The sequence below is a fragment of the Niveispirillum sp. GW835-FHT14G11 genome, from assembly GCF_058793615.1.
Genome location: NZ_JBXAFZ010000027.1, coordinates 1 through 57671, shown reverse-complemented (window position 1 = coordinate 57671; position 57671 = coordinate 1). Strand labels below are relative to the sequence as shown.

Here is a 57671-nt window from a genome sequence, read left to right as displayed (position 1 = left end):
ACGCTGCGGCAGGCCGGTACCTACTGGTACCACAGCCATTCCGCCGCCCAGGAACAGCAGGGCATGTATGGCGCCATCATCATCGACCCGGCCGACCGCGAGCCGGTCAGGGCGGATCGCGATTTGGTCGTCCTGCTTTCCGACCATACTGCCGAGAACCCGAAGACGGTCCTGCGCAAGCTGAAGGTCAGCGAGGGCTACTACAACAAGGGTAAGCGCACCTTGTCAGACTTCTTGTCCGATGCCGAGCGCGACGGCATGCGCGCCACCATCCAGGACCGGAAGGACTGGGGTGACATGCGCATGGACCCGACAGACCTGGCAGATGTCACCGGCTATCAATTCCTGGTGAACGGCAAGGGGCCAAAGGATAACTTGACGGTCGTCTACAAGCCGGGTGAGCGGGTGCGCCTGCGCATCATCAACGGCTCGGCGATGAGCATCTTCGATGTGCGGATCCCTGGCCTGCCCATGACGGTGATTGCGGCGGACGGGCAGAGCGTCATGCCGGTCAAGGTCGACGAGTTCCGATTCGGCGTCGGCGAGACTTACGATGTCGTCGTCATGCCGACGGGCGACAGGCCTTTCACCTTCTTTGCCGAACCCATCGACCGCAGCGGCTATGCCAGGGCGACCATCGCGACCGTGGAGGGCGCCGAAGGGGAGATCCCGGAGCGCCGGCCCCGCACCATCCTGACCATGGCGGATATGGGCATGGCCCATGCCGGCATGGGGGGGGATTCCATGGCAGGTATGGACCATGGGGCGATGCAGGGTATGGACCACGGTTCCATGTCCGGCACGGCGGGGATGCAGGGCATGGCCGGGATGGACCATGGCTCTATGGCGGGGATGGACCAGACACAGCCGGCTCCGCCGGAGCCCGGTCGCGCAGTGGGCTGGGGGGATGCTGGCACACCGCCGGGCACGAAGGCCCTGTCGTATGCCGACCTAAAATCGCTGGCCAAGGCCAAGGTCCTGCGTGAGCCGACGCACGAGATCGAGGTCCAGCTTACGGGCATGATGTCGCGCTACATCTGGACCCTGAACGGCAGAAAGTTCGACCAGGGCGAGCCCATCCGCGTGGCCTACGGTGACCGGGTGCGCATCAAATTCGTCAATACGACCATGATGGCGCATCCTATGCACCTTCACGGCATGTTCATGGAGCTGGAAAACGGGCAGACCGACCGCATGCCGAAGAAGCATGTCGTGTTGGTGCCGCCCGGGCAGTCCAAATCCGTGCAGTTGACGGCGGACGAGCCCGGCGAATGGCCGTTCCACTGCCATCTGCTGTTCCACATGGCGTCTGGAATGATGACGAGATTCATCGTCGAACCAAGAGCAGCCAGCCTTTGATCGTGGAGTGGCAGATGCAAAAGAAACTGATGCGATTGGGATTGGCCACACTCATGGCCGGGATCCTGACCCTGTCGTCCGCGACGGCCCAGGCCGGGGAGGACCATGCTTCGGAGCATGAGACGCCGCTGTTTGGTACCTTGAAGGTCGACCAGATTGAGCGCCGCTGGATCGACGGGCGCGATTCCGTGAATTGGGAAGCGCAGGGCTGGGCCGGCGGGGATACGGAGAGGCTCTGGTTCATGACAGAGGGCAGCAAGCCCAATGGCGGTGGCGTCGAGGAGGCGGAAGTCCAGCTTCTCTACAGCCGGATGAGGTCCGAGTTCTGGGACGTGCAAGCCGGTGTCCGCTATGACTTCCGGCCCCGGCCTGGGACCGCCTACGGCGTGGTCGGGATGAAGGGCATCGCACCTCACTTTTTCGACGTGACGGCCCAAGCCTTTTTCAGCGAGGACGGAGACCTGTCCGGCCGGCTGAAGGCCGAATACGACCTGTTACTGACCCGGAAACTGATCCTCCAGCCGAGCATGGAACTGAATGTCGCGGTTCAGAGGGTTGCTGAACTGGGGGTTGGCAGAGGCGTCAACGACGTGGGCCTGGGGCTGCGGCTGCGCTACGAATTCGTGAAGGAGTTCGCCCCATATATCGGCATCCAGTGGGACCGCAAGCTGGGCGACACGGCGGACATAGCGCGTAGCGAGGGGGAACGGCCCAGCCAGTTCTCCATTGTCACCGGCGTGCGCTTCTGGTTTTAGGGCAGGTGCAGCCGGATCCCCCAGTTGGCGCGGGGGCGTCCGGCCAGCCTTCCACCCCTTAAGGCAGGGCGGGAGATCCACCTGACCGATAGCACCTACTCTCTGTAGGAGGTCATAATGCAAAAAGACGAAAGCAGAACTCCACATCGCAGCCACGCGGCCTGCGGTCATGCCCATCACGGCGACGCATCCCATGGTGCAGGACCCATGCTTGGGAAAGACCCTGTCTGCGGCATGGCTGTTGACCCGGCGTCGGCAAGGCACCGGCTGGGACGGGATGGGAAGACCTACTGGTTCTGCTCATCCCGATGCCAGGAAAAGTTCGCGCAGGATCCAGAGACCTACCTTAGGGGCACAAGGCAACAGGCGGATGCGCCTGAGCGGAAGCCGATCTACACCTGCCCCATGCACCCACGGGTCAGACAGGAAGGTCCGGGCAACTGCCCGATCTGCGGCATGGCCCTGGAGCCAGAGGTAGCGGCGTCGGACGCCGGGCCGAGCGAAGAACTTCGGGACATGCAACGCCGAATGGCCGTCGGCGGCGTCCTGACGGCTCCCATCCTGCTTCTGGAGATGGGGGGGCACATCCCGGGCCTGGGCCTGACGCATTACCTGTCGCCGACGGAGAATGCCTGGTCGCAGCTCGTGCTGGGGACCCCGGTCGTCCTGTGGGCGGGATGGCCCTTCCTTGTCCGCGGCTGGGCATCCGTTCTCGCCCGCAGCCTCAACATGTTCACCCTCATCGCCATGGGGATCGGTGCCGCCTTCGTATATAGTGTCACTGCCATTTTGGCGCCCCAGGCGTTTCCCAGCGGTTTCCGCAATGCCGACGGCTCGGTGGCCGTCTATTTCGAGGCGGCGTCGGTGATCGTCGTGCTTGTCCTGCTGGGACAGGTGCTGGAGCTCCGCGCGCGCGAGCAGACCGGCGGCGCGATCCGGGCATTGCTTAACCTCGCGCCCAAGGTCGCGCGGCGGCTGGCGCCGGACGGGCGGGACGAGGAAATCCCGCTGGACCGGGTCCATGCCGGGGACCGACTACGGGTGAGGCCGGGAGAGGCGGTGCCCGTTGACGGCGTCGTGCTCGAAGGCCGGTCGTCGGTGGACGAGTCCATGGTGACGGGCGAGTCCATCCCCGTGGAGAAGGAACCCGGTGCCAAGCTCATCGGCGGGACGCTCAACGGCACGGGCGGACTGGTGATGCGGGCCGACAAGGTCGGGGCCGAGACCATGCTGGCGCGGATCGTGCAGATGGTCGCCGATGCGCAGCGCAGCCGGGCTCCCATCCAAAAGCTGGCGGATGCCGTTTCCGGCTATTTCGTGCCGACCGTCATCCTGATCGCCCTCCTGTCCTTCGCCGCCTGGGCAGCATGGGGACCGAGCCCGTCCTATGCGTACGGACTGGTGGCCGCCGTCTCGGTCCTGATCATCGCGTGTCCCTGCGCCCTTGGGCTGGCCACGCCGATGAGCGTCATGGTCGGTATCGGGCGCGGGGCGACCGAGGGGGTCCTTATCAGGAATGCTGAGGCGCTGGAACGGCTGGAGAAAGTCGATACCCTGGTGGTGGACAAGACGGGCACGCTCACCGTCGGCAAGCCCAAGGTCACGGCCCTGGTGGCGGCGGACGGTTTCAGCGAACTAGAGCTGTTGTCCCTGTCGGCGAGCCTTGAGCAGGGCAGCGAGCACCCGCTCGCCGCCGCCATCCTGACCGCCGCCGCCGAACGGGGCGCGAGCCTGGCCATGGTCGCGGATTTCCGCTCCCTGACCGGCCGCGGCGTGACGGGCGTGGCCGGGGGGCGCCAGGTCATCCTGGGCAATGCGAAGCTGATGTCGGAAATGGGCATATCCCTCGACCGCCTGTCAGAACAGGCGGAAAGCCTGCGGGCCGACGGGGCCACGGCCATGTTCGTAGCCGCGGATGGCCGCCCGGCCGGAATCATCGCGGTGGCCGATCCCATCAAACCCACCACACACGACGCCCTGGAGGTGCTTCGCGCGGATGGCATCCGGGTGGTCATGCTGACCGGCGACAACAAGACCACGGCGATGGCGGTCGCGCGGCGCCTGGCAATCGACGAGGTGGTAGCGGAGGTCAGCCCGGATGACAAGAACAGCATCGTCCGACGCATGAAGGCCGACGGGCGAGTCGTGGCGATGGCAGGCGACGGCGTCAACGATGCCCCGGCCCTGGCCGAGGCCGATGTCGGCATTGCGATGGGCACGGGCACGGACGTGGCGATCCAAAGCGCGGGCGTCACCTTGGTGAAGGGTGACCTGGCGGCCATCGCCAGGGCACGGTCGCTGAGCCGCGCCACGATGCGCAACATCCGGCAAAATCTGTTCCTGGCCTTCATCTACAATGCGCTGGGTGTGCCGGTGGCGGCCGGGGTCCTCTACCCGTTCTTCGGGTTCCTACTCAGTCCCGTCATTGCCGCTGCCGCAATGGCGCTGAGTTCTGTGTCAGTCGTCGGCAACGCCTTGCGCCTGAGGTCCTTCAGGTAGGCGATCCTGGGTCCGGCGGGAGGGCGGCCTCCTTCGCGCCATGCGCTGACCGTCCCCCGGACCGCTTCTGACTTCGTCGTCCACCCGGTCGACGAAGCGCTTGACGGTTATGGTCCCTGTACTTAGCATATGCTGATAATCCGGTTCAGACCAGTCAGGGGGCGGGACTTGGTGGATCAGTTGGAAACGATACGGCGCCTGTGCTTGGTGGGGTTCTTTGCCCTGACCGTGGCCCTCGTGCTCGCCGTTTCCAACGCATCCCACGCCCGGACTTTCCAGGACAGTGCTGCTGGCGAAGCGGCGCATGGGAAAGCCCCGTCTGCCGGACAATCCGGGACAGCCCGCCACGGCATGGTCATGGCGGGCCGTTCTTTGTCGGACGGGATGGCGGACGAAGCCTGCCCTACCGACTGTTCCGGAGGCGGCGCCTGCTGCGGCGTCATCCATTGCCTCACCATGCTGTCGGGCCTGCCATCGGGTGACACGGTGCTACCCGCCACACTGGATAGCGACGACAGAAAGCCGGTGGCGGGCGATGTGCCTGCCGGCATAGGGCACGCGCCCAACCTCCGGCCGCCGGTAGCGGCCTGAGCAAGGGACACGTGCGCCTTGGTGGCGCCAGTCCAGGCCTCGCGGCCACCATCCCCCCAAATCAGGTTGCCGGCAGTCATCCACGGATGGACCGCTCCCTCCGCGCTTCGCGATGCGGTGAGTGGACGGACCGGTTCCGCCCGGATGTAGCCCGATCCTCGGAAACGCCCCGACCATAAGAACAACAGGGCCGAGGACTGCCGGATCATCCCAGTTCCGACCATCCCGGTCACGGCGGGGATCTCCAGTCATTGGGGGACAGACATTCGATTTTCCAGGCAAGGACCCTGCTGCGCCCTGATCAGCGGGCTGCCGGTCCTTGCCAAGACTGGAACGGGGACATCAAATGAAGAGCTTCACGGGGAACCTCCTTATCGCTACTGCCCTGGCCACGGGCGTCCTGGCGGCGCCTGCCATGGCGCAGAATAGCAAGCAGACGCTGGAAGAAATCGTCGTCACCGGCAGCCGCATCGCGCGCCAGGACATTACCGGCCTGGGCCCGGCAACCGTGCTGACGCAGGAGGCCATCGCGAACACGGGCGTGGCCAGCATCGAAACCTTGCTGCAGCGGCTGCCATCCAGCGCCGGCTTTGCCGGTAACCAGACCAACGCCTACTGGGCCAACAACGGCTACGGCACGGCGCAGGTCAATCTGCGTGGTCTGGGTATCAACCGTACCCTGGTTCTGCTGAATGGTCGCCGTGTGGTGGCTGGCGGCACCGGCGCCAACTCGGCACCCGACCTGAACACGATCCCGGTGTCGATCATCCAGCGCATCGACGTGCTGAAGGACGGCGCATCAGCCATCTATGGGGCGGACGCCGTGGCCGGCGTGGTGAACATCGTCACCCGCACCGACTTCGACGGGGTCGAGGTTTCGGCCAAGTACGGGATCACGGACGAAGGCGACGGGGAGGAGAAGAGCGCCGACCTGACCTGGGGCGTGTCCGGCGACAAGGGTTCAATCGTCTCGTCACTCAGCTACTCCAAATCCGGCTCCGTCAACCTAGCCGACCGTGAACCCTGCGGCTTGGGAGAGAGCGGCGGACAGCTTGTCTGTGTCGGCAGTTCGTCCACCGCCGGCGGCCGGGCGCTGCTGCCCAACGGCCAGAGCATCAACTTCAACCAGACGCCCGGCGGCAACGGGAATTTCTACGAACCCTATTCCGGGGCTAAGCACAACTTCAATTCCAACCCGTTCCTGAATGCGGTGAACCCAATCGAGCGCGTATCGGCGAGCATGTTCGGGCATCTAAGCGTGTCGGACGACGTGCGCCTGTTCAGTGAGCTGATGTTCACCAACCGGCAGTCTGACCAGATCGCCACGCCGGGTACGCTCCGCAACCTGACGGTGGCGGCGAACAATCCCACCAACCCGACCGGACAGACGCTGATCATCCAGGGCCGGCGTCTGGTGGAGCCGGGACCGCGGGAGTTCTACCAGGACGTCGATACTTGGCGGGCCGTGCTGGGCCTGGATGGCACGCTGGGGAACGGCTGGCGCTGGGAAACGGCCTTCAACTGGGGCCGCAACAAGGGCGTGGACGGTTCCACCAACGTCGCCAATCTGGACCGGGTTCGCCAGACGCTGAACATCGGCGTCTGCAGCGGCGCTGCGAACGCCGCTATTCCCTGTGGCGACTATCTGGGGGCGGGCGACCTGTCGCGGCAGGTGCTGGACTACATCCTCTATACCAGCCGCGACAGCGGGGGGAACGAGCAGATCAGTGGCACGTTCGACCTGACGGGCTCCCTGTTCGAGTTACCAGCGGGCGACCTGGGCTTCGCCACCGGCATCGTCTACCGGGAGGAAAAGGGCTGGCGCGACCCGGACGCGCTGACCGTACTGGGCGTCGCCAACACCAACCAGCAGGATCCGATCGCGGGCCGGGTGAAGGCCAAGGAAGCTTACCTGGAACTGCAGGTACCATTGTTGGCCGACCTGCCTTTCGCCCAGCGGCTGGAACTGAACGCGGCGGCCCGCTATTCCGACTATGACCTGTTCGGCAGCGCCGACAATTACAAGGCCGGCCTGGACTGGCAGGTGGTCGACGGCCTGCGGTTCCGCGCTACCTATGGAACCGCGTTCCGCATCCCCAACGTGCCGGAGCTGTTCGGCGGCGTGTCAGAAGGCAACCTGACCACGACCGATCCGTGCAGCAATTATTCGTCCTTGCCGTCGGGCTCCGTCGTGGCGGCCAACTGCCGGGCCAGCGGCGTTCCCGCCGGTTTCCGTCAGCTTGGCAACACGGTGCTGACCACCGTCGGCGGCAATAGCGACCTGAAGCCGGAGACCTCCGACAGCTTCACCATCGGCACCGTGCTCCAGCCAGGCTTCGCGGAGGGCCTGACCGTCACGGCGGACCTGTTCGACATCCGGATCAAGGATGCCATCAGGTCCATTCCCGGTTCCACCAAGCTGTCGGTCTGTTTCAACGCGCCGGGTCTCAACCACCCGTTCTGCGGGGCGGAGCATTTCACCCGCAACACGCTGACCGGCGAGATCAACTTCCTGTCGGCCCAGCCGGTGAACACGGGCCGCGAGAAGATGCGCGGCGTCGATTTCGGCCTGATGTACCAGTTCGATCTGGCCGACCTGGGCGTGGCCATCGACTGGAACACCACCTACCTTGACAAGTACACGGTCACACCGTTCCAGGGCGCGCCGCCGATCCTTTTTGACGGGTTCATCGGCGGTGGCAATGGCGGGTTCCCGCATTGGCGCTCCAACCTCAGCGGCACTGTGTCGGACGAGACGTGGAACGCCACCTACTCGGTGCAGTGGATCGGCAAGGCGACCGACTTCAACGCCGCGCCCACGGCCATCGGCTACCGGACACCCAACGTCTTCTACCACAATGTCCAGGCGGGCTATGCGGTGACGGAGAGCGCCCGCATCGCGATCGGTATCGACAACCTGTTCGATCGCGACGCACCGTTCATCCAAAGCTGGACGGACGGTAATACCGATACGATGACCTACGACCTGCTCGGCCGCCGCGGCTATGTGCGCATGACGTTCAACTTCTGACCCGGTGCGGCGGGCACGGCTCCGGGCCGGGCCCGCCGCATACCCACAAACGTCCTTGGAGGCGTGAATGCGTCCGGCTTCCATTGCCAGGAAGACACATAAATGGCTGGCCCTGCTGATCGGCGTCCAGGCCGTGATCTGGGCGGTCAGCGGTCTCTACATGGTCGCGGTTCCGATCGAGATCATCCATGGCGACCATTTCATCCGCTCCCATAGCGCGGCACCGCTGCCGCTGGACCAGGTGCGCGTCGAGGTGGACGATATCCGCCGCACCTACGATGAGGTCCGCGGCGTGCGGCTGAAGCTGCTGCTGGATCAGCCCCATTACGTGGTTGAGCGGTCCATCGGCACATTGTTGGTGGACGCGGCCACCGGGGCGGAGCGTCCGCCCCTGGACGAGGCGGCGGCGCGCAAGGTGGCGCTAAGCCTGTATGCCGGTCGTTCGGAAATCCGGTCTGCCACCCTGCTGCCGGAGGCACCGTCGGAAATCCGGGGCCGCGCGGCCCCGGTCTGGCAGGTGCGGTTCGACGGCTGGAACGACCACACGCTCTACCTGTCGCCAACGACCGGGGACCTGCTGGCCCGCAGGCACAATCTCTGGCGGCTCTTCGACTTCGTCTGGATGTTCCACATTATGGATTATGCCGAACGTGAGGATGTCAACAACACGCTGCTGCGGGTCGCCACGCTGACCGCCACCATCGCCATGGCCAGCGGCGTCTGGCTGCTTTTCTACAGTTTCCGCCGCCGGAGAACGGCTGCGGCCCGGGCTGGGAGGCGTTGATGCTGCAGACTTTCCGCTGGTTTCACAAATGGGTCGGCCTGCTGATGGGGCTGCAGTTCGCGCTGTGGGCGGCCAGCGGTGCGGCCATGGCGCTCATCGACCACCACTATGTCATTGGCGACCATACCCGCCGGACCTTAACCCCGCCGCTGTTGTCGACGGACACGCCGCTGGTGCCGCTTGCGGTCGTGCGATCGCGACTGGCCGGCAGCCCGGTCGTCGCCCTGCGCCTGCGGTCGCTGCTGGACGGTTTCGTCTATGAGGCGCACACCGCCGGGGGCGTGCATCTCCTTTCCGCGCAGGACGGATCTCCCGTGCGGATAACGGAGGACCTGGCCCGCCGTATCGCGGCAGCGGACTATGCCGGCCCCGCACCCATCGCTGGCGTGGAGCGGCTTGCCGGGCCGAACCTGGAGGCCCGCAGGCACGAGGGCGCGATGTGGCGCGTCGCCTTCGCCGATGTGGACAACACCACGCTCTACATCTCGACCGAAACCGGGCGGGTGCTGGAGCGGCGCAACGATGCCTGGCGGCTTTGGGACATCGCCTGGATGTTGCACATCATGGATTACGGGGAGCGGGAAAGCTTCAACCACCCGCTGATCATCCTCGCCACCGTCGCGGCGCTGTGGCTGGCCGTCTCCGGCCTGTTCCTGGTCTATGACAGCTTCGGGCGCCAGGATTTCAACCTAGGGCGGATCGCCCGCCGGCTGCGCAGGCAGGGCGTTCCCGTGTCACTGCGCACGGTATCGGGCACCGTCCGGGACTTGGCGTTGCCGGAAGGGGTGTCCTACTTCGATGCCCTTGCCAGCGCCGACATCGTGCTGCCGTCCAGCTGCGGCGGCGGCGGCAGTTGCGGGCTGTGCCGGGTCACCCTTGCCGGAACGCCGATCAGTGATGCCGACCGCCAGCACATTCCAGTTCGCGCGCTGGAACAAGGTCACCGTCTAGCCTGCCGGCACAGGGTTGTGCCCGGCGGCATTATCACGGTTCCCGACCAGGCGCTCGACAACGAGGGATACCGGGCGACAGTCGCCAGCATCCGCTTTCTTAGCCCGACCATCAAGGAGGTCAGACTGCGGATGAAGGAAGGCACCGTGCCCGCCTACCGGGCCGGCCAGTTCATCCAGTTGGCGATCCCGGCCTACAGCACCAGTCCGGCCCGGTTCGGCATCCCCGAGTACTGGCGGGCGGACTGGCACCAACTGGCCGTTCCCGAGACTATCCGTCACCAGGGCGGCCTCCGTCGGTCCTACTCCCTGGCAACCCGACCGGGTGAAGTGGCGAACGAGATTGTCCTGAACGTCCGCTTCATGTCCTCTCCCGATACGGCCGCGATCCCATGCGGTGCCGGATCAAGCTATGTCTTTGGGCTTCAACCCGATGACGAGGTACGGTTCTTCGGCCCCTATGGCAACTTTGCAGCCAGGAAAGGTAGCCGGGAAATCGTGGCAATCGGAGGCGGCGCCGGCATGGCCCCTCTGCGGGCGATCATCCGCGACGAACTGCTGCGCAAGGATGCCGGGGGCCGGATCACCTACTGGTACGGTGCCAGGACCGCGCGGGACATCCTGTATCGCGAGGAATTCGAACGGTTGCAGCAGGAGCATCCCGGCTTCACCTGGAACGTCGTACTTTCCGAGCCCGCTCCCCTTGACGACTGGCACGGGCACCGGGGCATGGTGCACGAGGCCGTCCGAGCCCAGTACCTTGCCCGCCACCGCGACCTGCGATCCTGCGAGTTCCTGGTGTGCGGCCCGCCGGCCATGCTGAAGGCGACGCTGGAAATGCTTCACGGGTTAGGAGTCTCCAGCGACCAGGTCGCTTTCGACGATTTCGGCTGTTGAGCCGGTTCGGCATTTTGGACGAGTTCAGACCGCTGCGGTCAGAAACTGGCGGCGGCCTGGGGCTTGATACACGAGGGAGCAATTGTCGAGTCGACCTTCAAACCCTTCTGTCGCATAGATTTCACCTTATCGGGGAACTCATAAGGCAGGAACTCTTGTAGCATTTGGGTGTATCAAGCCGCTACGAGCCAAGCTCAAGGCGGCTTGATACTAGTATGGCATTAAACTGTCACGGACCAAGGCGACCGTCTGATCAATGGCACCTTACGCCCTGGCTTATGTTCAAGGCTTGGGCTGCAAGGGTGTTCCCGGCGCGCACTCGCCTCGACGCCACCGGAGACCGTGCCACTTATGACCGGTTGGGCGCGTACCTACCTGCATGTAGCGCTGACCGCTTTCACAGGAGCTGTCGGCAACGGTCCTGGCCGGTGATTGTGGTGTGGTCGCGCATCCGGTCAGGAGCAACGCGGCCACTATGCCGGTTATCATCGTCTTCATGATTATTCTCACATCGAGTTCGGGAAAGCCGGGTGCACCCGTTCATCGTCGACAAACGCGACTTCTGCGGTGCGCGCGGGCGGAAACCCCTGTTTCGTCAATGTCCGGCACAGGGGGGCCTTAGTTACTTTGGTCTCAGCCTGCCCTTGGCGGGCGGTCAATGCGGATGTGATTTTCAGGCAATGTAAATCCCCCTGGCACCACCCCACTATGGTCAGTCATCGCCATGATAGCCAGGGCGTCCGCCGCAGGCAGAACGACAAGAAGATGGAGTCCGCCATCATGGCAGCGATGCAGGAACACCCCATTCTGCCCGGCGGCGCGCTCCGGAACGCGCCGTGCTGTATCCATATCCTCGTCGATATCATTGAGGGTCGAGGCCGTGAGGGCCGGCTCCCCAGCATCAAAGACCAGCTCGGTCGCCGCATGGAAGACCGTCAAGAACATGATCACAGATAGGATCGTGCAAACGAAGCGACGCATTGCTCCGGGCACCCTTCGAAGGGGACAACGTAACCGTCAGAGCCTATTCCCGAATAGGCGGGGGAAGCAATTGCCTTCCGCATCGTACACGATTACGAAAATACAGGCTTGCAGGGGCCGTGACACACGCCTATTTTCCGCTTCATGCGCTTCGTGACCGTCCTGCTGCTTCTCGCGGCGTTCCTGTTCAATGCCCCCGGCATCCATGCCGCGGACATCGGGAATTGTGACGTCCAGACGGTGGCTGCCGAAAGCAGCCACCCGGCCGGCAAGGCGCATGTCGACTACCATCATGGTTGCAGCCACATGCATGTGGCCGATCGGGCACGCGCTACCCGCGTGGCCGAGCCTGTGGTGTGGGAGCAGACCCGCTACGCGATGGATTCGGTACTTCCGCCGGCCAGTGCCGATCCGATCCTGCCTGACGAACCACCGCGCGCCTGACAATCCGAATTCCGTCCGGGTGATTGCCCCTTGGGTCCGCCCGCCATTCGCTTGTCCGCACGCGGAGCATCCATGCGCACGCAAGTCGCAGCCGCCTTGACGATGGTTTTCGTCTGGGCGCCGACGGTCGGGGCACAACAGTCCCAAGCCGCCGAACCCTCCACACTTTCCCCCTCATCCCCATCCGTCCTGACGCCGGAAACGGCCATCGCCCGCGCTCTGGAGGTGGCGCCGCGCATCGCTGCGGTCGCCGCACGGCTGCGGGCTGCGGGCGGGGCGGTCGACCAAGCCGATGTCATGCCCAACCCCGAGATCTCGGTCGAGTTGGAGAACTTCAAGGGCAGCGGTCCCTATCGCGGCTATGGGAACGTGGAGACCACCTACAGCCTGTCCCAAAAGATCGAGCTGGGCGGCAAGCGCGGGGCTCGGGTTGGCTCGGCCCGGGCCGCCCGGTCCACCGCCGGCTTCGACCTGGCGGCTACGAAGCTGGACCTGGTCCGAGACGTGCGCCAGGCTTTCACCGAGGCGGTCGCCGCTGATGCCGCCGTGACTCTGGCCAACGAGCAGTTGCGGTTGGCCGGGGAGGTGGAGCGGTCCACCCAGGCGCGCCTGGAGGCTGGCCGCGAAGCACCGATCCAACTCGGCCGTGCCGAGATCGCGCGGCGCCAGGCCCAGTTAGAACTGGAGCAGGCCAAGCGCCGGGCCGGGGCGGCCCGTCAGGTCCTGGCCGGACTTACCGGCATCGGCCAGGCCGGTCTCCGGCTGGAAGAGGACTGGTTCCGACGGCTCGACGCGACGGCTGCTGAACCGGCGGCGGAGTCCACGGAGCTGCTGCGCCGGCAGTCCGAAGTGCGGCGCAGCCGCGCCGAGCTTGATGTGGAACGGTCCAAGGCCATTCCCGACGTGACGGTGTCCGGTGGCTTTCGCCGGTTCCGGGAGGGCCGTGACAATGCCTTCCTGGTCGGCGTGTCCGTTCCCATCCCGCTGTTCGACCAGAACCGCGGCGCCATCGAACGGGCGCGTGCCGAATTGGTTGCCGCCGAGGCGGACCTGGCGGCCGAGCGCATCGACCAGGAGCGGCGCGTGACCGTCGCCCGCGCCAACCTGGACGCGTCGCGCGATACGGCTGCAGCCTTGCAGGAAAAAATCATTCCCACCGCCGAGCAGGCTTTCGCCGCCGCGCAGGAGGGCTATCGGCAAGGCAAGTTCTCATACCTGGAAATGCTTGAGGCGCAGCGCACGCTGTTCGATACGCGGCGCAACCTCATCGACACGCTCCAGGGTTTCCACAATGCGCGGGCCGAGCTTGAACGCCTGACCGCGACCGCCGAGGGCGGAGAGGTGACACCATGAACAAGAAGAGCATTCTGATCGGCGTCTCGGCCCTGGCCTTGGCCGTCGCCGGCGTCGGCTATTGGACCTTTGGCGGCAACGGCAAGCCCACCGCCGAGCTGACGTCCGGCAAGGACGGCCACGGCGGTGAGGGCGAGGAGGGGCATGAGGATGAGGAAGGCACCATCCACCTCACGGCCGAACAGATCACAAAAGCCAACATCAAGGTCGTGGCCGCCGGTCCGGCCGAGGTTTCCAGAGAAATCCGGGTGATGGGTACCGTCGTGGCGGACGCCGATCGCATGACCCATGTCACGACACGGGTTCCCGGTGTCGTCATAGAGGTGCGCAAGCGCCTGGGCGAGCCGGTGGCGGCAGGCGAGGTGCTGGCTGTCCTGGACAGCCGCGAGTTGGCCGACGCCAAGGCCGAATACATGTCCGCCCAGCGGCAGGAGGCGCTGGCCGCCACGACGCTGCGGCGTGAGGAAGACCTTTGGCGCAAGAAGGTGTCGGCGGAGCAGGACTATCTCGACGCCCGCACCAATGCCGAGACCAGCCGCATCACCCTGGACGCCACCCGCCAGCGCCTGGGTACGCTGGGCCTCACGTCGGCGGAAATCGCGGACCTGTCGCGGCAAGGCGCTTCCAGTCTGAGCCGCCTGGAGGTTCGCGCCCCAATCGCCGGCCGCGTCACCCGGCGCGAGCTGGTGCGCGGCGAATTGGCGGCAGCGGAGAAGGAAATCTTCACCATCGCCGACCTGTCCAAGGTCTGGGTGGAACTGCCGGTCTACGCAGCCGACTTGGCGCAGGTGCGCGAGGGACAGTCCGTCACACTGAAGGGCCAGGACGGCCGGACGGCACAGGGCACGGTCATCGCGGCCGGTGCCACGCTAGAGGCACAGACGGGAGCGGCCCACGTGGTGGCGGCCCTGGACAATGCCGAAGGGCAGTGGCGTCCCGGTGACTTCGGTACCGGCACCATCGTCGCCGACGGGGAGAAGGCGGACATCGCCGTTCCGGCATCGGCGCTGCAGACCCTGAACGGCGAGAATGTCGTCTTCGTGCGCAACGAGGAGGGGTTCCAGGCGCGGGCCGTTGAAATCGGCCGCCGCAACAGTGCCGCCGCCGAAATCACCTTCGGCCTGTTTCCCGGCGACCAGGTGGCGACGGGCAACACCTTCCTGCTGAAATCGGAAGCGTCGCGTGGCGCCGCCGAACATTCCCACGCGCACTGAGGAGCGACGGCATGATCGAACGCGTCCTCAATTTCGCCATCCAGCGCCGCTTCCTTGTGGTGCTGCTCGTGGCGGTCGCCGCCGCATTCGGCGTGCAGTCGCTCCTGCGCCTGCCCATCGACGCGGTCCCCGATATCACCAACAACCAGATCCAGATCACCACCCTTGCCCCCGCCCTGTCGCCGTTCGAGATCGAGCAGCAGGTGACATATCCGGTGGAGACGGCCCTGGCCGGTATCGCCGGGCTGGAAAACACCCGTTCCATCTCCGTCAACGGCCTGTCGCAGGTTACGGCCATCTTCGGGGAGAAGGTGGACATCTATTTCGCCCGCCAGCAGGTGGGCGAGCGCCTGACCGAGGCCAAGGAGCAGTTGCCGCCGGGGTTGACACCCACGATGGGCCCGATCTCCACGGGCCTGGGCGAGATCTACATGTGGACGGTGGAGTATGCGCCGTTCGCCAAGGAGAAGGCCCAGGCCGGCAAGCCTGGCTGGCAGCCCGACGGCGCCTACCTGACCCCGGAGGGCGAGAAGCTGACGTCCGAGGCCGAGCGCGCCACCTATCTGCGCACGGTCCAGGACTGGATCGTCTCCCCGCAGATGAAGGGTGTGACCGGCGTTGCGGGCATCGATACGATCGGCGGCTATGTCCGGCAGTACCACGTCATGCCAGATCCGGCCCGGCTCATTTCCTTCGGCCTGACCTTCGCCGAACTGGGCGAAGCGCTGGAGCGTGCGAACCAGAGCCTGGGCGCCGGGCAACTTGAGCGCAATGGCGAGCTTTTCATCGTCCGGTCGGATGGGCGCATTTCCACAGCTGCGCAGATTGCCGAAGTTGTCGTGGCCACCCGCGGCGGGGTGCCCGTGCGCCTGGGCGACGTCGCTACGGTCCAGACGGGCCAGGAGGTGCGCACCGGGTCCGCCAGCGAGAATGGAAGGGAGGTGGTGGTCGGCACTGCCCTGATGTTGATTGGCCAGAACAGCCGCACGGTTGCGGCGGCCGTCGATACCAAGCTGGAGGAGATCCGCCGCTCCCTGCCCGCCGATATCCTGGCCAAGACGGTGCTGGATCGTACCGATCTGGTGAATGCCACCATCAAGACGGTGGCCAAGAACCTGACCGAGGGCGCGCTGCTGGTCATCGCGGTGCTGTTCCTGCTGCTGGGCAATATCCGCGCGGCCCTGATCACGGCGCTCGTCATTCCTGTCACCATGCTGATGACGGCGACGGGCATGCTGGAAGCAGGTGTCAGCGCCAACCTGATGAGCCTTGGCGCCCTTGATTTCGGCCTGATCGTCGACGGGGCCGTGATCATCGCAGAGAACTGCCTGCGCCGGCTGGGCGAACGGCAGCATCAGCTCGGTCGCATTTTGACCCTCAAAGAGCGACTGGCGGAGGTCGGGGTCGCCGCTAAGGAGATGATCCAACCGTCGGTCTACGGCCAGGCCATCATCATTGTCGTCTATCTGCCGCTTCTCACCTTCACAGGCGTTGAAGGGAAGATGTTCGAACCGATGGCGTTGACCGTCATCATTGCCCTGGTAGCGGCCTTCGTCCTGTCATTGACGCTGGTGCCCGCGATGATCGCCATCTTCGTCTCCGGCAAGGTAGAGGAGAAGGAGAACGCCATCATCCGCAAAGCCGGAGAGACCTACCGGCCGCTGTTGGAAAAGGTGCTGAAGGCGCCGATGCGCATGGCCGCACTGGCCGCTCTGCTATTTGCCGGCAGCCTGGTGCTGTTCACCCAGCTGGGCCAGGAATTCATCCCGCAACTGGATGAGGGCGACGTCGCCCTGAACGCCTTCCGCATCCCCAGCACCAACCTGGCCCAGGCGACGGGCCAGCAGCTGGAGATCGAGAAGGCCGTGACCGCGTTCCCGGAAGTGGCCTTCGCCTTTTCCAAGACCGGCACGGCCGAGATCGGCACGGACGTGATGCCGCCCGGCATCTCGCACATGTTTGTAATGCTGAAGCCGCGTGACCAGTGGCCGAACCCCGGCCTGTCAAAAGCGGAACTGGTTCAGCGGCTGGAGAAGGCTGTGGGATCATTGCCCGGCCAGGTGTACGAGGTCAGCCAGCCCATCCAGTTGCGCTTCAACGAACTGCTGGCCGGCGTGCGCGGCGACGTCGCCATCAAGGTGTTCGGTGACGATTTCGACACGCTGCTGGCCACGGCCAACCAGATCGCCGGTGTGGTCCGGGGCATCGATGGTGCGGCCGACGTGCGGGTGGAACAGGTGTCCGGCGCTTCCTTCATGAATGTGGAGGTCGACCGAGCGCGCGCGGCGCGCTTCGGCCTGTCCGTGGCCGACGTGCAGGAGGTGGTCGCGATGGCCATCGGCGGCCGCGAGGCCGGCATGGTCTATCAGGGCGACCGCCGCTTCGAGATTGTCACCCGGCTGCCGGATGCGTTGCGCAACGATCCGGTGGCGCTGGCCTCCATCCCCATCCCGCTGTCTGGCGAGGTCGCCGGGGACGAGGGCGGGCCGGCCATGCGGACGGTGCCGCTGGGCGAGGTGGCCCGCTTCAACTTCACGGAAGGACCGAACCAGATCAGCCGCGAGAACGGCAAACGCCGCATCGTGGTGCAGGCCAATGTCCGCGGCCGCGACATCGGCTCCTTCGTCCTGGACGCGCAGTCCAAGATAGCCGGTCAGGTCCAGGTGCCCGCCGGCTACTGGGTCAATTGGGGCGGGCAGTTCGAGAACCTGATCGCGGCGCGCGAACGTCTGTCGATCGTGGTCCCGGCCTGTTTCGCGCTGATCTTCCTGTTGCTCTACAGCGCGCTGGGGTCAACCCGCGATGCCATGCTGGTGTTCAGCGGCGTGCCACTGGCCCTGACTGGCGGTATTCTGGCCTTGTTCCTGCGTGGCATGCCCTTCTCGATCTCTGCTGCCGTTGGCATGATCGCCCTGTCGGGCATCGCCGTGCTGAACGGGTTGGTCATGCTCTCCTATATCCGACAACTCCGCCTCGCAGGGAAGAGCCTGGAAGATGCCGTCAGGGAAGGGGCGCAGACCCGTCTGCGGCCTGTGTTGATGACGGCCCTGGTGGCCAGCCTGGGCTTCGTGCCCATGGCATTGTCCACCGGCGTCGGGGCCGAGGTGCAGAGGCCCATTGCCACTGTCGTGATTGGTGGTCTGATCACGGCCACTTTGTTGACCTTGCTGGTCCTGCCTGCCCTCTACCGCCGCTTCGCCGGGCCCGTGGCAAGCGGGGCAGCGGTGGAAGAACCCGTGGCCATGGCACCGGGTTCCTATTCTACCTGATACTTCATGATCCTATCGACGACAGCTCCGGTCGCCCTGGCGTCGGGCCATCAACCCTTTGAGGAGATACACCATGTTGAAGCCGTTTCTGATCGCCGCCAGCCTCTGCCTGCTGCCCGCCGCTGCCATGGCGCAAGACAGCCATGGCCATGACCATGCAGCCAAGGGGCCGCATGGTGGCATCGTCAAGGAAGTGGGCGGGCAGGACGCTGAACTGATCGTAGGTGACGGCGTCGTCACCTTGTACCTGCTCGACAGCAAGACAGGGGCTTCGGTGCCGGTGGACGGCGCCCAGGCCAGCGTTCTTTTCACCCAAGGCGCGACCCGCAAGGGAACACTTGTTCTCCAAGCGACCGGTGACAAGCTGCAAGGCAAGGGTGAGGTGCCGGCTGGTGCCAACATTGTCCTGAACCTGCGCACCAAGGCCGGCAAGAGCGGCCAAGCCAAGTTCGAGCTGGGTGGCCACGGCCATTGAGCGTTAAAGGGGCCTGTGGTGGTCATCCCACCACAGGCCACCGTCCTTCATTGGAAGCTTGTTCCATGGGCCGTCGCATCAGACCGTCACGCGGGGAGATCGCCAGAAACGCCAGCCCAAAGGGGGGCCGGCAGGCGCGTCCAGCTGCGGTGGAAAAAGCCATGCGTCGCCGACAGGGAATGAGGCGCCCTGTCGATGGCCGCGCTGCCCTGGTCATCACGGGCGCGCTTCTTCTGCTGGGATTGGCCCTCGATTATCTGATGAGCGGTTGAAAACCGAAACGAGCGCCAAGACCGGCAAGGAGGGAAACGTGCAGGATCATTCCCATCACGATGGCGGGCCGGAACCCGGCCTGTGTGACCATAAGGGCGGTGACGACCATGATCATGGTCACAGCGGCATCTTCGGTTCCCACACGGAACTGGTCTTTGCGCTGTTGTGCGGTGGTGCCCTCGGGCTGGGTGCTCTTTTCGAATATCTGATGACCGATGCACCGGGCTGGATCAGCCTCGCCTTGTTCATCCTGGCCTACGCCTTTGGCGGCTGGTTCACGGGGCGCGAAGCGTTGCAGAACCTGCGGCAGAAACGCTTCGAGATCGACACGCTGATGCTGGTTGCCGCCGCCGGCGCCGCGGCGCTGGGCGCTTGGGCGGAGGGGGCGTTGCTGCTGTTCCTGTTCAGCCTGGGTCACGCGCTGGAACATTACGCCATGGGTCGTGCCAAGCGCGCCATGGAGGCGCTGGCGGCCCTTGCCCCCCGCACGGCCATGGTCCGCCGGGGTACCGAGGTGAATGAGATGCCGGTCGAGGCGCTGGCCATCGGCGACATCGTTATCGTCAAGCCTGACACCCGTCTGCCCGCGGATGGCTTCGTCATCGTCGGCAACAGCAGCGTCAACCAAGCCCCCGTGACCGGGGAGAGCATTCCCGTCGATAAGCAGCCGGTGGCCGATCCAGCCGAGGCCCGCGCCAATCTGGACAAGCTGACGGGCGCCCACCGCGTCTTTGCCGGCACGGTCAATGGCGGTGGGTCGCTGGAAGTGGAGGTGACCAAGCGCGCCGATGACAGCACCTTGGCTCGCCTGGTCCGGCTTGTCAGCGAGGCGGAAAGCCAGAAATCACCGACCCAGCGCTTGACCGACAAATTCGAGCGTTTCTTCGTGCCCTCGGTGTTGGCGCTGACCGTGCTGCTGCTGTTCGCCTGGGTCGTTGTGGATGAACCGTTCCGTGACAGCTTTTACCGCGCCATGGCGGTGCTGGTGGCGGCCAGCCCCTGTGCCCTGGCCATCGCCACCCCCAGCGCGGTCCTGTCCGGCGTGGCCCGCGCCGCACGGGGCGGCGTGCTGGTGAAGGGCGGCGGGCCACTGGAGACCTTGGGCGCGGTCAGCGCCATTGCCTTCGACAAGACCGGCACCCTGACCGAAGGGCGGCCGCGCATCACCGATGTAGTCCCGGCTGAGGGGGTGGAGGAGGCCGATTTGCTGGCCGTGGCGATCGCCGTGGAAAGCCTGAGCGACCATCCTCTGGCCCGTGCCATCGTGCGCGACGGAACGGAATGGCTGGCAGGGCGGCCGGTACAGTCGGTCAGCAGTCTGGACAGCCTGACCGGGCGTGGGGTCAGCGCTTTGCTGGACGGGGAGAAAGTGCTGATCGGCAAGGCGGAGATGTTCGGCAATGACGGCATCGCCCCGCTTTCTGCCGCCACGGAAGCGGCGGTCGAAGAACTACGGGGGAAGGGGCGCACCACGATGGTCGTGCGCCGTGGCGACCGCGACCTGGGCGTCGTCGGTCTGATGGACACGCCGCGCAAGGGGGCCATCGACACAATGCGCCGGCTCCGGGCGCTCGGCGTTCAGCGTATGGTCATGATCTCCGGCGACAACCAACGCGTGGCCACTGCGGTCGCTGCCGAGGTGGGGTTGAGCGAGGCGTTGGGCGACCTGATGCCGGAAGACAAGGTGGTGACCATCCGGGCGCTGAAGACCGAACAGGCGGTGGCCATGGTTGGCGATGGCGTCAACGACGCCCCCGCCATGGCCAGTGCCTCAGTCGGTGTGGCCATGGGGGCTGCCGGGTCGGATGTAACGCTTGAGACAGCCGATGTGGCCCTGATGGCCGATGATCTGTCACGTCTGCCCTTTGCCATCGGCCTCAGCCGGCAGGCCCGTTCCATCATCCGCCAGAATGTCTTTGTCAGCCTGGGCGTGGTCGCCCTGCTGGTGCCGGCCACCATCCTGGGGCTCGGCATCGGCCCGGCCGTCGCCATGCATGAGGGATCGACCCTGCTGGTTGTGTTTAATGCGTTGCGGCTGTTGGCATATGAGGAATGAGACTTCGCGGACAACACTTGTTTGGCTGGTTGACGCAGTATTGGGTCCCGATATGAAAAGGTCTGGAAACTATGTGACGCTGACATACCAGAAGCGACCCACCCCTTCGCCTTTCTGTCCCGCTTGACGATCTCCGTCACCGTATTCTTGGCTCGGCCCCAGTTCCCTGCCGATCAGCCGATAGCTGCGCCCCGCCGCGACTATGACTAGCACCTTGGGCGCCAACCGGTCGGACTTGGGCCGCCGTCCCAGCCTGCGCCGTAGCACCTTGCCCTGCTTCTTGGCGGCAGCGAGGCCTGATCGCACCCGTTCGCGCGGTAGGTCGCGCTCGAACTCCGCGATTTCGGCCAGGATGGTGGCCAGCATGCGGCCAGTGGCCGTACCCAGGTCGAAGGTGGCGATCAGCGATAAACGGCGAGCCTCCAGTTCCCGCAACATGGGGGCACGACATAGAAGGGACGAAAAACCACGCTAAGCCAGCGTCTCGGCAGCGACCCGCCCCTTCGCGTCCCGGTCCCGCTTGACGATCTCCGTCACCGTATTTTTGCTGAGCCCCAGTTCCCTTCCGATCAGCCTATAGCTGCGCCCTGCCGCAACCAGGGCCAGCACCTTGGGCGCCAGCCGATCGGACTTGGGCCGCTGTCCCGGCTTGCGCCCCAGTATCTTGCCCCGCGCCCTGGCGGCGGCAAGACCGGATCTGACCCGTTCGCGCAGCAGGTCGCGCTCGAACTCCGCAATCCCGGCCAGGACCGTGGCCAGCATGCGGCCAGTGGCTGTACCCAGGTCGAACGCCATGCCGCTCATCGCGATCAGCGACACGCGGCGGGCCTCCAATTCCCGCAGCGTGTGCAGCAGGTCCATGGTGCTTCGGCCCCAGCGTGACAGTTCCGTCACCAGCACGGCATCGATCTGCCGTGCCTGGGCCAGCGCCATCACCTTCTTCCGCTCCGCCCGGTCCAGCCGGGCGCCTGATCCGGCTGTCATTTTCAGAAGACGACTGCACGGAATATCAGAAGTCAGCCGCACGACCTTCTCCGATGCCAATTAGGCAGGCCGCTCACGAATCCAAAATCGCAGGCCAATGTCGGCGTGCGAAACAACTCATGCTATGCGTTGCATCCCGGATGATTGCAATCTGATAAACCTTGCAAGATGCCACATGCCTCTATTCGTCGAGCGCCTGAGCATTTTTCACGCAGCGAGAGCAAGTGCCGCTTCAATTGCAACAGCGCTTCGACGCGATCTTCGGTCTGACGAATATGGGCATCCAGTAGTGTATTGACGTCGCCGCAGTCCTGAGCAGGGTTATCTCGTAGGCCCAGCAGTATCCTGATTTCGCTCAGCGTCATGTCAAGCGAACGGCAATGACGAATGAACTGCAAACGCTCGATGTGCACATCGCTGTACAACCGAAAGTTGCCACCGCTTCGCGCTGGCTTTGGCAGCAGCCCTTCCTTTTCGTAGTAGCGGATGGTCACGACCTCGCACCCAGAGCGCTTGGCTAGATCGCCAATTCTGATTTCCATGCCTCAATCTCCATTTATCACTTGATTCTATAGTAACTATAGAGTTTTTAATGGAGGTTGTACAGAAGATTTGAAGGAGTTATCCATGAGTGAATGCGCTTCAAAGGCGTGTGGCTGCTCGGCTGGGCCGATCATGCAACCCACGACACAAGCCCCGCCGACAACCGGATCGGCTCAAGCGGTGTACCGCATCGAGAACATGGATTGCCCCACGGAAGAGGCGCTGATCCGAGGCAAGCTGGTTGGGCTGGCGGGTGTGGTTGGTCTTGAGTTCAACCTGATGCAGCGTACCTTGACCGTGCAGCACGAATTGCCTTCGCTGTCTCCCGTTGAACAGGCACTGAAGGCCATCGGCATGCAAGCTGTGCGCATGGATGAGGCGTCGGCTGGGCAGACAACCAAGCTGTCCATTGCCAAGATGGATTGTCCGACAGAGGAAGCATTGATCCGCAACAAGCTCGGCACCGTGGCCGGGGTTACCGGTCTCGATTTCAACCTGATGCAGCGCACGTTGTCGGTACGCCATGCTGACGGGGTTCTGCCGGATGTGCTTGTGGCACTACAAGCGCTCGGATTCGAGGCGCAGGTCGAGGACAAGGCCATGGCCGCGTCGCCATCGGCGTCCCCTGTGACAACGCAGACCAACTGGTGGCCACTCGGTATTTCCCTCATCGCCGCATCAGCGGCCGAAGCGGTCTACTGGTTCCACAACGGCAATCATTGGTCGGTCGTCATTCTGGCGCTTGTAGCGGTCTTGACGGGAGGCCTGTCCACCTACAAGAAGGGCTGGATCGCGCTCAAGAACCGTAACCTCAACATGAACGCCCTGATGTCGATTGCTGTCACAGGTGCCATGTTCATCGGCCACTGGCCCGAAGCTGCGATGGTGATGGTGCTCTTCGCGCTGGCCGAGGTGATCGAGGCCAAGTCATTGGATCGCGCCCGCAACGCCATCCGTGGACTGCTCGACCTGACCCCGGAGCAGGCCACGGTGCAACAGCCTGACGGCACCTGGCGAGAGGCAAGCGCCAAGCAAATCGCCATTGGCAGCCGAGTCCGGGTCAGACCGGGTGAGCGCATCGCGCTCGATGGCGAGGTGCTAGACGGACGCTCCACGGTCAACCAAGCCCCGATCACGGGCGAAAGCCTGCCGGTCGAGAAATCTCCCGGTGATCCGGTGTTCGCTGGGACGATCAACGAATCCGGCTCGTTCGAATACCGCGTCACTGCCGTGGCCAGCAGTTCCACTTTGGCCCGCATCATTCACGCGGTAGAGGCTGCGCAAGGTAGCCGTGCACCGACCCAGCGTTTTGTCGATCAGTTCGCCCGCTGGTACACGCCCCTCGTTTTCGCCCTGGCCATCGCCGTTGCACTGCTGCCCCCGCTTCTCATGGGCGCGGCATGGATGGACTGGATTTACCGTGCATTGGTTCTGCTGGTGGTCGCCTGCCCGTGCGCACTGGTGATCTCTACACCGGTCAGCATCGTCAGCGGCCTGGCCGCCGCCGCTCGCCACGGCATTCTCATCAAAGGTGGCGTCTATCTGGAAGAAGGCCGCAAGCTGCGCTGGCTGGCTCTGGACAAGACCGGCACGATCACGCACGGCAAGCCCGCACAGACCGACTTTGTCACATGGGGCAATGCACTCGCCTCGGACAGCCGCAGCATCGCTGCCAGTCTGGCGGCCCGCTCAGACCATCCTGTATCCAAGGCGGTGGCACAGGCCGCGCAGACGGACGGGGTTGCCTTGCTCGACGTGGCCGAATTCAACGCGCTGCCCGGTCGGGGTGTGCAAGGCCAAATCGACGGGGAGACCTACCATCTGGGCAACCACCGGATGCTCGAAGAGCTGGGGCAGTGCACACCAGAGCTGGAGCAGCGCATCGCTGCGCTGGAAACCGCTGGCAAGACCGTCGTGATGTTGGTAGGCGCAAAAGGGGTACATGCCTTATTCGCCGTAGCGGACACCATCAAGGACAGCAGCAGGAGCGCTATCGCCGAGCTGCACGCACTGGGCATCAACACCATGATGCTGACCGGCGACAACCCCCATACGGCACAGGCCATTGCCGCACAAGCCGGAATCGACCGTGCGCAAGGCAACCTACTCCCAGATGACAAATTGCGCGAAGTGGAGCAACTGGCCCGAAGCGGCAAGGTTGGCATGGTCGGTGATGGCATCAACGATGCACCGGCCTTGGCGCGTGCGGATATCGGCTTTGCCATGGGAGCCGCTGGCACCGACACCGCCATCGAAACGGCTGATGTGGCGCTGATGGACGATGACCTGCGCAAAATTCCGACCTTCGTGCGCCTGTCGCGTGCGACGGCGCAGGTGCTGATGCAAAACATTGTGCTGGCCCTTGGCATCAAGGCAGTCTTTCTGGTGCTCACCTTCACGGGTCACGCAACCATGTGGATGGCTGTGTTCGCCGATATGGGTGCCAGCTTGCTTGTTGTCGGCAACGGCTTGAGGTTGTTGCGCCGATGAGCTGGAAACTCTTTCTCTATGACTGGGGTGGCCTGAACATCGCGTTGTTTCAAGCCATCAACACAGGCACGCCCGCCACGCTGAAACCACTGGCATGGTTCTTTGGCCTCGTGGGAAGTTACTGGACAGCGCCGCTGATGCTGTTGGGTCTGTGGTGGTGGTCGAAATCGGCTACAAACCCGGCGCGTGGTACGGCCGTTCGGCATCGCCTTATTGGTTTTAGCGCGGCCTTCTTGCTGGCGTTATTGGTCGCCACCGCCTTGAAGCTATGGTTCGACTTTCCACGCCCGCCTGCCGTCCTTGGCGACCTGGCGCGCGTCATCGGGGACAAAGAGCTTCACTACAGCCTGCCCAGCGGGCATGCCACCTATGCCGCGCTGGTGGTCGGCGCGCTCTGGCCTTTGATGGGCCGCCGTGGTCGTCTCGGTTTAATGCTGTACGCCACATTGGTCGGCTGGTCGCGCATCGCGGCCGGAATGCACTTTCCGGCCGATGTGTTGGCGGGGTGGACGCTGGGATGGAGCTGCACGGTACTTGCCGGGTGGTTGCTGCCGCTGGCCGCCCCTGTGTGGCAATCGGCCCGCCGCACATCGGCTTGGGTCTGGTTCACCGTGGCCGCTAGTGCTGTCATGACCGATCAGCTCACGAAGTTCGCCATCATCCGCACATTTGCCTACGGTGAGCAAGTCGAAATCACCCCGTTTTTCAACCTCGTTCATGTCCTGAATCCGGGTGCGGCATTCAGCTTTTTGGCGAACGCTGGTGGCTGGCAACGTTACTTTTTCATCACGCTGGGTCTGGCTGTTTCTGCTTGGCTGGGGCGCATGCTGTGCCAGCAACGGCCACGTCTCGAAGCGATGGGCTACAGCCTGATCCTTGGTGGTGCGCTCGGCAATGTCGCGGATCGTGTGCTGCGTGGATCGGTTGTCGATTTCCTCGACTTCCATTGGCAGCTTGTGCACTGGCCCGCCTTCAACCTCGCAGATGTGGCGATCACATCGGGTGCTGCTTTGCTCATCATGCAGATGCTAACCCAAGGCAAGGCGGTGGACACCGGCGCAAATGGGAATTATAATCATTCACAATGATATAATCCGAGAGTTTCCATGACGGGGTCGTCTCAGAATTCGGAAAATAAAGCACGTTAAGCATGTCGCCGAAAAACCATGTTTGATATCATGGATTGATGCGCGTCTTCTTGGCCTTGTTTCTTTGCTTCATCGTTGCCTTCCAAGGCAGCGTGAGCGCGCATGCCTTCCAAATGCCTTGCCCCATGGATCACGCTGGTGGCCAAACGGCTTCCGTCGATGAATCTGTTCAGGCTGCCGAGGATTGCTGCAATGATGCCGAGACTGCGGCCAAGACAGGCAAACTCTGCAAGACGGATATCCCATGCAGCTCAGCAAGCGCGTGCGTTTTGCCGTCGTTTCACTCACACACTCCCCCTGCACAGACATCTGCTCCTGTGCCTGCACTGAGCGCGTTGATCGCCTCTTTTGATCCCTCCGGCGTCTGGCGACCGCCATCCCTTAGCTAATTCCGTGTAACCGCGATACGGCTGTCGGCCACCCTGTGGCTGACAGTTCCTTGCCCGTGCTCGATAAATCGCGCGGGTTCATCACGCATGGAGTTAGCCAATGCATTCACTTCCCTCTCAAGGAGGCAGTACGCCTCCCGTTCATAGCGCTCGCCGGTACTGGCCGCGCGGAACCAGACTTGTCGTTGCTGCCGTGCTGTCACTCGGCATCACCAGCCTAGCGGCGGCACAACCGTCCTCATCCCTCCTGACTTTGGACGCGGCGTTGGATGCTGCGCAGGCCCGCTCTGCGACGCTTCAAGCCCAGGACGCTGCATCTCGTGCCGCCCGGGAAATGGCCGTTTCCGCCGGTCGTCTACCAGACCCGGTGTTGCGCCTGTCTGTGGACAACTTGCCCATCGAAGGGCCAATGCGCTACAGCCTGACAGACGATTTCATGACGATGCGTTCGGTCAGCCTGATGCAGACCTTCACGGGTTCCGAAAAACGCCAGGCACGCAGCGCACGATACGAGCGGGAAGCCGAGGCCGCGTTGTCTATACGCTCCATGCAAAAGGCCAGATTGCTCACCCAAACTGCCCGTGCCTGGTTCGACCGCTACTTCCAGGAGCAGATGCTCAACCTGCTACAGCGTCAACGTGAGGAAGCCAGCGGGGTGAGCGACGCGGTTGAGTCCGCCTACCGTGGTGGGCGCAGTAGCCAGGCGGATGTGTTGGCTGCGCATGCTGCCGTCGCTCGAATCGATGACCGATTGCACGAGGTACGTGCCGAGCTCACCAATGCCAAGGCGCAGTTGCAGCGCTGGATTGGTGATAGCGCGGAACAACCGCTCGGCGTCCCCCCGAAAATCGACCGTACCCGTCTCGCCAAACACCAGTTGGGCCATGAGATCGAGCAGCACCCCGACATCGCCGTGATGAATGCACGGGAACGCGTCGCACTGGCTGAAGCTGAAGTCGCAAAACAGGACAAAAGCGCTGACTGGAGTTGGTCGCTGATGTACAGCAAACGGGGCAGCCAGTTCGGCGACATGGTGTCCTTCGGCGTTTCCATTCCTCTGCAATGGGATCAGGCTCGCAAACAGGATCGCGAGCTGTCAGCCAGGTTGCAACGGGTTGAACAGGTACGCCTGGAGCGCGAAGAGATGCGGCGCGAGCATCTTTTGGACGTGCAGCGCTTGCTCACCAACTGGCGCAGCAACCTCACCCGTCTGGAAGATTACGACAAGACACTGATCCCGCTGGCGACAGAACGAGTCCACGCAACGGAAGCAGCCTTCCGCAGTGGCAAGGCACCTTTGGCCACCGTCCTTGAAGCCCAGCGCATGGTGACCGACACCCGCCTGGAAAGGCTGCGAATCGAAAAGCAGAGCGCCGCATGGTGGGCCGAGCTTGAGTTCCTGATTCCTGAAGACCTGCCTGCGCAGGTACCCCCACCAAGTCCTTCCCATCAACCCGCTCAGGAGTCGCAACCATGAACAAGAAAACCATCATCACCGCACTGCTTGCAACCGGAGTGCTCGGTGCGAGCGGGTTCGGACTCTACCAACTGGGTGCCAAGAACGGGACGAGTGCGCCGATGGCCGTGTCTACGAAGGCCACGGATTCGCCTATGGCTGCACCCATCGACCCCTCGGCCTGGGGGATACCTGAAGGCGAGACGGCCACACGGCGACATATCGAGGCTGGTATCAAAGGCGGTGACGTCGATCCGATCACCGGCCGCAAAATCCTTTACTACCACGACCCCATGGTGCCGGGCAAAAAATTCGAGGCCCCAGGCAAGTCGCCCTTCATGGACATGATGCTGGTGCCCGCCTATGCGGGGGCGCAGGGTGCCGATAGCGGAACGGTCTCCGTCAGCTCGCGCATTCAGCAGAACCTCGGGGTGCGCACGGGTGAAGTCGTTTCTGGTCAACTAGCACCCGAGGTTTCAGCGGTAGGCACCGTAGCCTGGAATGAACGCGGTCAATACGTGGTGCAAGCGCGCGCCACCGGCTTTATTGAAAAGCTGCGCGTGCGTGCGTTGCTGGATCAAGTCGGCAAAGGGCAGCCGCTGCTGGACCTCTATGTGCCGGATTGGGTGGCGGTGCAGGAAGACTATTTGACCGCCAAGCGCCTGCAAGGTCGCGGGCTGGAGTCCCTCGCTGAAGGAGCCCGTCAGCGCATGCGCCAGGCTGGCATGAGCGAGGCACAGATCGCCGTGGTCGAACGCACGGGGCAGGTGCAGGCCCGCATGACCCTGGTCGCGCCAGCCGGTGGCGTGCTCACAGAACTGATGGCGCGTGAAGGGGGCACGGCGATGATGGGCATGCCGCTCATGCGCATAAACGACCTGTCCACTGTGTGGGTGCAGGCCGACGTGCCGGAAAGCCAGGCGTCGCAGCTTGCCGTGGGCGCACAGGTGGCGGCGCAAACCCCGGCTTTACCGGGGGATGTGTTTCGTGGCCAGGTGCAGGCCTTGTTGCCTGAGGTCAATCCGACGACACGCACGCGCAAGGCGCGCATGGCCTTGGCCAACCCCAAGGGCAAGCTGGTGCCCGGCATGTTCGTGCAAATGCAATTCAAGCCATCGGCGCAAGGCCAAGCGCGCGCCACGTTGTTGGTGCCCTCCGAGGCGCTGGTGCGCACCGGCAAGCGCACGCTGGTGATGGTCGTCGAGGAAGGTGCGTTCCGCCCGGTCGAGGTACTGGTAGGCCGCGAACAGAACGGTCAAGCTGAAATCCTGGCTGGCCTCAGCCAAGGCCAGAAGATCGTGCTGTCAGGGCAGTTCCTCATCGACTCCGAAGCCAACCTGAAAGGCGTGGAAGCCCGCTTGTCATCCGCCAAGGAGCAAGGACCAACGAGCGCGACGCAGCAAACCTACCGCACAACCGCACGGGTGGAAGCCGTGGCGGGTGAAACCCTCACGCTGACGCATCCGGAAGTCCCCGCCTTGAAGTGGCCGGGCATGACCATGGACTTCAAGCTGGCCCCGGACGCTGCCTCGCTCAAGCCCTCGGCGGGCAGCGAGATCGACATCGAGTTCCGCATGCAGGAGGGCGATGCACCACAGATCGTCCAATGGCGCGCGCGCCAGAGCAAGGCGATGGGGGGCACACAATGATTGCCCGTCTGATCCATTGGTCGATTGCCAACCGCTTTCTGGTGCTGATCGCCACCGTGCTGCTGGCGGCCTGGGGCGTGGTGTCGGTGGCCCGCACGCCGCTCGATGCCTTGCCCGACCTGTCGGACACCCAGGTGATCATTCGCACCTCCTGGCCGGGGCAGGCACCGCAACTGGTCGAGAACCAGGTCACCTACCCGCTGACCACCACCATGTTGTCGGTGCCGGGGGCGCGGGTCGTGCGCGGTTATTCCTTCTTTGGCGACAGCTACGTCTACGTGCTGTTCAAAGACGGCACGGACCTCTACTGGGCACGTTCGCGGGTGCTGGAGTACCTCAACCAGGTGCAATCGCGCCTGCCGCCCGGCGCCACGTCAGCGCTGGGGCCTGATGCAACGGGCGTGGGCTGGATTTACCAGTACGCACTGACCGACAAGTCCGGCAAGCAGGATCTGTCCCAGTTGCGCAGCCTGCAAGACTGGTTTCTGAAATTCGAGCTGAAGACTGTACCCGGTGTGGCCGAGGTGGCCACCATCGGCGGCATGGTACGCCAATACCAGGTGCAGCTCGATCCGGACAAGCTGGCCGCCTATCGCATTCCCCACAGCAAGGTGATCGCGGCGATTCGCGCTGCCAACCAAGAGGCGGGTGGTTCGGTACTGGAGATGGGTGAAGCCGAGTTCATGGTACGCGCCTCCGGGTATTTGCAGACCCTGGACGATTTCCGAGCCATCCCGCTCATGACTACCGAGGCGGGTGTATCCGTCTTGCTGGGTGACGTGGCCCATGTGCAGATCGGCCCCGAGATGCGGCGCGGTATTGGTGAACTGGACGGCGAAGGTGAAGCCGTGGGCGGCGTGATCGTCATGCGCTCGGGCGAGAACGCCTTGACCACCATCGAGGCAGTCAAGGAAAAACTGGCCACATTGAAGAACAGCCTGCCGCCAGGCGTGGAGATTGTGCCCACCTACGACCGCTCGGCGCTGATTGAGCGGGCCATCGAGAACCTCAGCCACAAGCTGCTCGAAGAGTTTGCCGTCGTGGCGGTGGTTTGCATGCTTTTTCTGTTTCACCTGCGCTCGGCTTTGGTGGCCATCGTCTCATTGCCCCTGGGCATTCTGGCGGCCTTCATCGTGATGCACTGGCAGGGGGTCAACGCCAACATCATGTCGCTGGGTGGCATTGCCATTGCCATCGGCGCGATGGTGGATGCGGCGGTGGTGATGATCGAGAACGCGCACAAGCACCTGGAGGAATGGAACCACGAACATCCCGGGGAGCAGCTGCAAGGCGAAACCCGCTGGCGGGTGATTGGAGACGCTGCCGCCGAGGTCGGACCGGCACTGTTCTTTTCGCTGCTCATCATCACCCTCTCCTTCGTGCCGATCTTCACGCTGGAGGCGCAGGAAGGAAAGCTGTTCTCGCCGCTGGCCTTCACCAAGACCTATGCCATGGCGGCCAGCGCCGGTCTGGCGGTGACGCTGATTCCGGTGTTGATGGGCTATCTGATCCGGGGTCGCATCCCGGACGAGCAGAAAAACCCGATCAATCGCTTCTTTGTTGCCATCTACCGCCCCTTGCTCGAAGTGGTGCTGCGCTTTCCCAAGGCCACCATCGCGGTTGCCGTGGTGTTTCTTGCCGCCAGTTGGTGGCCATTGCAGCAACTGGGCAGCGAGTTCATGCCGCCGCTGGACGAAGGTGACTTATTGTACATGCCCACCGCCCTGCCAGGCATGTCGGCGGGCAAGGCGGCGCAATTGCTGCAACAGACCGACCGGCTGATCAAGGCGGTGCCAGAGGTCGCCACGGTCTACGGCAAGGCAGGCCGAGCCGTGACCGCTACCGATCCTGCGCCGCTGGTGATGTTCGAGACCACCATCCAGTTCAAACCCAAGAGCGAATGGCGCGTGGGCATGACCCCAGAGAAGCTCGTCGAAGAGCTGGACAAGACCGTGCGCGTGCCAGGGTTGACGAACATCTGGATTCCTCCGATTCGCAACCGCCTCGACATGCTAGCCACCGGCATCAAGAGTCCGGTTGGGGTCAAGGTGCTTGGCAGTGATCTGGCGGTCATCAATCGGCTCACGGGCGAGATCGAGCAAGCGGTCAAGCAGGTGCCCGGTGTGACCAGCGCTTTCGCCGAGCGCCTGACAGGTGGGCGCTATGTCAACGTGGACATCAAACGTGAGCGCGCGGCGCGCTACGGGCTCAACATGGCCGACGTGCAGTCGGTGGTGTCAAGCGCTGTAGGCGGTATGAACATCGGTGAAACCATTGAGGGCTTGCAGCGCTATCCGATCAACGTGCGTTACCCACGTGAGGTGCGGGACTCTTTGGATCGCTTGCGCAGCCTGCCCATCGTGACACCGCGAGGGCAACAGCTGGTGCTGGGTGACGTTGCGGACATTCGCATCGATGACGGCCCGCCGATGTTGCGCAGCGAGAACGCCCGCCTAGCCGGTTTTGTATACGTCGATCTGCGCGGCCGCGATCTAGGCACGGCGGTGCGCGATATGCAGCAAACCGTAGCTGAAAAAGTGGAGCTGCCACCCGGTTACTCGGTGGCATGGTCAGGGCAGTTCGAGTTTCTCGAACGCGCCGCTGCCAAGCTCAAGCTGGTGGTGCCTTTCACGCTGCTCATCATCTTTGTGCTGCTCTACCTGACCTTCAAGCATTTCGGTGAGGCCCTGCTGCTGATGGCGACGTTGCCCTTTGCCCTGGTCGGCGGTATCTGGCTGCTGTACGGCTTGAACTACAACCTGTCGGTGGCGGGCGTCGTGGGCTTCATCGCGCTTGCCGGGGTGGCGGCCGAGTTCGGCGTGATCATGCTGCTTTACCTCAAGCAGGCGTGGATGGAACGCGTTGACCAGAACCAAATCAGCGAAGCCGATCTGCTGGACGCGATCCGCGAAGGGGCTGTGCTGCGCGTGCGCCCCAAGGCGATGACAGTGGCGGTGATTCTGGCCGGCCTGCTGCCCATCATGTGGGGCGGCGGCACCGGCAGCGAGGTCATGCAGCGCATTGCGGCCCCGATGGTGGGCGGCATGATCACCGCGCCGTTGCTGTCGATGTTCGTGATCCCGGCAGCGTATTACCTGATGCGTCGGCCTCGCCGACAACCGCTCGCACAAGAGCAAGCGCACCCCATTCATTCAGACGGCGAACACCCTTGATGAAAACCCCGGTCTCTGGATTTGCCAGGGATCGGTTTCCCAACCTCCCAATTACTGGAGAAATCTGAACATGAAGAAATCACTGATCAACTCACTCGCAGCCATTCTTGTGCTCTCGGCCACCGCGGCGATGGCACAGCAGAAGATGGACGGGATGAAGACTATGCCGATGGGAAAGCCAGCGGCCGGGCAAACTGTGCACATGGCTAAGGGCAAGGTGACCAAGGTCGACACCGGCACCAATGTCGTCACCCTTGCCCATGAACCCGTCAAGAGCTTGAACTGGCCAGCCATGACCATGGGGTTTCAGGTCAAAGACAAGATGCTGCTGGACAAACTTATTGTCGGCAAGACGGTCGATTTCGAGTTTGCCCAAGGCGATAAAGCCTATGTCATCACCAACGTGAAGTAATCGTCCCTCGGTGAGCGAAGCAGACGGGCTTTTGGGTTCGTCTGCCGGTTTTGTCTCACTGGCAGCGTCGGGATGAACGAAAAGAATACGCGACCATCTATGTGCTTGCTTGGGATTGGGTGTCTATTTGAGCTATACCCTAACCTGATGTCAGATGCTTGGCGCAAAGCTGTCATTTTCAGAAGACGACTGCACCAATTGACGGGGCGTAACGCCAGGTGTGCAGTCGGCTCCTGACCACGCAATATCAGAAGTCATCTGCACCAATCTCGACTATGCTCAATACTCGTGTGCACCAAAGCGAGGTGTGAGCATGGCGTCAGACACATTGCCAATTGCCGAGCAGGGCGTGGCCACCCTGCCCGATGCGGCATGGGCACAGGCCCGGCACCGGACCGAAATCATCGGGCCGCTGGCAGCGCTTGAAGTGGTTGGGCATGAAGCCGCCGATGCCGCTGCTCAAGCGCTGGGCCTATCCAGGCGGCAGGTGTATGTCCTGATCCGGCGTGCCCGGCAAGGTGCTGGGTTTGTGACGGACCTGGTTCCCGGCCAGTCCGGCGGCGGAAAAGGCAAGGGACGCTTGCCGGAATCAGTTGAGCGCATCATCCGCGAGTTGCTGCAAAAGCGCTTCCTGACCAAGCAGAAGCGTAGCCTGGCGGCGTTCCACCGCGAGGTCGCGCAGGCTTGCAAAGCGCAAAAGCTACGGGTGCCGGCGCGCAACACTTTGGCCCTGCGGATCGCCGGCCTCGACCCGCTCAAGGCCACTCGCCGCCGGGAAGGTCAGGATGCGTCCCGCAGCCTGCAAGGTGTCGGTGGTGAGCCTCCCGCCGTGACCGCGCCACTGGAACAAGTGCAGATTGATCACACGGTCATCGACCTGATCGTGGTGGACGAGCGCGACCGGCAACCGATTGGCCGTCCGTATCTGACCATCGCCATCGACGTGTTTACCCGCTGCGTGCTCGGCATGGTCGTCACGCTGGAAGCGCCGTCATCTGTTTCGGTCGGCCTGTGCCTTGTGCATGTCGCCTGCGACAAGCGTCCCTGGCTGGAGGGTCTGAATATAGAAATGGATTGGCCGATGAGCGGCAAGCCCAGGCTGCTCTACTTGGACAACGCGGCCGAGTTCAAGAGCGAGGCGCTGCGCCGTGGCTGCGAGCAGCACGGCATCCGGTTGGACTATCGTCCGCCAGGGCAGCCGCACTACGGCGGCATCGTGGAACGGATCATCGGTACGGCGATGCAGATGATCCACGATGAATTGCCAGGGACGACCTTCTCCAACCCTGACCAGCGCGGGGACTACGATTCCGAAAACAAGGCCGCCCTGACATTGCGTGAGCTGGAGCGCTGGCTCACGTTGGCGGTGGGCACCTATCACGGCTCTGTGCACAACGGCCTGCTTCAGCCGCCGGCGGCGCGCTGGTCAGAAGCCGTGGCGCGTGTCGGTGTACCGGCTGTCGTCACCCGCGCCTTGGCTTTTTTGGTCGATTTCCTGCCCATCATTCGCCGTACTCTGACTCGCACCGGCTTTGTCATCGACCACATTCACTACTACGCCGATGCGCTCAAACCGTGGATCGCACGACGCGACCGCTTGCCCGCTTTCCTGATCCGGCGCGACCCGCGTGACATCAGCCGTATCTGGGTGCTGGAACCGGAGGGGCAGCATTACCTGGAAATCCCCTACCGTACCTTGTCGCACCCGGCTGTCACCCTCTGGGAACAACGGCAGGCGCTGACGAAATTGCGGCAGCAGGGACGCGAACAGGTGGATGAGTCGGCGCTGTTCCGCATGATCGGGCAGATGCGCGAGATCGTGACCACCGCACAGAAGGCCACGCGCAAGGCGCGGCGCGACGCGGATCGACGCCAGCACCTCAAGGCATCGCCTCCGCCGGACAAGCCGATTCCGCCGAAAACGGACGTTGCTGATCCGCAGGCAGACAACCTGCCTCCGGCCAAACCGTTCGACCAGATCGAGGAGTGGTAGCCGTGGACGAATATCCCATCATCGACTTGTCACACCTGCTGCCAGCGGCACAGGGGCTGGCTCGGCTGCCGGCGGACGAGCGCATCCAGCGCCTTCGCGCCGACCGCTGGATCGGCTACCCGCGCGCGGTCGAGGCGCTGAACCGGCTGGAAACCCTGTATGCGTGGCCAAACAAGCAACGCATGCCCAACCTGCTGCTGGTTGGCCCGACCAACAACGGCAAGTCGATGATCATCGAGAAATTCCGGCGCACGCATCCGGCCAGCTCCGACGCGGACCAGGAACACATGCCGGTGCTGGTCGTGCAGATGCCGTCCGAACCGTCGGTGATCCGCTTCTACGTCGCGCTACTTGCCGCGATGGGGGCACCATTGCGCCCGCGCCCACGGCTGCCGGAAATGGAGCAACTGGCGCTGGCACTGCTGCGCAAGGTCGGCGTGCGCATGCTGGTGATCGACGAGCTGCACAACGTCTTGGCCGGCAACAGCGTCAACCGGCGGGAATTTCTCAACCTGCTGCGCTTCCTCGGCAATGAGCTGCGCATCCCATTGGTCGGGGTCGGCACGCGCGACGCCTACCTGGCCATCCGCTCGGATGACCAATTGGAAAACCGCTTCGAGCCCATGATGCTGCCGGTGTGGGAGGCCAACGACGATTGCTGCTCACTGCTGGCCAGCTTCGCCGCTTCGCTTCCATTGCGGCGACCCTCGTCGATTGCCACGCTGGACATGGCCCGCTACCTGCTCACACGCAGCGAGGGCACCATCGGCGAACTGGCGCACTTGCTGATGGCGGCGGCCCTCGTCGCCGTGGAGAGCGGCGAGGAAGCGATCAACCACCGCACGCTCAGCATGGCCGATTACACCGGCCCAAGCGAGCGGCGTCGGCAATTCGAGCGGGAACTGATGTGAAGCCAGCGCCACGCTGGCCGCTGCATCCGGCTCCCAAGGAAGGCGAAGCCTTGTCTTCATGGCTCAACCGCGTGGCCCTTTGCTATCACATGGAGGTGTCCGACCTGCTGGAGCACGATCTTGGTCACGGCCAGGTTGATGACCTGGATACCGCGCCACCACTGTCGCTGCTGATGATGCTCTTCCAGCGGAGCGGCATCGAGCTGGACCGGCTGCGTTGCATGAGTTTCGCCGGCTGGGTGCCTTGGCTACTGGATAGCCTTGATGATCAGATTCCAGACGCATTGGAAACCTATGCGTTCCAGCTCTCGGTGCTGCTGCCGAAACTCCGCCGTAGGACGCGATCCATCACGAACTGGCGTGCCTGGCTGCCCAGCCAGCCGATACATCGCGCCTGTCCGCTCTGTCTGAACGACCCGGCAAACCAAGCCGTACTGCTTGCATGGAAGCTGCCCCTGATGCTGAGCTGCCCGCTGCATGGTTGCTGGCTGGAATCCTATTGGGGCGTGCCTGGGCGGTTTCTCGGCTGGGATAACGCCGACACTGCGCCGCGCACCGCCAGCGACGCGATTGCAGTGATGGACCGGCGTACCTGGCAGGCACTGACGACCGGCCATGTGGAGCTGCCGCGCCGACGCATCCACGCTGGATTGTGGTTTCGGCTAATACGCACGCTGCTCGATGAGCTGAACACCCCGCTTTCGACGTGCGGAACCTGCGCGGGGTATCTCCGCCAAGTATGGGAAGGCTGCGGGCATCCGCTGCGTGCTGGGCAAAGTCTGTGGCGACCGTATGAAACCCTGAACCCGGCAGTACGATTGCAGATGCTGGAGGCGGCGGCAACGGCAATCAGCTTGATTGAGGTGAGGGATATTAGCCCGCCAGGCGAGCATGCAAAGCTGTTCTGGTCCGAGCCCCAAACCGGGTTCACCAGTGGCCTGCCGGCGAAAGCGCTGAAGCCCGAACCCGTCGATCACTGGCAGCGTGCGGTCAAGGCCATTGATGAGGCCATCATTGAAGCGCGGCACGGCCCCGAGACGGCACGCTCGCTGTTCGCGTTGGCTTCCTATGGTCGGCGCGACCCCGCTTCCCTGGAACAGTTGCGCGCTACCTTCGCGAAGGAAGGCATCCCCACGGAATTTTTGTCACATTACGAGCCTGATGAGCCCTTTGCATGTCTTAGACAGAATGACGGGTTAAGTGACAAATTTTGACGACCAGAACTTTCCGGTTCACACTGTCACATAATCGAACGTATATGTGACAGGTGCAAGATGCTGATTGGCTACATGCGGGTATCGAAGGCAGACGGCTCACAGGCCACCGACTTGCAGCGCGATGCGCTAGTCACTTCTGGCGTCGATCCCACCCAACTTTACGAGGATCAGGCGTCTGGCAAGCGCGAAGACCGCCCTGGCTTGGCGAGCTGCCTAAAGGCGCTGCGCGAGGGGGATACGCTGGTGGTGTGGAAACTGGACCGGCTCGGGCGTGACCTGCGCCACCTGATCAATACCGTCCACGACCTGACCGGCCGTGGTGTCGGACTGAAGGTGCTGACCGGCCACGGTGCGGCCATCGACACCACGACGGCCGCCGGCAAGCTGGTCTTCGGCATCTTTGCCGCGCTGGCCGAGTTCGAGCGCGAACTGATCGCCGAGCGCACCGTGGCGGGCCTGGCCTCGGCACGGGCGCGCGGTCGGAAAGGTGGCCGACCGTTCAAGATGACGGCCGCCAAGCTGCGCCTGGCGATGGCGGCAATGTGCCAGCCCGAAACCAAGGTCGGCGACCTGTGCCAGGAACTCGGCATCACGCGACAGACCCTGTACCGACACATTTCCCCAAAAGGCGAGTTGCGCCCAGATGGGACGAAACTACTCAACCGTACCTGACAAGTAGTCAGCCTCCGCCTGACGGCGGCGAATCGCAAGCGCTCGGCTTGGCGCTGGTTTCGGTCGCAGTAATGGCGCGTGCCTGGAAGCGCTGGTAGCACTCCAGCCCGCAGAAGTGCTCGACGTACTCCGCGCCTTCCGGGGTGAAGGCGGCATCGAGCGGGATTTCCTTGCAACACACGCAGCAAGCGGTGCTCGGTTCGTTGACGTTCATGGTGGTGTTTCTCCATTGGTTGACGAAGCTGGCGAAGGTCGCCGCCGGCATCGGCTTGGCGAACAGAAAGCCCTGCACCGTGTCGCAGCCGGCCTGCCGCAACCACGCCAGGCTGTCGGGTGTTTCCACGCCTTCGGCCACTACCTCCATGCCCAGCCCATGCGCGAGCTGGATCACCGCCCGCACGATGCATTGGTCGCGGGTATCGTCCGGCAGCCTGGCAACGAACGATTGGTCGATCTTCAGCGTGGTGATCGGGCAGCACTTCAGATGTTGCAGGCAGGAATAGCCCGTGCCGAAGTCGTCGGCCGCGAAATGCACGCCGAGGGCACGCAAGGCTTCGAAGGTGGCGAACAGGGCCGGATTGCCGAAGGCGACCGATTCAGTCAACTCGATCTCCAGACATTCGGCGGGTAAGTCCGCATCGGTCAGCACCCGCTGAATCTCGGCATCGAACATCGGCCCGACCTGACTCGCGGACACATTGACGGCGAGCCGGAACGGCTGCCACGCCAATGCTTGCCACTTGCGCATCTGTCGGCAGGCTTCGCACAGCACCCACGTGCCAATTGCCGGCATCAGGCCGGACGACTCGGCCAGCGGTATGAACTGACCTGGTGGCAGCAGTCCCAAGCTCGGATGCCGCCAGCGCAGCAGCGCTTCCGCGCCGACGATCCGGTTATTACGCAGATCGACCAGCGGCTGGTAATACAGCTCAAGCTGCCGGCTCGCCGCCGCCTGCGCCAACTCAGTCGCCGTCCATCCGGCGGGGTGCGAAGTCATCATGATCCGCCCCGGAAGGCGCGCAGTAGCCGCGTCACGGACAGAATGAATAAGCCGGTCAGCGTGAGGGCTGCAATACCCCAATGTTCCCCGATGAATGCGCCGGCTGTCGTTCCGGCCAGCACAACGGCGAGAATCGGCAAATGGCAGGGACAGGTGAGCACGGCCAGCGCGCCCCACAGGTAGCCGGTGAACGGCTTGCGTGTCTTGGTCGGCAGGCGTTCCGGGCCGTTCATGGCAGACTCTCCGCGTGCTGTGCCGGCTCGGTCGGCAGGGTGGCCAACTGCGCTTCCAGATCGGCCAACGCTTCGCGCCGGCGTTCGACGAACTGGCGCAGCACGGCAAGCTGCGTGGCCGCTTCGCCACCGTCCGCTGCATCCAGCGCCCGGAACAGCCGCGCCAGCGCATCGAGGCCGATGCCCGCTTCGAAGGCGGACCGCACAAAGCACAGCCGCTGCAAGGCCGCCTCGTCGAACAGGCCGTAGCCGCCTGGCGTGCACGCCACCGGCCGCAACAAGCCGCGCAGCAGGTAGTCGCGCACGATATGCACGCTCACCCCGGCATCAAGGGCCAGCCGGGACACCGTGTAGGCGTTCATCGAACACCTCCTTTTCCTCACCCGGCGCAGCAGGAAAGCTGCTTCACGTCCTTGTTGAAGGTCTGCGCCGCGAGTTTCAGCCCCTCGACCATCGTCAGGTAGGGGAACAACTGGTCGGCCAGCTCCTGCACCGTCATCCGGTTGCGAATCGCCAGCGCGGCGGTCTGGATCAGTTCGCCCGCTTCCGGCGCGACCGCCTGCACGCCGATCAGGCGTCCGCTACCTTCTTCAACGACCAGCTTGATGAAGCCGCGTGTGTCAAAGTTGGCAAGCGCCCTCGGCACGTTGTCCAGCGTCAGCGTGCGACTGTCGGTTTCGATGCCGTCATGGTGTGCTTCCGCCTCGCTGTAGCCCACGGTCGCTACCTGCGGATCGGTAAACACCACGGCCGGCATCGCGGTCAGGTTCAGGGCCGTGTCACCGCCGGTCATGTTGATGGCGGCACGGGTGCCGGCCGCCGCCGCCACATAGACGAACTGCGGCTGGTCGGTGCAGTCGCCGGCGGCGTAGATGTGTTCCACGCTGGTGCGCATGCCGGGGTCGATGACGATCGCGCCTTGCGGGTTGAGCGTGACGCCCGCCGCTTCCAGATTCAGGCTGCGCGTGTTCGGCGCTCGGCCGGTAGCGACCAGCAGCTTGTCGGCGCGTATTTCGCCGTGCCCCGTGGTCAGCACGAATTCCCCGCCTTCATGCGCGACCTGGCTGGCCTGCGTGTGATCCAGTACCTCGATGCCCTCCATGCGAAACGCGGCCGTGACGGCTTCGCCGATGGCCGGGTCTTCGCGGAAGAACAGCGTGCTGCGTGCCAGGATCGTCACCTTGCTGCCGAGTCGGGCAAAGGCTTGCGCCAGTTCCAGCGCCACCACTGACGAGCCGATCACGGCCAGGCGTTCGGGAATCGTGTCGCTGACCAGGGCCTCGGTCGAAGTCCAGTAGGGTGACTCTTTCAAGCCCGGGATCGGCGGCACGGCCGGACTGGCACCCGTGGCAACCAGGCAACGGTCGAAGGCCACAGCGCGCTCGTTACCATCGTTCAAACGAACGACAAGGCTCTGGCCGTCCTTGAAACGCGCTTCGCCGTGCAGAACGGTGATGGCCGGATTCCCGTCCAGGATGCCCTCATACTTAGCATGACGCAGTTCGTCGACGCGCGCCTGCTGCTGGACCAGCAACCGCTCACGCAAGATCGTCGGCGGCGTGGGCGGCATGCCGCCATCGAACGGGCTTTCGCGACGCAAGTGGGCGACGTGGGCGGCGCGGATCATGATCTTGGACGGCACGCAGCCGACATTCACGCAGGTGCCGCCGATGGTGCCGCGCTCGATCAGCGTGACGTGCGCGCCTTGTTCGACGGCCTTCAGCGCTGCCGCCATCGCGGCGCCGCCGCTGCCGATCACGGCGATATGGAGCTTGCCAGCATCCCCGCCAGCCTTGTCATCACTGCCCAGCCATTCGCGCACCTTGCCGAGCAATCCGCCGCCCGCCGGAGCCACGGGCGCATCGGCGAGCGTAGCCCGATAGCCGAGTCCGGCCACGGCAGCGGTCAGCGTATCCGGCGATGTGTCGGCCTCGATGGCGAGCCTGGCGCTGCCCTTGGCATAGGAAACCTCCGCTGATTGCACGCCAGGCACTTTCTCCAGAGCTTCCTTGACGTGAACCGCGCAGGAGTCGCAGGTCATGCCGGTAATTTTGAGGGTGGTCATTCATCGTTCCTTTTCTGTGTTGGCTGCCGACTTCCGCCGTCAGCCTTGTTTCGTGGGGAGTTCGCAACCGTCCGGGCCGCAACGGCGATGTGCCGGCGAAACCAAGTCCCAGATCGACACGCCGACCATCAGCGCCAGGCCGGTGTATACGAGGTGTGCTGCCCACCAGTTGCCAAGCAGCCAGACAGTTCCAGCGAACACGATGGCTGGCCCGATCATGCCGAGCAGACTGCGGTGCCATTGGCGATGACTGAGCCAGCCCAATGCGTTCGCCAGCAAAGCCACGACAGCGAACAGCGGCAGCAGCTTGGAGATGAACAATCCTTCGTATTCCTGTAGAAAACCGAGGCCGAAGGCCGCGCCCAAGCTGGCGATGGCCGGGAAGCACACGGCGCAGCCCATCGCGGAAACAACGCTGCCAAGCGCGCCAGCCTTGTCGGCAATGCGTGTGATCAGTCCCATGATCGCCCCAGGTTCGGGTTCAGTGGTTCACTGCTTGATGCTGGAGGGATAGCCCGCATCGGTGGTGGCCTTGGTCAGCTTCTGCACGCTGGTCTTGGCATCATCGAAAGTGACAACCGCTTCGCGGGTCTCGAAGGTCACGTCAACCTTGCTGACGCCTTCGACCTTGGAAATCGCCTTCTTGACGGTGATCGGGCAGGCGGAGCAGGTCATGCCCGGTACAGACAGCGTGACGGTCTGAGTGGCGGCCCACACCGGGGCAACAATGGCGGCGAGCGCGAGGGAGGCAAACAGTTTTTTCATGGTGAACTCCGATCAGTAGAAAAATGGCATGACGTAGGGAAATCCGAGGGCGACCAGGACCAGCACGGCCACGACCCAGAAAATGAGCTTGTAAGTAGCTCGCACTTGGGGAATCGCGCAGACCTCACCCGGTTTGCAGGCTTGCGTAGGGCGGTAGATGCGCCGCCAGGCGAAGAACAACGCGACCAACGCTGCACCGATGAAAATCGGGCGATACGGCTCCAGCACGGTCAGGTTGCCGATCCATGCCCCGCTGAATCCCAAGGCGACCAAGACCAGCGGCCCGAGGCAGCAGGCCGAGGCGAGGATGGCGGCCAGCCCGCCAGTGAAGAGCGCGCCGCGCCCGGTTTGTGGTTCAAACATGCGCTTGTCCTTTCGAATTTGAATTGGATAGCGTAACCTTACTTCCGTACTCATGTACGGAGTCAAGCGGTATGGAAAATAATTTGGAGAACCTGACCATTGGCGTTTTTGCCAAGGCAGCCGGCGTCAACGTGGAGACCATCCGGTTCTATCAGCGCAAGGGCTTGTTGCCCGAGCCGGACAAGCCCTATGGCAGCATTCGCCGCTATGGCGCGGCGGACGTGACACGGGTGCGATTCGTGAAATCGGCCCAGCGGTTGGGCTTCAGCCTGGATGAAATCGCCGAGTTGCTGCGGCTCGACGATGGCACCCACTGCGAGGAGGCCAGCAGCCTGGCCGAGCACACGCTCCAAGACGTGCGTGAGAAGATGGCCGATTTGGCGCGCATGGAGGCTGTGCTGTCTGACCTGGTGTGCGCCTGCCATTCGCGGCAGGGGAATGTTTCGTGTCCGCTGATTGCGTCGTTGCAAGGTGGAACGAGCTTGGCAGGGGCTTCCACAGCTTAGCGTGCTTTATTTTCCGTTTTCTGAGACGACCACAGATCAGAAAAGACTGTGCAGCCGACTCTTGATATTCCGTGCAGTCACCTTCTGAAAATGACACCGGCTTCCTTGTAGTTGCCGACGACTTCGTAACCCGCCCGCATGGCCAGGGTGAGCAGGTCCCGCTCCTGTCGCTCGCAGGACTGATCCGCCGTGGACACGCGGCAGTAGATGGCCACACGCTGTCCCAATTGAACCCTCCCGGCGGCATCGCCCTGGCGGCGGCAGAACGTCTGGGCATTGTCGCGTATCAGACAGACATTACTCCAACTGGGACAACACCGCCATGCCGCGCCGCAGCGTGCTCACCGATGCCCAGGCCAAGGCGCTGTTCGCGCTGCCCACGGCAGAGGCTGACCTGATCCGCCATTACACGCTGAGCCCCGCCGACATCGCCGTCGTCGCGCGCCGGCGTCGACCGCATAACCAGCTGGGCTTCGCCGTCCAGCTCTGTGCCCTGCGCTATCCGGGCCGTCTGTTGCCACCGGGGGAACTCGTTCCTCCAAAGGTGCTGTCATTCGTCGCTGACCAGTTGGATCTGCCGCCCGACGCGTTGGCAGAATATGCCACCAGGTCACAGACACGCTACGACCAACTCGAAGCCCTTTACGCCATCTATGGCTACACCACCTTGTCGCAGCCGATCCGACGGGAGATCGCCAAATGGCTGCTGCCGGTCGCGCTGGCCACCACAAGCGGCCTGGTTCTGGCGGGCCTGCTAATGGAGGAATTGCGGCGGCGGACCGTCGCAGCTCCGGCGACCACTACCATTGAACGCCTCGTGGCTGCGGCTCTGTTGCAAGCCGAGCGCCATGTCGAAAGGCAGATCGATAGCGCCCTGACGATGGAACAGCGCGGGGGAATTGACGGGTTGCTGGCGGAACGCCCTGATACCGGAGTGAGCCTGCTGGCCTGGGCCCGTCAGCCGCCCGGCGCCACGGGACATCGAGCCATGGCCCGACTGGATGAGCAATTGACGGCCTTGCGTGCACTCGGCATCGATCCGGCAATCCGAGAAAGCATCCATGCCGACCGTGTCCACCTCCTGATCCGGGAAGGCACCCGGCTCTCGGCCCAGCATCTGTCTGCTCTGGCGCCATTGCGCCGCCAGTCCATCCTGACGGTGACAGTGCTGGAGACCATCACCCGGCTCACCGACGATATCATCGGTATGTTCGACCGTCTCATCGGCGGCCTGTTCCGGCGGGCGGAACGCCGTGCGGCGGAAACGATCCAGTCCAACAGCCGGGCCATGAGTGAGAAGGTGCGGTTGCTGGCCAGAGTGGGCGAGGCGTTGATCGACGCGCGCGGTAAGGGGACCGATGCCTTCGCCGCCATTGACGCTGTCATCCCGTGGGAGAAATTCAAGGCCGCTGTGGCGGAGGCCGGCGAACTGACCCGCGATGACGCTACGGATTATGCTGCACTCGCCGCCACAAACCACGCCCTGCTGCGTCGCGTGGGACCGATGTTCCTGGACAGTTTCAGCTTCCAGGGCATCGCCGGCGTCAGTGCCCTGCTGAACGCATTGGCTCTGATGCGGACCTTCTATGCCAGCGCGCGGCGGACATTGCCCAAGGGTCTGCCGACCGGCTTTATTAGGCGTACTTGGCGATCCGCAGTGCTGCGCGGCGATGGGATCAACGCGCCCGCCTATGAACTCTGCCTTTTCGTGGAACTGCGCGACCGGCTGCGCGCCGGCGACATCTGGGTGGAAGGCAGCCGGCAATACCGGGCCGTGGAAGATCAGCTCGTGCCCAAGACCTTGTTCTCGACCATGAAGCTGGCCGGGCCGCTGCCGGTCGCGGTGCAGGATAAAGCCATCGGGTATCTGCACGAGAGGCGGGAGTTGCTGGAGGAGCGGCTGCGCCAGGTGGATGGGCAGGCCGCCAAGCAATTGCTGCCGGATGTCAGGATCAACGGTGCCGCCTTGAAGATCTCACCCTTGCAAGCCGTGACCCCGGAGGCGGCCGAGCACCTGGCAGACCGTGTCCAGGCCGTGATGCCACGGGTACGCATCACCGAGTTGCTGGCCGAGGTGAACCGCTGGACAGGCATGATGGATTGTTTCACCCACCTGCGGTCGCATCTGCCAGGGGACGACCCGCGCGTCACCCTGACGGCGGTGCTGGCCGATGCCACCAACCTGGGCCTGACGCGCATGGCTGAGGCCTGCAATGTCGCCAGCTACCGGCAATTGGCCTGGGCCGCCGGCTGGCATCTCAGCGAGGAGAATTACGGCAGGGCCCTGGCCCGCATCATTACCGCCCAGCATGCACAGCCTTTGTCCGTCTGGTTCGGCGATGCGTCGGTATCCAGTTCGGACGGCCAGCATTTCCCGCTGGGCGGCCAGGGCGAAGTGGCCGGTGCCGTCAACCCGCACAAGGGATCGGGACCGGCCATCTCCTTCTACACCTGCATTTCCGGTCGCTATGCGCCCTTCCACACCAAGGTGATATCCGTGTCGGAGGGGGAGGCTGCTCATGTCATCGACGGGCTGCTCTATCATGGCGGCGATATCAACATTGCCGTCCATCACACCGATGGCGGTGGCGTTTCGGACCATGTATTCGGCCTCTGTCACCTGTTGGGCTTCCGCTTCGCGCCGCGCATCCCTAACATTGCCAACCGCCGGCTGCACACATTCGGACCAGCTTCGACCTGGCCGGCGCTGGAACCCTTCATTGCGGCCCGGATCGACGAAGCCATGATCACAACCCACTGGGACGACCTGCTTCGGCTGGCCACATCGGTGCGGATGGGCACGGTGCCGGCGTCTCTGATGCTGCGCCGCCTGGGCTCCTATCCCCGCCAGAACGGGCTGGCCCTGGCGCTGCGTGAAGTCGGCCGGATCGAACGCACGCTGTTCACCCTCGACTGGCTGGACGATCCGATGTTGCGCCGGCAGGCGACGGCCGAACTGAACAAAGGAGAATCCCGCAACGCCCTGGCCCGCGCCGTGTGCTTCCACCGCTTGGGTCGCCTGCGGGACCGGACCCTGGAAAGTCGTCAGCACCGCGCCAGCGGCCTGAACCTGGTCGTGGCTTCCATCATCCTGTGGAACACGGTCTATATGGACCGCGCCATCCGGTTGCTGCGTGGACAAGGGGAGGACATTCCCGACACCCTGCTGCCCTATCTGGCGCCCCTGGGCTGGCAGCACATCAACCTCACCGGCGACTACCTCTGGGCCGAACCGGCGCAGCTCGACCAAGACGGCTACAGAATGCTCCGGACGCCATCCGAACGCCTAACGACCTGATGTTCCCAATTTGTCCGCTTAGCGTGGTTTGTCGCCCCTTCTATGTCGTGACCCCATCACGGTACGATCTGTACCTGTATGATGACGGTTGCCCCCAATCGATGGCTTGGGCCAGTTTGCCGACGAAGACGAATGACCCGTCCACCAATCGCAATTCTGAACGCGGGCACCGAACAACTTTTAGCGACAATTCTCTCTGTAACCGGAGTAGCGCAACATGCAGAACAAAATCGATTTTCACAGTGAAGTGCAGGAATTGTGGACAAAAGCCAATACGATCAAAGTGGATGGTATTGTTGTCATCTATAGGATATCTAAATTTGGAAGATACTATATAGACGGTAATGTACTGGCCGGACGTCTTCCGAGCTTCACAATGCCGGAACGCTCATATGAAACGCCCGACCAGGCGGAGGATGATTTGAGAAGGGAAGTACGAGAGCGTCTTTCTAAACTTTCAAGAGTGGTTCGGTGAATGCCATTGCCAGCTTGACGAGATCACGACGTCAACACTGGGATGGGCCCTTAGCCAGTCTACAAGCCCAGCCTGGCGGCTGGGTCCGGGTCGGGTCGAGATGTTGTACGGCGACGACCGGTCCCGGCGCGCTTGCGTCGCTGAGGCGCCGCGCGCCGGTTCTCGGTCGCGCATATCAAGCATCGTGGACACTACGGATATCTATGTCCACGACGTACCCGGATGTGCCAGAATCCTAACGTCGTTTACGTCCCTTACACAGCCAAAACCGCTCCGGGTATTTCCATAATAGTTGTTATTGATCAAATATTTGTAGGCGGGGTGGGTTCTATTTTGAAGTGCGACATTCCTTTAATATCAGATGGTTATCGATGGAGGTGGCCATGGGGGAATGTTATTCGCACCTGAGTTTGGCGGAACGGCGGGTGATTGACGAGATGCTGCAGGCATCGATGCCGATCTGCAAGATTGCGGCGCGGCTTGGCCGACATCGCGGGACGATCCATCGTGAGATCAACCGGAATTTCTATCACACGAGTTTCCGGGACCGGTTCGGGAACGACTACCGGGGCTATTACTGCATGACGGCGAACGCGCGGGCCAAGCGGCGGCGGCGGCGTGGCCGGGTAAAGCTGCTTCGGCATCCGGCTCTTCTGGCGCATGTGCTGGCAAAACTGCATTCGGGCTGGTCGCCACAGCAGGTTTCCGGCCGTCTGAAGGTTGATCCGCAGCCGATGGGACGGATATCGCACGAGAGCATCTATCGCTTCGTCTACAGCGCGGAGGGGCGGGAGGCGAAGCTCTATGCCTTGCTGGCTGTCGCCCGACGGCATCGCCGCCGCCGGGCCGGCCGCAAGCCGCGCAGTCCGGTGATCCCGGCAGAGCGGTGGATTGATGCCCGCCCGGCCGAGATCGGTGAACGAAGCCAGTTCGGCCATTGGGAGGCGGATCTGGTGATCTTTGCCCGCAAGCATGGCAAGAGCAACGTCACCTCGCTGCAGGAGCGGCAAACCCGCTATCTGCTGCTGCTGGGCAATGAAGATCGGCGTTCCGCGGGTGTCATGTCCCGGATCACCGACGCGCTGGCCCCCCTGCCCGCTTCCGCCCGGCGCAGCATCACTTTCGACCGGGGCACCGAGTTTGTCGGCGCCTGGCGGTCATTGCCCATGCCAAGCTGGGGTCCGGACACGAAAGTGATCATATTGTCCGGTTCGCGCGAACGGAATAGGAACTACGCGACCAGCATGGATGTCGGGCGCCGCAGTGGGCGGAGGCCTTCCTTGGGCAGTGGGTCGGCACCCCAGACATAGTCGCCGGTGAGCCCGATATGCTCCCATCCCAGGGGTGCCACATGTCGGATGTGATCTTGCGGGACATCCATGCCGGAAGCGGCGAGATGGTCGAGCGCGGCCTGGAGATAGCGTGTGTTCCACAGGATGACCGCGGCGACCAACAGATTCAGCCCGGAGGCGCGGTAGGTCTGGTTCTCGAAGCTGCGGTCGCGCATCTCACCCAGCCTGTTGAAGAACACGGCCCTGGCCAGGGCATTGCGGGCCTCCCCCTTGTTGAGGCCGGCATTGGTGCGGCGGCGCAGAGCGGGATCGCGTAGCCAGTCCAGCGTAAAACTCGTGCGTTCGATGCGGCCGAGTTCGCGTAGCGCCAGGGAGAGGCCATTCTGTCTTGGGTAGGCGGCCAGTCGACGCAGCATGGCTGACGCGGTGACGGTGCCGGATCGGATGGAGGCGGCCAGGCGCAGCAGTTCCTGCCAATGGACGGCCAGATGCTCCAGATCAATCTCGCCGCCAATCAGCGGCTTCAGAAGGGTCGGTGGTGCGTCGCCAGGGAAAAGGTAGAGGCGGCGATCCTTCAGGTCGCGGATACGCGGCGCGAAGCGAAATCCCAATAGGTGGCAGAGCCCGAAGACATGGTCGGTGACCCCGCCCGTGTCGGTGTAATGCTCCTCGATGGCAAGACCAGTCTGGTGATAGAGCAGGCCAAGCTCTTCACGGTTCAGGGTATAATGCCGGATCAGACTGCGGTCATCATGAGGGATACCGAGCATGCTCTGCCACTGCAGAGGCGTCAGCAGCCTGCGGCGGGCCATGTGTACATCCAGGGGAGGAACTGGTCGGGTTGAATATTCGGCTCGCTGAGATCAAAGGTGGGGCCTGATGGCGGTATCGAGGGCATAGGAGGGGCCAAAAACCCACACTTAGAGCCTGATCCGAGATTAAGTTGCGTGGTATCAGCGGGCTAGCTTAACAGCGCGCCCTATCGGAGATTCAGGAGTTTCGCCAAAAACAACCGTGCATCCCCGATGTGGACTGATACCACCCGCGCCCTTCATGCCCGCAACGGCCTGGTTTTGCCAAGCGATTTGACCGATGCGGATTGGTTCATTCTGGAACCGCCGCTGCCTGCTGCGTCCTGTGTTGGCCGCCCGCGCAAATGGCCGTTGCGCCGGATCGTGGAGGCGATCCCTTATCTGCTTCAAGGCAGCTTGCCTTGGCGGATGCTGCCGCCTCGTTTCCCACCGGCCTCGACGGTGCGGCGCTGGTTCTACCTGTGGCGCGATTACGGCCTGTGGCTCTCGCTCAACCATGGGCGCTACTCGTTCTCGGTACCGGAAGCCGTCGCGCGCGGCGAGTTGAGGCCGCTCGGCAGGGCGAACGGTGACTGAGCAACTGTGCAAAAACTGAACCTCGAAGGGAACAACAAGCGTGCACACAGAAAGAAGCAGCAGCCCGCTGAAACAGATTCCGGCTGGCATATGGGTGCTCGGCTTCGTCAGCATGCTGATGGACATCTCGTCGGAGATGATCCACAGCCTGCTGCCGATGTTCATGGTCACGACCTTGGGGGCAAGCGCTTTCATGGTCGGTCTGGTCGAAGGTCTGGCCGAATCCACGGCGCTCATCGTCAAAGTTTTCTCCGGTGCGCTGAGCGACTACCTGGGCAAGCGCAAAGGGCTGGCGGTGTTCGGCTACGCGCTGGGCGCGCTGACCAAGCCTTTGTTTGCCCTGGCACCGACCGCCGGCATCGTGCTCACCGCCCGCCTGCTGGATCGGATTGGCAAGGGTGTGCGAGGCGCACCGCGCGACGCCCTGGTCGCCGACCTGACGCCGCCGCACATCCGGGGTGCGGCCTTTGGCCTGCGCCAGTCGCTCGACACAGTGGGAGCTTTTCTCGGCCCGCTGCTGGCGGTCGGCCTGATGCTGCTGTGGGCCAACGATTTCCGCGCCGTGTTCTGGGTGGCTGTGATTCCTGGACTGGCCGCCGTCGCGCTGCTGGCCTTCGGCCTGCGCGAGCCGACCCACCTTCAGGCCGACAAGCGCACGAACCCCATCCGGCGTGACAACCTGCGCCGCCTCGGCACCCCATATTGGTGGGTGGTCGGCATCGGTGCGGTGTTCACGCTTGCCCGCTTCAGCGAAGCCTTCCTCGTCCTGCGCGCGCAGCAGGGCGGCGTGCCGATTGCCCTGGTGCCGCTGGTGATGGTAGCGATGAACCTGATCTACGCGCTGTCGGCCTATCCCTTCGGTAAGTTGTCCGACCGCATGAGTCATCCCAAGCTGCTCACGCTCGGGCTCGCCGTGCTGATTGCCGCCGATCTGGTGCTCGCGACCAATGACCATTGGGGCGTCGTCCTGGTCGGGGTCGTCCTGTGGGGCGTGCACATGGGGATCACGCAGGGGTTGCTGGCGACGATGGTGGCCGATACCGCGCCGGCCGACCTTCGCGGCACTGCCTACGGCTTCTTCAACCTGGTCAGCGGCATCGCCATGCTGCTCGCCAGCGTCGTGGCGGGTCTGCTGTGGGATCGGTTCGGGGCATCGGTTACGTTCTATGCCGGTGCGGCTTTCTGCGTCATCGCGCTGATTGGCTTGGCGTGGCATCCCGCGTCGCGGCGGGCACGCGCCTGAACGAAACGACGGGCTGCTTACCCCGGTGGCCACTTAAGTCGGTTCGCTGTTCCATTGCTCCCCGAACCCCTAGTTCAGCGCCTGAGGAGCCTGGAGTTCGGCATCCTGCCACGCGTGAACTGCACGATTGCTCCAGGTGCGGTCATTCACTATGTTTCCGGCATGCTGATCCAACGTCGAACATACTGGTCGCTACGCGGCCTTCATGACTGCAGCGTCCGCCCCAGACGGGTGGTGGCGCTCTTGATGTTGTTCCTGCTTGGGCTTTCCGTGTGGGGCGCACCAGTCGCCTCTGCTCAGTTTGCGTTGGAAGACGGCATGACTTCCCGGTCGATGGAGATGTCCCATCAGGATCGCTGCAACGATGATTGCTGCGATCCGATGCCGATGCGTTGCCCTGCTCCTTGCGCGTTGCTGTGCCTGATGCTGCCGACACGCTCGGCTCATAGTCTTGTGGCGGAGCCACTCCTTAAGGAATGGGATGGGGTGGTCGCAGACCTTCGGACCGGCCGGGAGATTGAAGTCGAGGATCCTCCTCCCCGCGGGTGAGACGGCCTGATCACTTTCGACTTCAATGCTTGAAACTGGAGAATGAAGATGAAGCGTTTTGTCCTTTTCGGAGTGGCTACCTTGTTGGCAGCCACGGCAACCGCCTATGCGGCGCCGGATGCCGTCATGCAGGCGGTGGAAACCTGTTGCGATCTGGTTTTGGCCTGCTGCAGCGCGGGTGGGGATTGCTGCTAAGCGGACCTTAATGGTCTGAGTGGCCGGGGCGTCCACCTGTGAAGGTGGGCGCCTCTTTTTTTGGGCGCCCCCATATCCTTCGACATTTCTGGAAATCGGAAAGCGTCAGACCCATATTGGGGAACGATATCGACCTGCCGAAAGCGCCCCGACATGGATCTGGACACCGCCGCCCGCTGCTTCGCCGAACTGGGGCACCCGTCGCGCCTGGCCGTTTACCAGCGGCTGGTGCAGGCCGGGGATGCGGGCATGCCGGTGGGGGCCATCGCGGAGGAGTTGGGGATCGTGCTGTCCACCCTGTCCCACCATATCAAGCTGCTGGTGCAGGCGGGATTGGTGGAGCAGGTGCGCGAGGGGCGGTCGCTGATCTGCCGGCCCCTCTATCCGCAGATGGAGGCGCTGCTGGCCTTCCTGAAGGAACAATGTTGCATGCGGCCGGTCACGGCGGCGGGCTGTTGTGCGGAACCCGCAGCCGCGTGACGGCGGCCAGCACCGGAACGCAGATGGCGATGCCCAGCCACAGGACGGGAATGTAGGAGCCCGATATCTCCCACAACAGCGCCACTAGCATCGTGGCCAGCGCCTTGCAGACCGAACCGGGCAGGCTCATCAGCCCGTTGACGGCGCCACAGGCGCGTGCGGTCAGCATCACCGGCACCGCCGCCGCCCGGATGATGGTCATCCCGCCCGATGACGGCCAGATGCAGGGGCAGGCACAGCAGCAGATTGAAACCCGCCAGCACCTCCAGCGTACCGCGCCAGCCCAGCCGGTCCAGCAGAAGCTGGGTCACCGGCACGAAAACCGTGCTGGCGAAGCCGCCCCTGAGGGTCAGGGCCGTGATGCCGCGCCGCCGCGCCATAGCGGTGGGAGACGACGGCGAACCCCGGCTCATACAGGGTCATGGCCTGAGCCAGCCCGATCAGCGCGAACAGCGGTGGCAGCGTCCAGGCCGCTCCGGCATTGGCTCAGCCGGCCAGGGCCACCGCCGCCAGCACCGACCCGGCCGCCATCACCCGCCGCCCGCCGCCCCGGTCGATGGCGCGCCCCACCGGATAGGCGGCAAGACCTGCGACGCCCAGGGCCAGCGAGGCCAGCCCGAAAGTCTCCGTTCGGCCCCAGTCAAACTCCGTTGCCATCGGGGTGGCCAGCAGGGGGAAGGCATAGATCAGGCTGCCCCAGGAGATGGACACCTCCGGAAACTGCCAATTTCTGCTATGATGAGGCATGCAGCCTGTAGCGGGGTTGGTCATGTCGGGCCAGGGCGGTTTCTGGGATTTTGAGGATCGTCTGCGTGAGTTGTCGGCGGAAGGTGATCCGCTGGAGCGGCTGTCGGCGACGGTTGATTTTGAGCAGTTCCGGCCGGTTCTGGCCAAGGCGCTGCGGCGCTGCGACCCGCGCAAGGGCGGTCGCCCGCCCTTTGATGCGGTGCTGAAATTCAAGATGCTGGTGTTGCAGGCGCTGCACGGCTTGTCGCTGCAACAGACCTCGTATCTGGTGCGTGACCGGCTGAGCTGGATGCGGTTCTGTGGCTTGGGTCCGGGGGATGGGGTGCCCGATGCCAACACGTTGTGGGATTTCCGCGAGGCGTTGATCGCGGCGCGAGCGCTGGACGCGCTGTTCACGCGGCTGGATCAAGCGATTATTGCGGCGGGTTACCTGCCGATGTCGGGTCAGATCGTGGATGCCACGCTGGTGGCGGCGCCGCGTCAGCGCAACAAGGAGGACGAGAAGGCGGCGATCAAGCAGGGCCGGTCGGCTAAAGAGATCTGGCCCGATCAGCCGGCCAAGGCGGCGCAGAAGGATGTGGATGCGCGCTGGACGGTGAAGTTCACCAAGGCTAAGCCGGCGGCCGAGGGGGCACCGCAGCCGCCCGACATTGCCATCCCCTTCTTCGGCTACAAGGCACATATCGCCATCGACCGGCGGCATGGGGTGATCCGGCGCCGGCTGGTCAGCGATGCCGCCGCCCATGACGGTGCACGCCTGCGCGAGGGACTGATCGACCCGGACAACACGGCGTCTGGCGTCTGGGCCGACACAGCCTATCGTTCGCAGGCCAACGAGGCGTTCCTGCGCGAGGCCGGCAAGGTCAGCCATATCCATGTCAAAAAGCCCAAGGGCAAGCCGATGTCCAACCGCGCCGCCCGCGCCAATGCCCGTAAAGCTGCCATCCGTGCCAAGGTCGAGCATCCGTTCGCCATGCTGAAAGGATCGATGCGGCTCTTCATCCGCACCATCGGCATCAAACGCGCCGAAGCCGCCATCACGCTCGCCGCCATGGCCTACAACATGAAACGATGGGTCTGGCTCAACGGGAGAACTGCGTCCGCATGATGCCAATTTCGCCCGAAAGGGCGCCTTTGGCAGGCCGTGATGCGGCGGAAAACCGCCAAGCCGGCGCCGTGCTGCACAAATCCCGCTCCGGAAACGGCATCACAAAGGGTTCCCGGAGGTGTCCAGATGATCTGGGCCACACCCAGCCCGGCGATGACGCCGGCGGGGCTAGAGAGGGCCCCGCCCCGCATCATGCGGCCCCACAGCATGCCCGTGCCGGAACCGGCGCCGGCGGCGGGCAGCCGCAGCCGACAGCCCCCACCGCCTGGGCCTTGGCATCCTTGTCGCAACAGGCATCAGCGTCGGTCGGTGCGGGACCGCCGCAACAATCCGTCGCCGCCGTGCCGCTGGCCAGATTGACACTGCACACGCCGGTTTCGGGCAGTTCCAGCCGCATCTCCGCGGCGGCGGCGTAGTCGCCGGCCAGGAAGGCCGCCACCGACCGCACCTGTTCATAGCCCGTGGCCATCAGGAAGTGAGCGCGCGGCCATAGCTCTTGATGCCGACCGTATATAAGCTCGGCTCCGGATGCGCCAGCTCCCGGGCCCCATGGGGCCGGACGGTGCCGCAGCTATGCAGGTTGGGGTCGATCAGCGGACCGAGCGTCGCTGTGCTTTCCAGCCACGGGTCCAGGCCCAGCCGCAGTTCGCGCAGCATATCCAGGTCGGGGCGCTGGCCCGTGGCGACGACCACCTGATCCACGTCCGCCACCCTGCGCCCGTCGCGCCCGGTGACGGTCAGGCCGCCCAGTCCCTGCTGGAATGGCGCCGTCTTGAAGCCGGTGAAAAGCTCCATCCGGCCACTGTCGGCCAGAGCGCGCAGGGCACTGCCCAGAGCGCCGCGGGCGGCCAGCGCGTCGGCATCGCCGCCGCCGAAGGTGCGGCGCAGATCGGCACTGCGTACGGCCCAGCTGATGCGGGTGCCCGGCGCCTGTTCGGCTAGGCGGGCCAGATCCAGCAGGGCATTCGCCGCAGAATGGCCGCCACCGATGACCAGCACATGCTGGCCGGCATAGCGGTCCCGGTCCCGACCCGCCATGTCGGGGATGCGATAGGCGATCCGGTCGGCCACCGCCGCCTCCCCGATGGCGGGCAGCCCCTCGGCCCCGGCCGGGTTCGGCTGCGACCTGGTGCCCGACGCATCCAGCACGGCCGCCGCCAGCATGTCCACCTCGCCCGACGGCGTGGCCGCGCGCAGCAGGAAGGGGGCCTGTTCCCGCCCCGCGCTCCTGACCTTGTCGAAACCGGCCCGGCTGATCGCCGTCACGCGGTGGCCCAGGCGCAAGCGGCCGGCGATGGCGGGCAACCGGGACAGGGGGTGCAGATACTGCTCCACCAGTTCCGCCCCTGTCGGCAGCACATCGTCCGGCGGGGATGTCCACCCCGCCGCCGCCAGCATCGCGCGGGCGGCCTTGTCGATATTATATTGCCAGGGGGAGAAGACCCGGACATGTGCCCAGTCGCGGACATGGGCGGCGACATCATCGGAGGCTTCCAGGATCAGCGGGTCAAGCCCGCGGTCAAGGAGATGGGCGGCAGCGGCCAGCCCAACGGGACCGGCGCCGATGACGGCAATGGGAAGAGCGCTCATGATGGGCTCCATTCATTTCGATAATTGTGAAAATATCCCGCACCGCCGGATTGTCAGCGATATTTCCAATATTATAGAAATATTAACCTTGTCCCACAAACGGCCCTTTGACGGTCACTGTCCAACTTGTCCGCCTATCTGCCTTTACAATGACTTTCCGGACACATAGATTAACGGACAAGTTTACGGACAAAGGCGGACAGTGATGGTCGAAATCGGGTATGCGCGCGTCTCCACCAGCGAACAGGACCTCGCGCTCCAGTTCGACGCACTGGCCAAAGCCGGCTGCACCCACGTCTACGAGGACAAGGCCTCCGGTGCCAGGACTGACCGGCCCGGCCTGACAACTGCCTTGGCCTTCCTGCGGGAGGGCGACGTTCTCGTTGTCTGGAAGCTGGACAGGCTCGGCCGTTCTCTCCCGCATCTGATCGAAACCGTCACAACACTGGAAGAACGGGGCATCGGCTTCCGGTCTCTGACGGAAGCCATCGACACCACCACGCCAGGTGGACGCCTGATCTTCCATATTTTCGGGGCGTTGGGACAGTTCGAACGAGATCTGATCCGGGAACGGACCCGCGCAGGCCTGGATGCTGCCATCGCCCGTGGGCGACGTGGTGGCCGCAAGCCCGTGGTCACGGACGACAAGTTGCGGCGAGCAAAGACCCTTATCGCCCAGGGCCTGACGGTCAGGGAAGCGGCGGCCAGGCTCAAGGTCGGGAAAACCGCCCTCTATGCAGCCATGGAAAAGGTTTCCGACACCGAAATGGCTGGCTGAAAGTCACTGTTCGCCCTACGTTCGCGCGAACCGGACAATATGATCACTTTCGTGTCCGGACCCCAAGCTGGTTCTGCGATCCGCACAGTCCCTGGCAGAAGGGCGGCATTGAGAATGCCAACGGACGGGTGCGACGCCGTTTGCCGCTCGACAGTCCGGTCGAGGATCGATCCTCGACCGGACTGTCGGCCATCGCCACCAGGATGAACGACACACCCCGCAAGTGCCTGGGATGGCAAACGCCAGCAGAGGCTTTCAGCAATAAGCTGGCGACCATCACGGGAACCGGGTAAAGGGAAATTCAACCTCGTCGCACTTCAACGTGAATCTGCCTAGCGTTTCGAGATGGCCTTTCAGCGCATGCCCAACTTCTGCGCCAGCCCCGGACTGGTGAACCTGATACTCGTTGGACCAAAGTTGCTCGGGTCCAGCGGCGCGTTGGAAATAGGCATTTGTCCGCCATCGCTGCCAACGCTACGTCGCGTCGCGCGTGATGCGACAGCAAAAAAAGCGACTATCATCGCCAACAGAACGACCAGACCGATGATTGGTTCCCACGCGCCCATGTGCCTACCTCTCGTCAGTCAGCCATTGTAACAATCGCGCGATAGCGCGAAAACAACCAGCATATATCAATCAGATAACATATCATGTGACCTTCACCGTGGTCAATCAGATGTACCGCCCCGTGGTCGAACTCGTGGTCGCAGGCTCCCGTCTGTGGAAGCCTCTGGCACTGCTATGGGGGGCTGCGCGGGGTGCGCTTGGCCGGGAATGCTCCGGGCATTATCTGGCAAGGGCACACCACTTTGGTCACCTGTTTGATCGACATCCAGGTGTCGGACGCCATCTCGTTCATCTTGTAGACCCGAGGCGGCTACTGGCCGGGTCGGGTAAGAGGTTGCTTGGCCCGATGCAGGACCAGCGTCGCGGTGGGGAGGGCCCGTCAGCAACTCGCCCTGGGGCAACGTAACCCCGACGGGGACTGCGGTGGGCGCATCGGTCGTGGTGTTGGCCACGCCGGCGCCGTCGGGGGCAGCGGCTGGGACCAGTTGGCCCTGAGGCGGTGCGACCGGACCGGGCACCGGCGTGGTGCCAACCGGATCCATCGCGGTGTTGGCACCAGCGGCCGGCATGGTGTGGCTTCGGGTTCCGCCGGCACTGTCAGGAGCAGCAACCGGCACGGGTTGACCCTGAGGCGGTGCGACCGGACCGGGCACCGGCGTGGTGCCAACCGGATCCATCGCGGTGTTGGCGCCGGTGGCCAGCATGGTGTGGCTTCGGGTTCCGCTGGCACTGTCAGGAGCAGCAACCGGCACGGGTTGACCCTGAGGCGGTGCGGCTGGGCCGGGCACCGGCGTCGCGCCAACCGGATCCAGCGCGGTGTTGGCACCAGCGGCCGGCATGGCCTGGGGCTGCGCTGTGCCGGCATTGGCAGGAGCAGCATCCGGCACGGGCTGACCCTGAGGCGGTGCGACCGGACCGGGCACCGGCGTCGTGCCAACCGGATCCAGCGCGGTGTTGGCACCAGCGGCCGGCACGGCGTGGCTACGGGTTCCGCCGGCACTGTCAGGAGCAGCAACCGGCACGGGTTGACCCTGAGGCGGTGCGGCTGGACCGGGCACCGG

General features: G+C 63.9%; 48 protein-coding genes and 2 pseudogenes (1 of these 50 running past the window's edge). 33 read left to right on the top strand and 17 right to left on the bottom strand.

The window, feature by feature from the left end; all coding sequences use genetic code 11:
• From AC1Q7F_RS30480 to nqrF, 7 genes are all read left to right on the top strand, one after another.
• Positions 1-1359, top strand: the 3' portion of a protein-coding gene (locus AC1Q7F_RS30480; RefSeq protein ID WP_492512310.1) for a copper resistance system multicopper oxidase. 378 nt of this gene lie to the left of the window's left edge; only the last 1359 of its 1737 coding nucleotides appear in the window; its start codon lies off the left edge, out of view; the stop codon is at positions 1357-1359.
• A gap of 14 nt (positions 1360-1373) precedes the next feature.
• Positions 1374-2114, top strand: a complete 741-nt coding sequence (locus AC1Q7F_RS30475; protein WP_492512309.1) for a copper resistance protein B — start codon at positions 1374-1376, stop codon at positions 2112-2114.
• 117 nt (positions 2115-2231) lie between these two features.
• Positions 2232-4613 (top strand): heavy metal translocating P-type ATPase, encoded by a 2382-nt coding sequence (locus AC1Q7F_RS30470; protein ID WP_492512308.1) that lies wholly within the window; start codon positions 2232-2234, stop codon positions 4611-4613.
• Between the two features lie 171 nt (positions 4614-4784).
• Positions 4785-5204, top strand: a complete 420-nt coding sequence (locus tag AC1Q7F_RS30465) for a hypothetical protein (protein ID WP_492512307.1) — start codon at positions 4785-4787, stop codon at positions 5202-5204.
• A 346-nt stretch (positions 5205-5550) separates the two neighbouring features.
• Positions 5551-8235, top strand: coding sequence for a TonB-dependent receptor (locus AC1Q7F_RS30460; RefSeq protein ID WP_492512306.1), 2685 nt, complete (start codon positions 5551-5553; stop codon positions 8233-8235).
• A gap of 67 nt (positions 8236-8302) precedes the next feature.
• Positions 8303-9019, top strand: a complete 717-nt coding sequence (locus tag AC1Q7F_RS30455; RefSeq protein WP_492512305.1) for a PepSY domain-containing protein — start codon at positions 8303-8305, stop codon at positions 9017-9019.
• Entirely contained in the window at positions 9019-10866 is a 1848-nt protein-coding gene (gene nqrF / locus AC1Q7F_RS30450; RefSeq protein ID WP_492512304.1) for an NADH:ubiquinone reductase (Na(+)-transporting) subunit F, read from the top strand. Before AC1Q7F_RS30455 ends, nqrF begins: the two co-directional genes overlap by 1 nt.
• Before the next feature lie 633 nt (positions 10867-11499).
• Here the strand turns inward: nqrF and AC1Q7F_RS30445 are convergent.
• The gene (locus tag AC1Q7F_RS30445; RefSeq protein ID WP_492512303.1) at positions 11500-11847 is read right to left on the bottom strand and encodes a hypothetical protein; all 348 of its coding nucleotides are present in this window, start codon (positions 11845-11847) and stop codon (positions 11500-11502) included.
• A gap of 144 nt (positions 11848-11991) precedes the next feature.
• Here AC1Q7F_RS30445 and AC1Q7F_RS30440 point away from each other — a divergent pair, with 144 nt between their 5' ends.
• The 6 genes from AC1Q7F_RS30440 (at position 11992) to AC1Q7F_RS30415 (ending at position 20931) form a co-directional block, all read left to right on the top strand.
• The gene (locus tag AC1Q7F_RS30440) at positions 11992-12291 is read left to right on the top strand and encodes a hypothetical protein (protein ID WP_492512302.1); all 300 of its coding nucleotides are present in this window, start codon (positions 11992-11994) and stop codon (positions 12289-12291) included.
• A gap of 72 nt (positions 12292-12363) precedes the next feature.
• The gene (locus tag AC1Q7F_RS30435; RefSeq protein ID WP_492512301.1) at positions 12364-13644 is read left to right on the top strand and encodes a TolC family protein; all 1281 of its coding nucleotides are present in this window, start codon (positions 12364-12366) and stop codon (positions 13642-13644) included.
• A complete protein-coding gene (locus tag AC1Q7F_RS30430; protein WP_492512300.1) occupies positions 13641-14858 on the top strand; it encodes an efflux RND transporter periplasmic adaptor subunit in 1218 nt (405 codons plus the stop codon). The genes AC1Q7F_RS30435 and AC1Q7F_RS30430 overlap by 4 nt, the downstream gene beginning before the upstream one ends.
• Before the next feature lie 11 nt (positions 14859-14869).
• Positions 14870-18127: an efflux RND transporter permease subunit gene (locus AC1Q7F_RS30425; RefSeq protein ID WP_492512299.1), complete on the top strand. Its 3258-nt coding sequence runs from the start codon at positions 14870-14872 to the stop codon at positions 18125-18127.
• 73 nt (positions 18128-18200) lie between these two features.
• A complete protein-coding gene (locus AC1Q7F_RS30420; protein WP_492512298.1) occupies positions 18201-18602 on the top strand; it encodes a hypothetical protein in 402 nt (133 codons plus the stop codon).
• A 310-nt stretch (positions 18603-18912) separates the two neighbouring features.
• On the top strand, positions 18913-20931 hold the full coding sequence (locus tag AC1Q7F_RS30415; protein WP_492512297.1) for a heavy metal translocating P-type ATPase: 2019 nt from the start codon (positions 18913-18915) through the stop codon (positions 20929-20931).
• A 69-nt stretch (positions 20932-21000) separates the two neighbouring features.
• Here the strand turns inward: AC1Q7F_RS30415 and AC1Q7F_RS30410 are convergent, their stop codons facing one another.
• The 3 genes from AC1Q7F_RS30410 to cadR form a co-directional block, all read right to left on the bottom strand.
• A complete protein-coding gene (locus AC1Q7F_RS30410) occupies positions 21001-21369 on the bottom strand; it encodes a recombinase family protein (RefSeq protein ID WP_492512296.1) in 369 nt (122 codons plus the stop codon).
• A gap of 33 nt (positions 21370-21402) precedes the next feature.
• Complete coding sequence (locus tag AC1Q7F_RS30405; protein ID WP_492512295.1) at positions 21403-21915, bottom strand: recombinase family protein; 513 nt, start codon at positions 21913-21915, stop codon at positions 21403-21405.
• A gap of 122 nt (positions 21916-22037) precedes the next feature.
• Positions 22038-22457, bottom strand: coding sequence for a Cd(II)/Pb(II)-responsive transcriptional regulator (gene cadR / locus AC1Q7F_RS30400; protein WP_005303894.1), 420 nt, complete (start codon positions 22455-22457; stop codon positions 22038-22040).
• 181 nt (positions 22458-22638) lie between these two features.
• Here cadR and AC1Q7F_RS30395 point away from each other — a divergent pair, with 181 nt between their 5' ends.
• The 10 genes from AC1Q7F_RS30395 (at position 22639) to AC1Q7F_RS30350 (ending at position 37968) form a co-directional block, all read left to right on the top strand.
• Positions 22639-24948: a heavy metal translocating P-type ATPase gene (locus tag AC1Q7F_RS30395; protein ID WP_492512294.1), complete on the top strand. Its 2310-nt coding sequence runs from the start codon at positions 22639-22641 to the stop codon at positions 24946-24948.
• Positions 24945-26036 carry a signal peptidase II gene (gene lspA / locus AC1Q7F_RS30390; protein WP_492512293.1) on the top strand — a complete coding sequence of 364 codons (1092 nt, stop codon included), beginning with the start codon at positions 24945-24947 and terminating at the stop codon, positions 26034-26036. The genes AC1Q7F_RS30395 and lspA overlap by 4 nt, the downstream gene beginning before the upstream one ends.
• A 714-nt stretch (positions 26037-26750) precedes the next feature.
• A complete protein-coding gene (locus AC1Q7F_RS30385) occupies positions 26751-27962 on the top strand; it encodes a TolC family protein (protein ID WP_492512292.1) in 1212 nt (403 codons plus the stop codon).
• A complete protein-coding gene (locus AC1Q7F_RS30380; protein WP_492512291.1) occupies positions 27959-29590 on the top strand; it encodes an efflux RND transporter periplasmic adaptor subunit in 1632 nt (543 codons plus the stop codon). Before AC1Q7F_RS30385 ends, AC1Q7F_RS30380 begins: the two co-directional genes overlap by 4 nt.
• Positions 29587-32763, top strand: a complete 3177-nt coding sequence (locus tag AC1Q7F_RS30375) for an efflux RND transporter permease subunit (protein ID WP_492512290.1) — start codon at positions 29587-29589, stop codon at positions 32761-32763. Before AC1Q7F_RS30380 ends, AC1Q7F_RS30375 begins: the two co-directional genes overlap by 4 nt.
• Positions 32764-32833: 70 nt before the next feature.
• Entirely contained in the window at positions 32834-33175 is a 342-nt protein-coding gene (locus AC1Q7F_RS30370; RefSeq protein ID WP_492512289.1) for a copper-binding protein, read from the top strand.
• 313 nt (positions 33176-33488) lie between these two features.
• Positions 33489-35168 (top strand): TnsB C-terminal domain-containing protein, encoded by a 1680-nt coding sequence (locus AC1Q7F_RS30365; RefSeq protein WP_003830788.1) that lies wholly within the window; start codon positions 33489-33491, stop codon positions 35166-35168.
• A gap of 2 nt (positions 35169-35170) precedes the next feature.
• Positions 35171-36079 (top strand): TniB family NTP-binding protein, encoded by a 909-nt coding sequence (locus AC1Q7F_RS30360; RefSeq protein WP_003830789.1) that lies wholly within the window; start codon positions 35171-35173, stop codon positions 36077-36079.
• Positions 36076-37293 carry a TniQ family protein gene (locus tag AC1Q7F_RS30355; RefSeq protein ID WP_137821423.1) on the top strand — a complete coding sequence of 406 codons (1218 nt, stop codon included), beginning with the start codon at positions 36076-36078 and terminating at the stop codon, positions 37291-37293. Before AC1Q7F_RS30360 ends, AC1Q7F_RS30355 begins: the two co-directional genes overlap by 4 nt.
• A gap of 60 nt (positions 37294-37353) precedes the next feature.
• The gene (locus AC1Q7F_RS30350; protein WP_015063516.1) at positions 37354-37968 is read left to right on the top strand and encodes a recombinase family protein; all 615 of its coding nucleotides are present in this window, start codon (positions 37354-37356) and stop codon (positions 37966-37968) included.
• Positions 37969-37975: 7 nt separating this feature from the next.
• Here the strand turns inward: AC1Q7F_RS30350 and AC1Q7F_RS30345 are convergent, their stop codons facing one another.
• Genes AC1Q7F_RS30345 through merT form a run of 7 tightly spaced genes read right to left on the bottom strand, consistent with a single transcriptional unit; the run spans position 37976 to position 42394 of the window.
• Positions 37976-38968: a DUF3330 domain-containing protein gene (locus AC1Q7F_RS30345; protein ID WP_031944020.1), complete on the bottom strand. Its 993-nt coding sequence runs from the start codon at positions 38966-38968 to the stop codon at positions 37976-37978.
• On the bottom strand, positions 38965-39201 hold the full coding sequence (merE, locus tag AC1Q7F_RS30340; protein WP_031944019.1) for a broad-spectrum mercury transporter MerE: 237 nt from the start codon (positions 39199-39201) through the stop codon (positions 38965-38967). The genes AC1Q7F_RS30345 and merE overlap by 4 nt, the downstream gene beginning before the upstream one ends.
• A complete protein-coding gene (gene merD / locus AC1Q7F_RS30335; RefSeq protein WP_004636761.1) occupies positions 39198-39563 on the bottom strand; it encodes a mercury resistance co-regulator MerD in 366 nt (121 codons plus the stop codon). Before merD ends, merE begins: the two co-directional genes overlap by 4 nt.
• 17 nt (positions 39564-39580) lie before the next feature.
• Positions 39581-41266, bottom strand: a complete 1686-nt coding sequence (gene merA / locus AC1Q7F_RS30330; RefSeq protein WP_031944018.1) for a mercury(II) reductase — start codon at positions 41264-41266, stop codon at positions 39581-39583.
• A gap of 39 nt (positions 41267-41305) precedes the next feature.
• Positions 41306-41728 carry an organomercurial transporter MerC gene (gene merC, locus AC1Q7F_RS30325; protein ID WP_004099006.1) on the bottom strand — a complete coding sequence of 141 codons (423 nt, stop codon included), beginning with the start codon at positions 41726-41728 and terminating at the stop codon, positions 41306-41308.
• A gap of 27 nt (positions 41729-41755) precedes the next feature.
• Entirely contained in the window at positions 41756-42031 is a 276-nt protein-coding gene (gene merP, locus AC1Q7F_RS30320) for a mercury resistance system periplasmic binding protein MerP (RefSeq protein ID WP_004099005.1), read from the bottom strand.
• Between the two features lie 12 nt (positions 42032-42043).
• On the bottom strand, positions 42044-42394 hold the full coding sequence (gene merT, locus AC1Q7F_RS30315) for a mercuric ion transporter MerT (RefSeq protein WP_031944016.1): 351 nt from the start codon (positions 42392-42394) through the stop codon (positions 42044-42046).
• 71 nt (positions 42395-42465) lie between these two features.
• On the opposite strand from merT, the gene merR reads away from it, so the two are divergent.
• Positions 42466-42900, top strand: a complete 435-nt coding sequence (merR, locus tag AC1Q7F_RS30310) for a mercury resistance transcriptional regulator MerR (protein WP_492512288.1) — start codon at positions 42466-42468, stop codon at positions 42898-42900.
• A 77-nt stretch (positions 42901-42977) separates the two neighbouring features.
• Here merR and AC1Q7F_RS30305 read toward each other — a convergent pair whose 3' ends face one another.
• Positions 42978-43127 carry a recombinase family protein gene (locus AC1Q7F_RS30305; protein WP_492512287.1) on the bottom strand — a complete coding sequence of 50 codons (150 nt, stop codon included), beginning with the start codon at positions 43125-43127 and terminating at the stop codon, positions 42978-42980.
• 95 nt (positions 43128-43222) lie between these two features.
• Here AC1Q7F_RS30305 and AC1Q7F_RS30300 point away from each other — a divergent pair, with 95 nt between their 5' ends.
• The 3 genes from AC1Q7F_RS30300 (at position 43223) to AC1Q7F_RS30290 (ending at position 47983) form a co-directional block, all read left to right on the top strand.
• Positions 43223-46198 (top strand): Tn3 family transposase, encoded by a 2976-nt coding sequence (locus AC1Q7F_RS30300; protein WP_492512286.1) that lies wholly within the window; start codon positions 43223-43225, stop codon positions 46196-46198.
• Positions 46199-46415: 217 nt separating this feature from the next.
• The gene (locus AC1Q7F_RS30295) at positions 46416-46673 is read left to right on the top strand and encodes a hypothetical protein (RefSeq protein ID WP_492512285.1); all 258 of its coding nucleotides are present in this window, start codon (positions 46416-46418) and stop codon (positions 46671-46673) included.
• Positions 46674-47056: 383 nt separating this feature from the next.
• Positions 47057-47983 carry an IS30 family transposase gene (locus AC1Q7F_RS30290; RefSeq protein ID WP_492512284.1) on the top strand — a complete coding sequence of 309 codons (927 nt, stop codon included), beginning with the start codon at positions 47057-47059 and terminating at the stop codon, positions 47981-47983.
• Here AC1Q7F_RS30290 and AC1Q7F_RS30285 read toward each other — a convergent pair.
• Positions 47905-48669: pseudogene (locus AC1Q7F_RS30285) on the bottom strand (Tn3 family transposase); the annotation flags it as partial. The gene AC1Q7F_RS30290 and the pseudogene AC1Q7F_RS30285 sit on opposite strands and share 79 nt — an antisense overlap.
• A gap of 321 nt (positions 48670-48990) precedes the next feature.
• Between AC1Q7F_RS30285 and AC1Q7F_RS30280 the strand changes: the two are divergent.
• From AC1Q7F_RS30280 to AC1Q7F_RS30265, 4 genes and pseudogenes are all read left to right on the top strand, one after another.
• Positions 48991-49275 (top strand): annotated as a pseudogene (locus AC1Q7F_RS30280) (transposase); the annotation flags it as partial.
• 118 nt (positions 49276-49393) lie between these two features.
• Complete coding sequence (locus AC1Q7F_RS30275) at positions 49394-50596, top strand: MFS transporter (protein WP_492512283.1); 1203 nt, start codon at positions 49394-49396, stop codon at positions 50594-50596.
• Positions 50597-51193: 597 nt separating this feature from the next.
• Positions 51194-51340, top strand: a complete 147-nt coding sequence (locus AC1Q7F_RS30270; RefSeq protein WP_492512282.1) for a hypothetical protein — start codon at positions 51194-51196, stop codon at positions 51338-51340.
• A gap of 153 nt (positions 51341-51493) precedes the next feature.
• A complete protein-coding gene (locus AC1Q7F_RS30265; RefSeq protein ID WP_492512281.1) occupies positions 51494-51820 on the top strand; it encodes an ArsR/SmtB family transcription factor in 327 nt (108 codons plus the stop codon).
• On the opposite strand, the gene AC1Q7F_RS30260 is transcribed toward AC1Q7F_RS30265, so the two are convergent.
• Both AC1Q7F_RS30260 and AC1Q7F_RS30255 read right to left on the bottom strand, forming a co-directional pair.
• On the bottom strand, positions 51780-52022 hold the full coding sequence (locus tag AC1Q7F_RS30260) for a hypothetical protein (RefSeq protein WP_492512280.1): 243 nt from the start codon (positions 52020-52022) through the stop codon (positions 51780-51782). The genes AC1Q7F_RS30265 and AC1Q7F_RS30260 overlap by 41 nt on opposite strands.
• A gap of 284 nt (positions 52023-52306) precedes the next feature.
• Positions 52307-52531 (bottom strand): hypothetical protein, encoded by a 225-nt coding sequence (locus tag AC1Q7F_RS30255; RefSeq protein ID WP_492512279.1) that lies wholly within the window; start codon positions 52529-52531, stop codon positions 52307-52309.
• A 58-nt stretch (positions 52532-52589) separates the two neighbouring features.
• Here AC1Q7F_RS30255 and AC1Q7F_RS30250 point away from each other — a divergent pair, with 58 nt between their 5' ends.
• Positions 52590-53675: a transposase gene (locus AC1Q7F_RS30250; RefSeq protein WP_492512323.1), complete on the top strand. Its 1086-nt coding sequence runs from the start codon at positions 52590-52592 to the stop codon at positions 53673-53675.
• A 190-nt stretch (positions 53676-53865) separates the two neighbouring features.
• Here AC1Q7F_RS30250 and AC1Q7F_RS30245 read toward each other — a convergent pair whose 3' ends face one another.
• Positions 53866-54144, bottom strand: coding sequence for a hypothetical protein (locus AC1Q7F_RS30245; protein WP_492512278.1), 279 nt, complete (start codon positions 54142-54144; stop codon positions 53866-53868).
• Positions 54144-55265: an NAD(P)-binding protein gene (locus AC1Q7F_RS30240; RefSeq protein WP_492512277.1), complete on the bottom strand. Its 1122-nt coding sequence runs from the start codon at positions 55263-55265 to the stop codon at positions 54144-54146. Before AC1Q7F_RS30240 ends, AC1Q7F_RS30245 begins: the two co-directional genes overlap by 1 nt.
• Before the next feature lie 205 nt (positions 55266-55470).
• Between AC1Q7F_RS30240 and AC1Q7F_RS30235 the strand changes: the two genes are divergently transcribed.
• Positions 55471-56043, top strand: coding sequence for a recombinase family protein (locus AC1Q7F_RS30235; RefSeq protein WP_492512276.1), 573 nt, complete (start codon positions 55471-55473; stop codon positions 56041-56043).
• Positions 56044-57671 lie beyond the last annotated feature (1628 nt).

What these genes read in the sequence shown, in the direction of transcription:
- AC1Q7F_RS30475 (WP_492512309.1), top strand. Translation starts at nt 1,374, where the DNA reads ATGCAAAAGAAACTGATGCGATTGGGATTGGCCACACTCATGGCCGGG.
- AC1Q7F_RS30470 (WP_492512308.1), top strand. Translation starts at nt 2,232, where the DNA reads ATGCAAAAAGACGAAAGCAGAACTCCACATCGCAGCCACGCGGCCTGC.
- AC1Q7F_RS30460 (WP_492512306.1), top strand. Translation starts at nt 5,551, where the DNA reads ATGAAGAGCTTCACGGGGAACCTCCTTATCGCTACTGCCCTGGCCACG.
- AC1Q7F_RS30455 (WP_492512305.1), top strand. Translation starts at nt 8,303, where the DNA reads ATGCGTCCGGCTTCCATTGCCAGGAAGACACATAAATGGCTGGCCCTG.
- nqrF (WP_492512304.1), top strand. Translation starts at nt 9,019, where the DNA reads ATGCTGCAGACTTTCCGCTGGTTTCACAAATGGGTCGGCCTGCTGATG.
- AC1Q7F_RS30445 (WP_492512303.1), bottom strand. Translation starts at nt 11,847, where the DNA reads ATGCGTCGCTTCGTTTGCACGATCCTATCTGTGATCATGTTCTTGACG.
- AC1Q7F_RS30440 (WP_492512302.1), top strand. Translation starts at nt 11,992, where the DNA reads ATGCGCTTCGTGACCGTCCTGCTGCTTCTCGCGGCGTTCCTGTTCAAT.
- AC1Q7F_RS30435 (WP_492512301.1), top strand. Translation starts at nt 12,364, where the DNA reads ATGCGCACGCAAGTCGCAGCCGCCTTGACGATGGTTTTCGTCTGGGCG.
- AC1Q7F_RS30430 (WP_492512300.1), top strand. Translation starts at nt 13,641, where the DNA reads ATGAACAAGAAGAGCATTCTGATCGGCGTCTCGGCCCTGGCCTTGGCC.
- AC1Q7F_RS30425 (WP_492512299.1), top strand. Translation starts at nt 14,870, where the DNA reads ATGATCGAACGCGTCCTCAATTTCGCCATCCAGCGCCGCTTCCTTGTG.
- AC1Q7F_RS30420 (WP_492512298.1), top strand. Translation starts at nt 18,201, where the DNA reads ATGTTGAAGCCGTTTCTGATCGCCGCCAGCCTCTGCCTGCTGCCCGCC.
- AC1Q7F_RS30410 (WP_492512296.1), bottom strand. Translation starts at nt 21,369, where the DNA reads ATGTTGCGGGAACTGGAGGCTCGCCGTTTATCGCTGATCGCCACCTTC.
- AC1Q7F_RS30405 (WP_492512295.1), bottom strand. Translation starts at nt 21,915, where the DNA reads ATGACAGCCGGATCAGGCGCCCGGCTGGACCGGGCGGAGCGGAAGAAG.
- cadR (WP_005303894.1), bottom strand. Translation starts at nt 22,457, where the DNA reads ATGGAAATCAGAATTGGCGATCTAGCCAAGCGCTCTGGGTGCGAGGTC.
- lspA (WP_492512293.1), top strand. Translation starts at nt 24,945, where the DNA reads ATGAGCTGGAAACTCTTTCTCTATGACTGGGGTGGCCTGAACATCGCG.
- AC1Q7F_RS30380 (WP_492512291.1), top strand. Translation starts at nt 27,959, where the DNA reads ATGAACAAGAAAACCATCATCACCGCACTGCTTGCAACCGGAGTGCTC.
- AC1Q7F_RS30375 (WP_492512290.1), top strand. Translation starts at nt 29,587, where the DNA reads ATGATTGCCCGTCTGATCCATTGGTCGATTGCCAACCGCTTTCTGGTG.
- AC1Q7F_RS30370 (WP_492512289.1), top strand. Translation starts at nt 32,834, where the DNA reads ATGAAGAAATCACTGATCAACTCACTCGCAGCCATTCTTGTGCTCTCG.
- AC1Q7F_RS30365 (WP_003830788.1), top strand. Translation starts at nt 33,489, where the DNA reads ATGGCGTCAGACACATTGCCAATTGCCGAGCAGGGCGTGGCCACCCTG.
- AC1Q7F_RS30350 (WP_015063516.1), top strand. Translation starts at nt 37,354, where the DNA reads ATGCTGATTGGCTACATGCGGGTATCGAAGGCAGACGGCTCACAGGCC.
- AC1Q7F_RS30345 (WP_031944020.1), bottom strand. Translation starts at nt 38,968, where the DNA reads ATGATGACTTCGCACCCCGCCGGATGGACGGCGACTGAGTTGGCGCAG.
- merE (WP_031944019.1), bottom strand. Translation starts at nt 39,201, where the DNA reads ATGAACGGCCCGGAACGCCTGCCGACCAAGACACGCAAGCCGTTCACC.
- merD (WP_004636761.1), bottom strand. Translation starts at nt 39,563, where the DNA reads ATGAACGCCTACACGGTGTCCCGGCTGGCCCTTGATGCCGGGGTGAGC.
- merA (WP_031944018.1), bottom strand. Translation starts at nt 41,266, where the DNA reads ATGACCACCCTCAAAATTACCGGCATGACCTGCGACTCCTGCGCGGTT.
- merC (WP_004099006.1), bottom strand. Translation starts at nt 41,728, where the DNA reads ATGGGACTGATCACACGCATTGCCGACAAGGCTGGCGCGCTTGGCAGC.
- merP (WP_004099005.1), bottom strand. Translation starts at nt 42,031, where the DNA reads ATGAAAAAACTGTTTGCCTCCCTCGCGCTCGCCGCCATTGTTGCCCCG.
- merT (WP_031944016.1), bottom strand. Translation starts at nt 42,394, where the DNA reads ATGTTTGAACCACAAACCGGGCGCGGCGCGCTCTTCACTGGCGGGCTG.
- merR (WP_492512288.1), top strand. Translation starts at nt 42,466, where the DNA reads ATGGAAAATAATTTGGAGAACCTGACCATTGGCGTTTTTGCCAAGGCA.
- AC1Q7F_RS30300 (WP_492512286.1), top strand. Translation starts at nt 43,223, where the DNA reads ATGCCGCGCCGCAGCGTGCTCACCGATGCCCAGGCCAAGGCGCTGTTC.
- AC1Q7F_RS30295 (WP_492512285.1), top strand. Translation starts at nt 46,416, where the DNA reads ATGCAGAACAAAATCGATTTTCACAGTGAAGTGCAGGAATTGTGGACA.
- AC1Q7F_RS30290 (WP_492512284.1), top strand. Translation starts at nt 47,057, where the DNA reads ATGGGGGAATGTTATTCGCACCTGAGTTTGGCGGAACGGCGGGTGATT.
- AC1Q7F_RS30270 (WP_492512282.1), top strand. Translation starts at nt 51,194, where the DNA reads ATGAAGCGTTTTGTCCTTTTCGGAGTGGCTACCTTGTTGGCAGCCACG.
- AC1Q7F_RS30265 (WP_492512281.1), top strand. Translation starts at nt 51,494, where the DNA reads ATGGATCTGGACACCGCCGCCCGCTGCTTCGCCGAACTGGGGCACCCG.
- AC1Q7F_RS30260 (WP_492512280.1), bottom strand. Translation starts at nt 52,022, where the DNA reads ATGACCATCATCCGGGCGGCGGCGGTGCCGGTGATGCTGACCGCACGC.
- AC1Q7F_RS30250 (WP_492512323.1), top strand. Translation starts at nt 52,590, where the DNA reads ATGTCGGGCCAGGGCGGTTTCTGGGATTTTGAGGATCGTCTGCGTGAG.
- AC1Q7F_RS30245 (WP_492512278.1), bottom strand. Translation starts at nt 54,144, where the DNA reads ATGGCCACGGGCTATGAACAGGTGCGGTCGGTGGCGGCCTTCCTGGCC.
- AC1Q7F_RS30240 (WP_492512277.1), bottom strand. Translation starts at nt 55,265, where the DNA reads ATGAGCGCTCTTCCCATTGCCGTCATCGGCGCCGGTCCCGTTGGGCTG.
- AC1Q7F_RS30235 (WP_492512276.1), top strand. Translation starts at nt 55,471, where the DNA reads ATGGTCGAAATCGGGTATGCGCGCGTCTCCACCAGCGAACAGGACCTC.